The organism is Methylobacterium oryzisoli, assembly GCF_046557895.1.
In the GTDB taxonomy this organism is placed as follows: Bacteria; Pseudomonadota; Alphaproteobacteria; order Rhizobiales; family Beijerinckiaceae; genus Methylobacterium; species Methylobacterium oryzisoli.
This window is the reverse complement of record NZ_JBKIBX010000020.1, coordinates 1-45,158: the sequence shown is the minus strand read 5'-3', so window position 1 is coordinate 45,158 and position 45,158 is coordinate 1. Positions and strand designations below refer to the sequence as shown.

The following is a 45,158-nucleotide window of genomic DNA, read 5'->3' as shown; positions in this document are numbered from 1 at the left end:
GCCCCCCCGCCCCCAAGCCCACCCCCAAGCCCGCGCTCCGGTCCGCTCCCCGGCCCGCGTTCAGGCCCGCCCGGCGGCGCCCGCCCCCGCCGCCCCGGACACGCCGCTCGCCGCGGTGCGCCGCCTCGCCGATGCGGGCGATCTCGATGCGAGCTGGCAGGCCTGCCGCGCCGCGCTCCAGGCCGATCCGACCGATGCGCGGCTGCGCCTCTACGAAGGGCTGCTCGCCCGCGCCCGCGCCCGGCCCGAGGAGGCCGAGCGCGCCTTTCGCGGCGCGGTCTACCTCGATAAAGGCTTCGTCATGGCCCACTACCATCTCGGTCTGACGCTGATCGCCGCCGGCCGCCGCGAGGCCGGCTGCCGCGCGCTGGCGAACGCGCTGCGGCTCGCCGCCGGCCTGCCGGCGCAGGAGAGCCTGCCGGAGGGCGACGGGCTGACGCCGGCCGACCTCGTCGCGGCCGCCCGGCCCTTCCTCGGGGCCGGCGCTTCGTGACGGCCTCCGGCCCGGCGGGGAGCGCCGACGAGAGCCGTGCCGAGGGGGGCGCTGCCAACGGTCTCCCGGCCGGCGGTCTTCCGGCCGACAGGATTCCGGCCGAAGGAATCCCGGCCGACGAGATCCTGAGCCCGGCCCGGATCGCGGCACTGCTCGACGCGCGCAGCCGCCGCCTCGCCGCGCGCGGGCAGGCGGCCCCCGAGACCCGCGCGCGCCTGCGCACCCTCGTCTGCCAGGCCGGGGCGGAGCGGTTCGGCCTGCCCGTCGCGGCGGTGGCCGAGGTGGCGCTGTTTCGGCCCTGCACCCCGGTGCCGGGGGCGCCGCCGGCGCTGATCGGCCTGTCGAGCCGCGGCGGCGCGCTGCTCAGCGTGCTGGACCTCGCGGCGGCCCTGGGGCTGGACGCGGAGGCCCCGGAAGACGGGCGCTGGCACCTCGTGGTGCTGCGCCGCGACAACCCGCGCATCGGCCTGCGCGTCGAGCGGGCGCTGGCGGTGATCGACGCCCTCGTGGACGAGCCCCCCGGCGACCGCCCGGTCTCGGGCCGCGCCCTGGCGGGCGCGGACGACCCCGAGGGCTTCCCCCTGGTGAACCTCCCTGCCCTGCTGCGGCCGTTCCTCGGCACGCGGCAGCCCGCCTGAACCCCCTCCTCCAGCCCTCTCGGAGCGTGAGACCAGCGTGTCGATCTCGATCGGGAACCGCATCCTCCTCGGCTTCACCGCCGTCATCCTGGTGATCGTGGCGCTCGGCTTCTACGCCCTGGCCCAGATCGGCGACGTGCGCCGCTCCACCGACACCATCGTCACCCGCGACCTCGCGGTGATGCGCCAGCTCGACACCATCCGCGAGGCCCAGCGCCGGATGAGCGACCTGCGCGACGAGGCCACCACGCGCTTCTTCCTGCGGGCGCTCAACCGGGAGGTCCCGCCCAAGGAGGAGCCGGCCGTGACGTGGCGCCAGGCGGCCGCCGGCACCGAGACGGCGCTCGCCAGCGCCATCGCCAGCGCGGCCGAGTACCGGACCCAGTCGCTCTCCACCGACCGGGCCGCCGCGTGGCAGCGCATGGGCGAGATCCTGACCGCCGCGAGCGTGGAACTGCGCAGCATCCGCACCATCACCGAGCGCCAGTTCGAGGCCCTGACGCCCGCCGACCTCACGGCGATCCAGTCGAGCGAGACTGCCCTCGACCAGGCGCAGGAAAATTTCGTGCGCATCATGGCCTCGGCCCGCGACGCGCTCGAGACCGTGATCGCGGTGGGCCAGCGGCGGGTCGGGGACATCTACGAGGAGAGCCGCATCTCCACCATCGCGGCGCTCGCCACCTGCGTGGTGATGGCGCTCGCGATCACGTGGCTGATCCGCCGCGCGGTGGCGACCCCGCTCGAAGCCGTGATGGCCTTCGTCGCGCGGGTCGGTGACGGCGACCTCTCGGGCCGGCTGGCCGAGACCAGCCGCGACGAGTTCGGCCGGCTCGGGGTGGTGCTGAACCAGATGGTGGAGGGGCTGCGCCAGCTCGCCAGCCAGAACCGCAGCGCCACCGCGAACCTCAACGCCGCCGCGGCCGAGATCCGCGCCTCCGCCCAGGAGCAGGCCGCGAGCGTCGAGGAGCAGTTCGCCGCCGTGCAGGAGACCGCCGCCACCGTGGACGAGATCACGCATGCGGGCGCCCAGATCGGCAAGCGCGCCCAGGAGGTGATCGCCACCGCCCAGGCCACCGCCCAGACCTCGCAGGCGGGCCTGCGCGCCGTCGACGAGACCGCCCGCGCCATGGACGCGATCCGCGAGCAGAGCGAGGCGGTGGCCGGCAACATCGTGGCGCTCAGCGAGAAGACCCAGGCCATCGGCGAGATCATCGCGACGGTCAACGACGTCTCGGAGCGCACGCATCTCCTCGCGCTCAACGCCGCCATCGAGGCCGCCGCCGCGGGCGAGTCCGGCCGCAGCTTCGCGGTGGTGGCGAGCGAGATGAAGGCGCTCGCCGACCAGGCCAAGGAGGCGACCGTGCAGGTGCGCGCCCTGCTCGGCGACATCCAGCGCGGCATCAATTCCTCGGTGATGCTGACCGAGGAGGCGGTCAAGCGCGTGGCGCTCGGCAAGGAGCGCTCCGACACCACCCATGCGACGATCGAGGAGATCACCGCCCGGGTGCAGGAGAGCGTGCAGACCTTCCAGCAGATCGTCGCCTCGACGAACCAGCAGCAGCTCGGCATCGAGCAGGTGATGGGCGCCCTCCAGAACATCCGGCAGGCGAGCCAGCAGACGGCGGCGGGCACCCGTCAGGTCGAGACCGCCGCCGCCGCCTTGAGCGAACTCGCCACGGCGCTCACCGCGCTCGCCGAGCGCTACCGGCTCTAGGGCAGCGCCCGATCGCGCGGCGATCGGGCGCTGCTTCAAGTTTTTGATTTTCCGCATTTTCTGCGACGAACCGGGATCCACTTCGTCGGAGAATGCTAGCGCCGGGGAGCCCGCCCGATGGACATCCGCGCCATGCTGCTCGCGGCCTTCGAGGCCGAGCACCGGGAGCATCTCGGCGCCATCCGGGCGGCGCTCGCGGCCGCCCGGGCCGGCGCCGTGCCGGACTGGAACGACGTCTTTCGCCGCGCCCACAGCCTGAAGGGCGCCGCGCGCGCCGTCGACCTCCCGGCCGTGGAGGAGATCGCCCACCGCCTGGAGACCCTGTTCGACCGCATCGTGGAGGGGACCCACCCCCTCGACGGCGCGGCCGACGCCGCCGTGACGCTCGCTCTCGACCGGATCGAAGGCATGGCGGCGGCGCTCGCGGCGGTGCCGGACCCGGCCCTGCCGCAGGACGCCGCCCAGGCCCTCGACCGCTGCCTGTCGGGGGAGGTCGCCGGCGCGCTGCCCGCGGCGTCCCTCCCGCCGCCGGCCGAGGCACCCCACCCGCCGCCGGCCGATGCCGCGCCCGCCCCGCCACCCGCCGAGGCGTCCCGTCCCGAGCCCGCCGAGGCCGCGCCCGCAGTGCTGCGCGTGGCCGGCGAGGATGTCGACCGCCTCTCGCGGGCGGTGCACGGCCTCTCCCTCGCGCTCCAGGGCCAGGACGAGATCGGCGGGGCGGTGGCTGCGCTGGAGGGCGGCGGACGCGCGCTGCGGCGCACCGCCGACGCCCTGCGCGAGCGCGCGGGCGAGGTCGCCACCCTGTCGCGCCGCCTGCGCGAGGCGGGCGACCCGGGAGCCGCCGCCCTCGACGCCGCCCTCGACCTGATGCGCCGCCTCGACGGCGAGGTGCGGGCGATGGTGCGCGGCGCCTCCGGCCTCTCGCGCGCCCAGCACCGCGCCGCCGGCACGGTCGAGGTCGCGCTGCGGCGCCTGCGCGAGGATGCCGACCGCCTCCTCCTCGTGCCTGCCGAGGCGGTCTTCGGCGGCTACGGCCGCATGGTGCGCGAGATCGCCCGCGAGGCCGGGCTGCCGGTGGAGGTGCGGCTGGTGGGCCTCGACCGGCCCGTCGACCGGGTCCTCCTCCAGGCCCTCAAGGACCCGGTCCTGCACCTGATGCGCAACGCGGTGAGCCACGGGGCGGAATCCGCGGAGGCGCGCCGCGCGCTCGGCAAGCCGGAGGCGCTCACCATCACCCTGTCGGTCGTCCTGCGCGGCGGCGATCTCGTGGTCTCCGTGCGCGACGACGGGCGCGGCCCCGACATCCCGCGCATCGTCGACACCGCCCGGCGCCAGGGCCTGATCCCGCCCGACGCCCGGCCGAGCACCCGCGAGGCCCTGCGCCTCGTCTTCGCGCCGGGCTTTTCCACCGCCGAGCGGATCGACCGGCTCGCGGGCCGCGGCGTCGGGCTCTCGGTCGTCGCCGAGGCGGCGGCGGCGCTGCGCGGGCGGGCGCGGCTGCGGCGGGCGGAGCCCTGGGGCGCCGAGGTGATCGTCACGGTGCCGGTCTCGGCCGCGCGCCGGCCGCTCCTCCTCGTCGAGGCGGCGGGCCAGGTCTACGCCCTGCCGGGCAGCGCCGCCGCGCGCCTGCTGCGCCTCACCCTGTCCGATCTCGTCCGGATCTCGGGGCAGCCGCATGTCCGTATCCCGCTCGACGGGCGGGAGGCGAGCGTCCCGGTGGTGCCGCTCGCCGCCCTGATGGGCGGCCCCGCGGCGCTCCCGGCGGAGGACGGGCGGGTGCGCGCCGTGCTGGTGCGCAACGGCGGCGATCTCTGCGCGGTCGCGGTCGACCGGCTCCTCGACGTGCGCCCGAGCCTCGTCGGCCCCCCGCCGCCGATCGGCGGCGATCCCGGCCTCGTCGCCGGCACGGTGCTGCTCGCCGACGAGAGCCCGGCCCTCGTCCTCGACCCGGCCGGCCTCGTCGCGCGCGCGGCGGAGGCGGGCGGACGCCTCGCGGCCGTGCCGCTTCCGGCAGCCCGGGGCGCCCGCAAGCGCCAGCCCACCATCCTCGTCGTCGACGATTCCATCACCACCCGGACGCTGGAGAAAAGCATCCTGGAGGCGGAGGGCTACAGGGTCTTCGTCTGCGTGGACGGCCAGGACGGCCTCGACCGGCTGCGCCGCGACGGGACGCAGGTCGACCTCGTGGTGGCCGACGTGGAGATGCCGCGCCTCGACGGCTTCGGGCTGCTGCGGGCGATCAAGGAGGATCCCGACTTGACCCGCCTTCCGGTGATCCTGATGACCTCCCGCGGCGACCCCGCGGACATCCGTCGCGGTCTCGATCTCGGCGCCGACGCCTACATCACCAAGCAGAAGTTCGATCAGCGCGAACTCCTCGACACGATCGGTCAGTTGCTGTGAGCCCCCTCGCCCGCCTCCCCGCCCCGTCCCGCTGCCCCCCCGGCACCGCGGCCCGGCCCGCATCGCGCCGCCGGCGGGAGGTGCTCCGGTGAGCGCGCCCATCCGCGTCATGCTGGTCGAGGATTCCCTCGTGGTGCGCCAGCTCCTCGCCCACATCGTGAGCCGCGACCCGCGCCTCGCGCTCGTGGCCGCGGTCTCCTCCGGCGAGGAAGCGCTGCGGGAGATCCACCGGGTGCAGCCCGACGTGATCTCGATGGACATCCGCCTGCCCGGCATCGACGGGCTGGAGACCACCCGGCGGATCATGGCCGAGCGGCCGACCCCGATCGTGGTGATCGCGGATGCCGTGGAGGACGCCTCCCTCAAGATCTCGATGAACGCCCTGCGGGCGGGCGCGCTCAGCGTGGTCGAAAAGCCGGTCGGCACCGGCCACCGGGCCTACGAGGCGGTGTCCGACGAGATCTGCACGCAGCTGCGGATCATGAGCGCGGTGCCGGTGATCCGCCGCCGGGCGATCGGGGCGGAGCGCGCGCGGCCGGCCCCGCCCGCCGACCTGCCGGCGCGCGACGAGGCGGGCGTGCTGCCGACGCTCGTCGCGGTGGCGGCCTCGACCGGCGGACCGCCCGCCTTCGCGCGGCTGCTCGGCGCCCTGCCGGCCGATTTCCCGGCCCCGATCCTCCTCGTGCAGCACATGGGCGCCGCCTTCATGGACGGCTTCGCCGCGTGGCTGAACGGCGTGGTGCCGCTCGACGTGGAGATCGCCCGGGACGGGGTGCGCCCCCTGCCCGGCCACGTCTACGTCGCGCCCGGCGACCGCCACCTCGTGCTGGGCGGCGGCGGGCTGCTCGCCGTCTCGGACGAGGCGCCGGTGGGCGGCCAGCGCCCCTCCGCCACCGCGCTCTTCCGCTCGGTCGCCCGGGTGGCCGGGCCGCGCGGGCTCGGCATCCTCCTCACCGGGATGGGCGAGGACGGGGCGGCGGGCCTGCTCGACATGCGCCTCGCGGGGGCCTTCACGGTGGCCGAGCACGAGAGTTCGGCGGTCGTCTACGGCATGCCGGCGGCGGCGGTGCGCCTGCGGGCTGCCGGATCGGTGCTGCCCCTCGACCTGATCGCCCCGCGCCTCCTGCGCGCCGTCCAGCCCGGAGGCCCGCGATGAGCGCGGCGGCCCCAGGCGAAGGGGCGCCTCAGGAGGCCGCGGCGGCCCGTGACGGCGCGGACGCCCCGGCCCGGATCCTCCTCGTGGAGGATTCCGAGACCCAGGCCCTGCAGCTGCGCCTGCTCCTGGAGGCGAGCGGGTTCTCGGTCACGCGCTGCGCCACCGCCGAGGCCGCGCTCGACGCCCTGAACCGGGGCGTGCCGGACCTCGTCGTCGCCGACTACCACCTGCCCGGCATCAACGGCGACGAGCTCACCCGCCAGATGCGCCTGTCGCTGCGCACCCGCGCGACGCCGGTGCTGATGCTCACCGAGGCCAAGGGCCGCGACCTCGAACGCCAGGGGCTGGAGAGCGGCGCCGACGCCTACGTGCCGAAATCCGCCGACCACGACCTCCTGGTGCTGCGCATCCGCGCGCTTCTGCGCGAGCGCGGCGCGGCCGGCCCGCGCGAGGCGGCGCACGGCGCCTTCCGGCGCGCCCGCCTCCTCGTGGTCGACGCGAGCGAGGCCGACCGCGCCGCCCTCGCCGGCCTGTTTTCCCAGGAGGGCCACGAGGTCGTGACCGCGGCGGGGCCGCAGGAGGCGCTCGACCTCCTCGGCGCGCCCGGGGCGGTCTTCGACTGCGTCACCGTCGACCTGATGGCCGAGGCCTACGACGCGGTGGCCCTGTGCGCGCGCATCGCGGCCCTGCGCGGCGAGAACGAGCGGCTGGCGGGCGGCTTCTCCCTCGTCGGCATCGGCAGCGCCGGGACGTCGAGCAAGGACCTCCTGGTCCGGGCCTTCTCGGCCGGGGTCGACGACGTGGTGCCCAAGAGCGCCGCCAAGGGCGCCGAGGGCGAGGTGCTGGCGATCCGGGTGCGCACGCTGGTGCGCCGCAAGCTCCTCGACGAGGACAACCGCCGGGTCGCCGACGAACTCAGCCAGCACGAGCGCGCGGCCGAGCGCGCCCGTGCCGAGGCCGCGGCGGCCGAGGCCAAGGCGGCGCTCGCGGGGGCGCTCGCGCAGGCCAACCACGACCTTGAGGATGCCAACCGTCAGCTCAAGGACGCGCAGGCCAAGCTGGTCCAGGCCGCCAAGATGGCCTCGCTCGGCGAACTCGTCGCCGGCATCGCCCACGAGATCAACAACCCGCTCGCCTTCATCCTCGCCCACCAGGGCACGGTGGAGCGCCTGATCGGCGAGGTCGGCGCCGAGGCGGACGCCCTGTCGGAGCCGGCCCGGCGCGCGCTGGTCAAGGCCCGCGACCGGGTGGGCTCGATGCGGCTCGGCCTCGGGCGCATCCAGGACCTCGTGGTCAACCTGCGCAAGTTCTCGCGCCTCGACGAGGGCGAGATGCGCTCGGTCAACGTGCCGGAGGCGATCGACACCGTGCTGGCGCTGCTCCAGCACAAGCTCGGCACCCGCATCGCGGTGGAGCGGCGTCTCCACGGCGCGAGCGAGATCCACTGCACGCCGGCCCTCCTCAACCAAGTGGTGATGAACGTGATCGGCAACGCCGCCGACGCGATCCCCGGCGAGGGCACGATCACGGTCGAGACGCTGAGCGACGGGGAGAACGACCTCATCCGCATCAGCGACACGGGGCCGGGCGTGCCGGAGCACCTGCGCGAGCGCATCTTCGAGCCGTTCTTCACCACCAAGCCGGTCGGGTCCGGCACGGGTCTCGGCCTGGCCATTGCGTACGGCGTGGTTCAGGCGCATAGCGGCGCCATCACCGTCGAAACGGCGCCCGGGGGCGGTGCCGCCTTCGTCATCAGCATTCCGCGGCGGGCCTCGTGACCGTGGGCGGGACGAACGATCGGATGAGCATGGACAGGAGCGCCGCACGGGGCACGATCCTCGCGGTCGACGACGAGCCGGACATTCTGGTCGCGCTCGAAGACCTCCTGGAGGACGAGTACCGGGTCCTCACGGCGAGCCGGCCCGAGGCGGCGCTGGAGATCCTGGAGGCCGAGCCCGACGTGGGGGTGATCGTCTCCGATCAGCGCATGCCGGGCATGACGGGCGACGCGCTGCTCGCCCGCGCCCGCGGCCTCAGCGACGCGCAGGCGATCCTGCTCACCGGCTACGCCGACCTCTCGGCCGTGACCTCGGCGCTCAACCGCGGCGGCATCACCGGCTACGTCACCAAGCCCTGGGACCCGGCGCTGCTGCGCAACGCGGTCCGGGCCGCCTACGAGCGCCACCGCCTCGGGCGCGACCTCGCCACCGAGCGGGCGCTGCTGCGCGGCCTCCTCGACCACGCGGGCGACGCCATCGCGTTCAAGGACGCCGAGGGCCGCTTCGTGCGCCTCAACGCCGCCAAGGCGGCGCGGCTCGGCACCACGGTGGAGGCCTGCCTCGGCCGGCCCGAGGGCGCCTTCCTCGATGCCGCGGCGGCGCAGGCCGTCGCGGAGGCGGACCGGGCCGCCGTCGCGAGTGGGCAGCACACCGAAGCGGTCGTGTCGGCCGGCCCCGCCGCCGCCCCGACCTGGACGCAGGTGGTGCGGGTGCCGATCCCCGATCCCGGCGGCGGGATCGGGCACCTCGCCACCATCGAGCGGGACATCACCGAGCAGAAGAGCCTCGAAGCGCGCCTGCGCCAAGCCGACAAGATGCAGGCGCTCGGCACCCTGGCGGGCGGCGTCGCGCACGACTTCAACAACCTGCTCACCGCCATCATGGGCAGCCTCGAACTGGCGCTGCCGAAGGTCGAGGGCGACCCGCGCCTGTCGCGGCTGATGACGAACGCCTTTCACGCCGCCCAGCGCGGCGCGGCGCTGACCAAGCGCCTCCTCAGCTTCAGCCGCCAGCGCGAGCTTCAGGCCCGGGTCGTCGACCTCAACCGGGTGGTCCGGGGCATGGACGACCTCCTCGGGCGCAGCCTCGGCGGCTTCGTGCAGGTCGAGCACCGCCTGAGCCCCGAGATCTGGGCGGCGCGGGTCGACCCCGAGCAGCTCGAACTCGCGATCCTGAACCTCTGCATCAACGGGCGCGACGCGATGCCGGACGGCGGCGTGGTCACGCTCTCGACCCGCAACGCCACCGTGTCGGGCAGCCTCGAACCCGACCTGCCGGACGGCGACTACGCGGTCGTCGCCGTCGAGGATACCGGCACCGGCATCCCCCCGGAGATCCTCGGGCGCGTGTTCGAGCCCTTCTTCACCACCAAGGCGCAGGGGCAGGGCACGGGCCTCGGCCTCGCGATGGTGTTCGGGCTCCTGCGGCAATCGGGCGGCACGATCCGCATCGACAGCGAGGTCGGGCGCGGCACCCGGGTCGACCTCTTTCTCCCCCGCTCCCACGAGCCGCTCGACGCGGATCAGGCCAATGGGCCGGATGCGGTGCCCCTGCGGCGCCGGGCGCGGATCCTCGTGGTCGACGACGACCCGCAGGTGCGCCACGTCACGGCCTCGTTCCTCAGCCGCTTCGGGCACGACGCCGTAGAGGTGCCGGGCGCCGAGACCGCGCTCGCCCGCCTCGAAGCGGAGCGTTTCGACCTCGTGGTGGCGGATCTCGCGATGCCGGGCATGAGCGGGCTCGACCTCGCCGAAGAGGTGCGGACGCGCTGGCCCGCCCTGCCCTTCCTGATCGTCACCGGCCACGCGGAGGCGGCGCGCATCCCGCCCTCCTACGCGGTCCTCGAAAAACCCTTCCCGTCGACCGAGATCGGCGCCCGGGTCGCCGTCCTGCTCGCGGAGGCGGAATCGGCCTAGGCCGGTTCGCCTAGGCTTCCGCCACGTCCGCCCAGGGATCGTCCGCGCACGGGCCAAGGCCAAGTCGAGTCGACGACCTGATATCAGCCCTTTCGATCGGTGGTTTTTTCAACGGAAAGTTGCGGAAACTGCTTGCACGGAGGATGCGTTATCGCCATCGGTCTTGCCGGCACGTACAGGTTTGTTTGTCTTGCATTTTCCGATGTCTGACTGTTGTCGATAGTTTCTGCGGAAACAACCATGTAGTCGGCCGTTGTTCCGGAGTCACAGTTTCGGCCGAATGCCTCGGTTAATATCGCTGCATGTGCATCACAGCGCGCGCGGTACCCCGATGAACGTGAGGTGGCAGCCTTTCGAGGTGTCGGGCCGGTTGCGCGCCGACCTCAAGCGGCAGCAGGCCTGCATCCTCTGGTTCACCGGCCTGTCGGGCGCGGGCAAGTCGACGGTCGCCGACCTCGTGGAGACCCGGCTCACGCACGAGGGACGGCACGCCTACATCCTCGACGGCGACAACCTGCGGCACGGGCTCAACCGGGACCTCGGCTTCACGGATGCGGACCGGGTCGAGAACATGCGCCGCACCGCCGAGACCGCCCGCCTTCTCGCGGATGCGGGGCTGATCGTGCTGGTCTCGCTGATCTCGCCGTTCCGCCGGGAGCGGGCGCTGGCGCGCACGATCGCCAACGGGATCCCGTTCTTCGAGGTCCACGTCGACGCCCCGCTGGCCGAGTGCGAGCGGCGGGATCCCAAGGGCCTCTACCGCAAGGCCCGGTCGGGGGCGATCCGCCACTTCACCGGGATCGACTCGGCCTACGAGGCGCCCGAGACGCCCGACCTGAGGCTCGACACCGCCGCGACCCGGCCCGGGGAGGCGGCCGAGCAGGTGCTCGCGCTCCTCGCCCGCCGCGCGCCCTGCCCCGGCGGGGCCTGATCGGCTGCCGTGTCAGCCCCCGCGGCGCGGCAGCACCTCCGGGAGCGTCCGGGCGAGATGGTCGGGGTCGAACGGCTTCTCCCAGTGCGGCACGTTCCGGAAGGCGAAGGGCACCGCGCCGCGATCGTAGCCCGTGGCGAACACGAACGGCACGCCGCGGGCCGCCAGGATCTCGGCCACCGGGAGCACGGACTGTCCCCGCACGTTGATGTCGAGGACGGCCGCGTCGAGGCGCTCGGCCTTCACCAGCGCCATGGCGTCCTCGCAGGTCGGCGCCGGGCCGATGACCTCGGCGCCCAGCCGCCCGAGCGCGTGGGCGATGTCGTGGGCGATGAAGTACTCGTCCTCAACCACCAGGATCCGGCGCTGCGCGAGCGCCGCGTGCATGGATCTCATCATCGTCGCGCCCCGCCCGATCCCGTTGTCCTGGGTTAAAGGCCATCGGGACGAAGCGACGATAACATGAGTTGCATGGTCGGGTCTGCCGATCCTGTAGCCATGTGGCGCAGAGAGGACGGATGGCCACCTACCTGATCCGCAAGCTGGAGCAGTTCACCGCGCTCTCGCGGGACGACAAGGCGGCGCTCGAACGGGCGGCCTCCGGGAAGCCGCGCCGGCTCGCCTCGCGGGAGGACATCTTCCGCGAGGGCGACGCGCCCGGCCGCGTCAACCTCATCCTCGACGGCTGGGCCTGCCGCTACAAGGTGCTGGAGGACGGCCGGCGCCAGATCGCGGCCTTCCTGCTGCCGGGCGACCTGTGCGACCTCAGGATGTTCATCCTGCGCCAGATGGATCACTCGGTCGGCACCCTCTCGCCCGTCACGGTGGCGGAGATCCCGAAGGAAGCGATCCTCGATCTGACCGACAACTATCCGCGCATCAGCCGCGCCCTGTGGTGGACCTCCCTCGTCGAGGAGGCGATCCAGCGCGAGTGGACCACGAATCTCGGCCAGCGGGACGCGCTGGAGCGCATGGCCCATCTCCTGTGCGAGGTCTTTCTGCGCCTGCGCGCGGTCGGCCTGACGGAGGGTCCGACCTGCGAACTGCCCGTCACCCAGGCCGAACTCGCCGATGCGACGGGTCTCTCGACCGTCCACGTCAACCGGACCATCCAGGAGCTGCGCGCCCGCGGCCTCGTCATCCTGCGGGGCAAGACCCTGTCGATCCCGGACCTCGACGCGCTCCAGGACGCCGCCCTGTTCTCGGCGAACTATCTCCACCTCGGCCGCATCGGTCACGAATACGACGCGAACGACGTCTGAACCGCTCTCCGGACGATCCGCCGGGCCGCGGCCGCCCGTCCGAGCGCCGGCGCCGCCCGGCCGGGCGGGGCGGATTCAGGCCTGCGGGGCCGGGCCGGGCCGCGCGACCGCCTCGATGCGCGCGATGGTGCGCCGGATCTCCTCGCGGGTATCCTGCCAGCCGATCAGGGTCTGGCGCAGCGTGTGGAGGAGCTGCTCGGCCGCCGCGATGCTGAGGTCGCACCGGCGCAGATGCGCGATCCGCTCGACCTGTTCGGCGATCCGACGTTCGCCCGCCGCGATGGCGCGGTCGGCCCGGGCGAGATGGCGCGTCTCGGTGTCGAGGTCGGGCATGGCGTTCCTCTCGCCGGCGCGCCGCGCCGGCCTTCGCGGACCCTCGGCACCGCCCCGTCGAGTCAACGGCCGGCGCGGTCGCGCGCTCCCGCCGCCCGCCCGGGGCGCGGCCCACCGTTCATCGGCGGCCGGGCCCGCTCCGCGCCGGAACAGAAGGGCGGCGGCGCCTCTTCCCTCCCATGAGCAATCGCGACATCGTCGTCATCGGCGGCTCCGCCGGTGCCACCGCACCCCTGCGTACGCTGCTCGGCGGCTTGCCGGCGGACCTGCCCGCGGCGGTGTTCGTCGTGCTGCACATCCCGGCGCGCAGCATCGGCGTGCTGGCGAGCGTCGCGGCGGCGGCCGGACCCCTCCCGGTCCAGCCGGCCGAGGACGGGCTGGTGATCGCGCCCGGCCACGTCTATCTCGGCGTGCCCGACCACCACCTGCTCCTCGCGGAGGGCCATATCCGCCTCGGGCGCGGCCCGCGCGAGAACATGGCGCGCCCGGCCATCGATCCCCTGTTTCGCTCCGCCGCCGCCGCCTACGGGCCGCGCGTCATCGGGGTCGTCCTCAGCGGCTTCCTCAACGACGGGGCCGCGGGCCTGGACGCGATCAAGCGCTGCGGCGGCCTCGCGCTGGTGCAGGATCCGGCGGAGGCGATCGCCGACGAGATGCCGCGCAGCGCGCTCTCGGCCGTCACCGTCGACCTCGCACTCCCGAGCACGCGCCTCGGCGACGTGCTCTCGGACCTCGTGCGCGAGCCGGCCGGGGCGCGGGTGCCGGTCCCGCCCGAGATCCGCCTGGAGGTGGACATCGCGGCGGGCGAGCGGGTGGACAGCGAGGTGCTGCGCCGCCTCGCCGAACCGGTCGCCCTCACGTGTCCCCAGTGCATGGGCGTCCTCTCCCGGGTGCGGGGCGCCAAGCCGCTGCGCTTCCGCTGCCAGGTCGGGCACGCGGTGACCGCCGACATCGCCGCCAAGGAGCAGGAGGGTGCGGTCGACGAGGCGCTGCGGGTGGCGCTGCGCATCATCGAGGAGCGGGCCGAACTGGTGTCGCGCATGGCCGAGGAGGGCCGCGAGGCCGGCCGCAAGGCGGTGGCCGAGTTGTACCGCGAGCGGGCGATCGAGTATCGCCGGTACGCGGACACGATCCGGCGGGCGGTGCTGCTCGCGATGCGGCCCGTCGGACCCTCGGAGGACCAGGGTGGAGGGAACGAACCGTGACGCGGGATCGGGACGGGCGGCGGAGTGACGGCGTGATCGACGATGTCGGATGACGGATCTCCTGCGGCAGGGGTTGTGGCCGCGCCGGCCGGAATCGTCGTGGCGGTCAGCGCCTCGGCGGCGTCCCTGGACGCGCTCGCCCACCTGCTCGCGCACCTGCCGCCCCTCGACGAGATCGCCGTGGTGCTGGTCCTCCAGCACCGCGAGGGGCTCGACGAGGAGCGCTTGGCGCACGCGCTCGCGCCGGCCGGCCGCTCCCTGAGCCGGGTCGAGGCGGACGCCCTGCTCGAAGCCGGGCGGGTCTACCTGCCCGATCCCGGCACGATCGTGACGCTGGAGCGCCACCGCTTCCGCGTGCGGCCGGCCGATCCGCCGTCGGACGGGGGCGGCACGATCGACAGCCTCCTCGTCTCGCTCGCGCGCGACGAGGACCGGTGCGCCATCGCGGTGACGCTCGCGGGCACCGACGGCGACGGCACCCTCGGCGTCAAGGCGATCAAGGCGGCGGGCGGCCTCGCCTTCGCGGAGGAGACCGACGAGTCCAGGGCAGGCGAACTCGCGGCCAGTTCCAGCCCGGCGGCGCTCGCCGACGCCATCCTGCCCGTCGCCCGTCTGGCCGAGCGCCTCGCCTCGGCGGTCGGGCATCTGGTCCGCCGCCGGGACGGCGCCCTGGCGCCCGGCTCGCCCGGCGCCGCGGACGCGCTCGCCGGCATCGCCACGATCCTGCGCAACAGGACCGGCCACGATTTCCACGGCTACAAGCCCGGCACCTTCCTGCGCCGGATCCAGCGCCGGATGCAGGTGCTGCAGACCGACCAGATCCAGACCTACATCGAGATCCTGCGCGCCAGGCCCGACGAGGCGCAGAACCTGTTCAACGACCTCCTGATCGGCGTCACGCAGTTCTTCCGCGACGCCGCGGAGTTCGAGATCCTCCAGCGCGAGGTGATCCCGGCCCTGTTCTCGGGCAAGACGCGCAACGACCAGCTGCGGGTGTGGGTGATCGGCTGCGCCACGGGCGAGGAGGCGCACTCCATCGCGATGCTGCTGCGCGAATACCTGGCCGACCGGGACGAGGCGCCGCAGATCCAGATCTTCGCCACCGACCTCGACGGACGGGCGCTGGCCTCGGCCCGGGCCGGCCGCTACGCGGACGACATCGTCCGCGCCCTGACCCCCGAGCGCCTCGCCCGCTGGTTCGTCAAGGAGGGCAACACCTACTGCGTCGTCAAGGAATTGCGGGAGATGTGCATCTTCTCCCAGCACAGCATCATCAAGGACGCACCCTTCTCGTGGCTCGACCTCGTCTCCTGCCGCAACCTCCTGATCTACCTCGAGGCCGAGCTGCAGAGCCGGGTCGTGCCGCTGTTCCACTTCGCGCTGCGCCCGGGCGGCGTCCTGTTCCTGGGCAATTCCGAGAACGTGTCGCGCCACACGGCCCTGTTCGCCCCGATCGAGAGCCGCTCGCGCATCTTCCGGCGCCTGGAGGGCAGCGCCCGCTCCCTGCCCGACTTCCCCTTCACGACCCTGGACCGCCGGCCGGTGAGCGCGGTCCCGGCCGATCGGACCCGCGTCGCGGAGGCGACCCTGGCGCGCCGGGCCGAGCGCTTCGTCGAGCGCTACGCGCCGGCCTACGTGATCGTGGACGAGGCCTTCACGGTCCTGCGCTTCTCGGGACGGACCGGGCGCTACATCGACCCGGCCGGTGGCGCGGCCTCGCTCAACCTGCTGCAGCTCGTCCACCCCGACCTGCGCCTCGACCTGCGCGCGGCCCTCGCGCAGGCGGCCGAGCAGGGCGGCACCGTCCAGGTCGAGGGCCTGCGCATCGGCGCGAACGGCCAGCGTCTCGCGGTCGATCTCGTGGTCGAGCCGATCCAGGAGGGCGCATTGGTGGGCGCGTCCTCGCCCCAGAGCTACATCGTGCTGTTCAAGGAGGGGGCGCTGGTCCGGGACGAGCCGGACGCCTCCGCGGCGGCCACCGCCCAGACCGAGCACGCCCGGCGCCTCGAAGACGAGCTGCGCACCACCAAGAACCGGCTCCAGGCCACCATCGAGGAGCTGGAGAGCACCAACGAGGAACTGAAATCCTCCAACGAGGAGTATCAGTCCCTCAACGAGGAGCTTCAGAGCGCCAACGAGGAGCTGGAGACCTCCAAGGAGGAGCTGCAATCCGTCAACGAGGAGCTCACCACGGTCAACGGCGAACTCGCGCATCGGGTGCACGAGCTGACGCGGGCGACCAGCGACCTGAAGAACTTCCTCGAGAGCACGCAGATCGCCACGGTTTTTCTCGACAACGAGCTGCGGGTGACGAACTCGACGCCGGCCGTGGTGGACGTCTTCCACCTCGTCGAATCCGACATCGGCCGGCCGATCGGCCACATCAAGCCCAGGGTCGCCTACGACGACCTGCAGGACGATGCGCGGCGGGTGCTGCGCACGCTCGCCACGATCGAGCGCGAGATCGCCGATCCGGAGACGGGCGCGCGCTACATCGTGCGGGTGCTGCCCTACCGCAGCGTCGACAACTTCATCGCCGGCGTCGTGCTGACCTTCGTCGACATCACGGCGCGCCAGCAGGCCGAGGCGGCGATGCGGGCGAGCGAGGGGCAGGCCAAGCTGCTGCTGGCCGAGCTGCAGCACCGGGTGCGCAACACGCTTGCGGTGATGCGCTCGATCGTGCGCCGGACCGCGGCGACGAGCGACACGGTCGAGGATTACGCGGCGCATCTGGAGGGGCGCATCGACGCTTTCGCGCGCGTGCAGGCGGCCGTCACCCGCGACCCGACGGCGGGCATCGACCTCGAACAGCTCGTCAGCCACGAACTCCTCGCCTACGCGGCGCACGAGGGCGAGCAGGTCCGCAGCATCGCCGGGCCCCCGGTGCGCCTGCGCGCCAAGGCCGCCGAGACCTTCGCGCTCGCCGTCCACGAACTCGCCACCAACGCGGTGAAGCACGGCGCCCTCTCGGCCCCGAACGGGCGCGTCGCGGCGACGTGGCGCTTCGACGAGGCGGCCGAGCCCGAGCCGGCGCTCGTCTTCGACTGGACCGAGAGCAACCTGGATGGGCCGGTCGCGCCGCCGGCCCGCCGGGGCTTCGGCACCGAACTGATCGAGCGCACCCTCTCCTACGAACTCGGCGGCAGCGCCGTGCTGAACTTCCGGTCCGAGGGGCTGCATTGCCGCATCGTGCTGCCGGCGAGCGAGCGGATCATCGCCAGCGGCCGGCCCTGACCGCGCCGGCCTGCGCCGTCACCGCCGAGAAGGGCCGAGCGCGACGACGTCCCGGCCGATCGCGACCCCGGCCTCGGCGATGGAGGGCGGGCGCCCCTCACGCCGGTTTCTCGGTGATCCTCTGGTCGAAGATCACCCGCTTGCCCCCCGGCTTGTAGCGGACCCCCATCACCCGGCGCCCGACATTGCGGGCCCGTCCCTCGCGCAGCAGGCCCTTGAGCGCCTCGGTGGAGGTCGCCGCCGCCATGAGCAGCCACGCCACGTCCTCCCCGTCGGGGGTGTCGGGCGGCGGCGGCCGGCCGGTCTCGGCGAAACGCCGCGCATCCGCGTGGCTGTAGAGCGCCCAGCCGAGATACCCGGCCACCCGCTCGCCCTCGAAGGCGAACAGCGCGTGGCGCCGCCGGATCTGGACGTCCACCGTGTGGACCACGTCGCCGAGCCGGAAGCTCGCGAACGGCTCCCGGCGGGCCAGGAAATGCAGCGCGATGCCGAGGCTGGCGTAGGTCGGATCGAGGGCGCGGATGATCGGGGTCATGATCCTGCCGTGCCGGGCCTGCCGCGTCCGGACGGCGGAGCGGCCCGCCTGCTCCTCCATCCGGTTCCGAGCTTACGCCGCCGCCGCGCCGCGCCGGTGCGGTGCCGCACGGCCGCCTCCTCTCCCGCCTGCTCTAATGCAGCGTCCCCCGAGAGCCGATGAGCCTCGGCAGAGGACGGATCTCGCCGCAGGCGAGAGCTGAAGAGAACAGCGCCGATCACATCGTCGACTGAGAACGCCGCCGCGCCGCGGGGGCGAAATCTGCGCAATGCGACCGGCACGCGGCGCGATGGCGCCTGCCGGCACGGCAACGAGGATTGCAGACATGCCGACGTCTTACCAGAACTTCAACGCGGCCCGCGGGTCGATGTACCTCGCCGCCCAGGGCGACGCGGACAGCCAAGTGACCGCTTGGTACGAGCTGAACGGCACCCAGGAGGCCCGCATGCGCGAAGCCGTGGGGCTGTGGGACGACGTGTCGAATTTCTCGGGCGGCATCTCGGCGGACGATGCCGGCCTTGCCGGGCGCTCGGTGACCTGGGTGACCGAGACCTTCCTGGGCATCCCGACCGGTGGCCACTGGCAGAACAATCTGTCCTTCGACTGGACCCGGGTCGCCGTGGCCGACATCGCCGGGACCAGCACGCTCGGCGTCAACAAGACCCGCGGCGCCAACGGCCGCTACCACGAGGTCTACATCGACAGCACGCTCGAAGGCGTCGGGAACTTCCAGCTCGGCAGCATCGCCTTCAACACGCTCGTGCACGAGATCGGCCACTCGGTGATCGACGGGACGGACGCGGAGAAGTCGCACATCCCGGGCGATCCGATGCATTCGATCATGGACGCGTCGAGCAACGGCAATGTCGGCGGTCTCCAGGGGCCGAATGCCTGGTACGCCGCGACGCCGATGACCCGCGACATCGACCAGGCGATCCGCCAGCACGGCGCCTCGACCACCACGCGCACCGGCGATGACGTCTACGGCTTCAACGCGCGCTTCAGCGGCCCCTACCGGGCGGCGTTCGACTTCAACGTCAACACCCGGCCGCTGGTGACGATCTACGACAACGGGGGCAACGACACCCTCGACGCCTCCGGCTTCCGCGACGGATCGGGCAACGCGCGCGCGGTGCATGTCGACCTGCGCCAGGGCGAGCAGAGCCGCATGCTCGACGGCGACCGGCAGATCTTCGCGATGATCTACACCACGAGCTGGGTCGAGAACGCGGTCGGCGGCGGAGCCAACGACGAACTCGTCGGCAACGGCCTCGCCAACCGGCTGACCGGCAACGGCGGCAACGACACCCTCTGGGGCCAGGGCGGCGCCGATACCCTCGACGGGGGCGAAGGCAACAACCTGCTGTTCGGCGAGGAGGGCGCGGACCTGCTGCTCGCGGGCGGCGGCAACGACACGCTCTGGGGCGGCACCGGCGCCGACCGGCTCGATGCCGGCGCGGGCGCCAACCAGCTCTTCGGCGAGACCGGCTCCGACACGCTGGTCTCGGGGGCGGGCGCCGATCGCCTCGACGGCGGCGAGGGCTTCGACTACGCCGATTACGGCGGCTCGGCGACCGGGGTCGCGGCCGATCTCTCGACCGGCAAGGTGCTGTACGGCAACGCCCAGGGCGACACGCTGGTCGGCGTCGAGGGTCTGCTCGGTTCGAACCACAACGACACGCTCACGGGGGGCACCGGCGCGAGCTACCTCGACGGCCGCGGCGGCAACGACGACCTGCGGGGATTCTCGGGCCGCGACACCCTGCTCGGCGGCAGCGGGCACGACGCCCTCACGGGCGCCGCCGGGGGTGACTGGCTCGATGGCGGCGAGGGCGTCGACACCGCCTATTTCGAGGGCGCGGCGGTCAGCATCAACCTCACCACCGGGGTCCATGGCGGCGACGCGGCCGGCGACACGTTCGTGTCGATCGAGCGCTTCGCCGGCACCGGCAACGGCGACACGCTGGCGGGCAACGCCTCCGGCAACACCTTCCTGGGGCGTGGCGGCGACGACCGGCTCTACGGCTACGAGGGCTCCGACACGCTCGACGGCGGCGCGGGCGCCGACACGCTGGACGGCGGCGGCGGCAGCGACTGGGCGAGCTACGCCTCCTCGGGCGCGGGCGTCTACGCCGACCTCTCGCTCGGCAAGGTGCTGTACGGCGACGCCCAGGGCGACACGTTGGTGAGCATCGAGAACCTCGAAGGCTCCAACTACAACGACACGCTCGCGGGCGGCGAGGACGCCAACACCCTCTGGGGTCAGGGCGGCCAGGACGAGCTGCGCGGCAACGGCGGCAACGACACGCTGGCGGGCCAGGCGGGCGCCGACACCCTCACGGGCGGGCTCGGGGCCGATTACCTCGACGGCGGCGACGGGGCCGACTGGGCCTCCTACACCGATTCCTCGGCCGGCGTGACCATCGACCTCAGCTCCGGCAAGGTCGCGGGCGTCGGGGGCACCGCGCAGGGCGACACCCTGGTCGACATCGAGAACGTCTACGGCTCGAACCTGTCCGACCGGATCACCGGCAGCGCCGCCGCCAACAGCTTCGTGGGCGGGCTGGGCAACGACACGCTGCTGGGGCTCGCTGGCGCGGACACCCTGAACGGCGGCACCGGCGAGGACTCGATCGACGGCGGGCTCGGCGCCGATCTCGTGGACGTGGTGGCGAGCGGCGGCGACCGGATCACCGGCGGCGACGATGTCGACCACCTCGTCGTCCGCCGCGCCAACGGCCAGGGGGCGTGGTCCTTCGACGCCGCCACCGGCCTGGGCTCGGACGGCTTCACCGCCTCGGGCTTCGAGCGCATCGACGTCTACGGCGGCGACGGCGCCGAGATCCTCCTGGGCGGCGCCGCCGCGGACATCATCAGCGGCGGCGCGGGGGCGGACGTGCTGACCGGCCGGGGCGGCCGCGACGTGTTCGCGTTCGACGCCGCCCTGCTCGTCGGCAACGCCGACCACATCATCGACTTCACGGCCTCGGGCGCGGACGCCGACACGATCCAGCTCTCGCGCGGCGTGTTCACGACGCTCGGTGCGGGCGCGCTCTCGGAGGACGCGTTCAAGGACCTCGGCACGGGGGCGGCCGACGCCAGCGACCGCATCCTCTACGACCGCACCACCGGCGGCCTGTTCTACGACGCGGACGGGTCAGGCGCGGGCGCCCAGGTGCAGTTCGCCACCCTGGACAACCTCCCGACCCTCTCGGCGGCGAACTTCGCGATCGTCTAGCCGAGGTTCCGCGGCTGCGCAGCGCGGGCGCCCCCTCCCCGAGGGGGCGCCTCGCGCCGTCCGGCCCGCCTCAGGTCACCGGCGGCTCGGGGTGGCGGACCGCGCGGTCGACCTGGGCCAGCACGTCGAGCGCGCGCCAGGGTTTCGGCATGTAGACGGCGTTCTCCGGCAGCGCCTCGGTCCGGTCGTCCGCGAAGCCCGACGTCACCACGAGCCGTACCCCCGGCCAGAGGCGGCTCACCGCCCGCGCCAGATCGACCCCGTCCATGCCGCCCGGCAGGCGCACATCCGTGAACACCATCGCGACCTCGCCCCCGCGCTCCTTCAGGAGGTCGACCGCGGCGTTGCCGGTCTCGCAGGCGACGACGTCGAGCACCGTCTCCCTCAGCACCGCCACCGCGAGGTCGCGCATCATGGGGTCGTCCTCGACCACCAGCACGAGCCGGGTCGGCTGGCCATCCGGGTGGCCCAGGGCCTCGCGCGCGAGGAGCAACTCCGCGAGTTCCCGGATGCGATCCGGCAGCGCCTCCTCGGGCGGCGGACCGAAGACCTCCTGCAAACCGCGTCCGACCCCATGCGCCACGGAGGCTTCCGAACTGGTATGCGCAGAGGGGAAGACCCTGTCGGCACGACGCATCACTGATTATCCCTTCGCCCGAGGCTTCCTTTCGCGGCCTGCGGTTCGCTATCGCAGGTTAACGCCCTGGAGGAGAATGAGGTGGGGCGAGGTTGGTTTCAGCTTGGCACCTGCGGAATCGGGTCGGCGCTCGGATTTCGGCGCGAGGCGCGCGTGCAGGGCCGGTATCGTCCCGACCTGCGGTGATTTTGTCGCTCCACGATGAACGCGGCCGTGGGAACCGCGCCTGCCAGAACAGGTTGCCCATCTGCAGCGTGTAGCGTCTCGGCTTCTCTGCGGATCTCCTCCCTCTATTGGGCCGCGCTGCGTGCGCGGCCCATTTTTATTGGCTGTGTGAAAGCGAGCCTGCGATCAAGACTAACCTATGTGGGGCCGGATCGGAGCCGCGGCCGGCCGGCCGGGTCTCGGCCCGGCCCTCGCGCCGGGCCGCGCGGCTCATTATACATAAGGCCATGACCCCGCCCGCCGGCCCCGTCCTCGTCAAGATCTGCGGCCTTCGCACGCCCGAGACCCTCGACGCGGCCCTCGCGGCGGGCGCCGACCTGATCGGCCTCGTGCACTTCCCCCGCAGCCCCCGCCACGTCGACCTCGCGGCCGGCGCGGCGCTGTCGCGGCGGGCCGCGGGCCGGGCGGGCCGCGTCGCGCTCCTGGTCGATCCGGACGACGCCCTGCTCGACGCCGTGACGGCCGCCCTCGATCCCGACTGGATCCAGCTGCACGGCCGGGAGGATCCGGCGCGGGTCGCGGCCGTGCGCGCCCGCACCGGGCGCCCGGTGATGAAGGCCCTCGGGATCGCCGATGCGGCCGATCTCGCGCGCGTCCCGGCCTACGCCGCGGTGGCCGAGCGCATCCTCCTCGACGCCAAGCCCCCGCCCGGGGCGGTGCTGCCCGGGGGCAACGGCCACGCCTTCGACTGGACGCTGATCGCCCGCGCCGGGCTCGCCCCCACCTTCATGCTCTCGGGCGGCCTCACCCCCGCCACCGTGGCGGAGGCGATCAGCGTCACGGGCGCGCGGGCGGTCGACGTCTCCTCGGGCGTCGAACACCGCCCCGGCGAGAAGGACCCGGAGCGCATCCGGGCCTTCGTGGCTGCCGCGCGGGCGGGCTCGCGGAAATCTGAAAGCGCGGCCGGATCTGAGGAAATTGCCCTCCGGCGCGATTGGGCCTAGAGCAGGCCCCGACTGGCTGCCCGCGGGGACCGGCCCCTGCGCCGCCCGCCTCCGCGCCCCGAGGAATCCCCCGCCGTGACCGCTCCCCAGACCCCGAATTCGTTCCGCACCGGCCCCGACGAGCGCGGCCGCTTCGGCATCTTCGGCGGCCGCTTCGTGGCCGAGACCCTGATGCCCAACATCCTCGAACTGGAGCGCGCCTACGCCGAGGCCAAGGCCGACCCGGCCTTCCAGGGCGAGATGGAATCCTACCTCACCCACTACGTCGGCCGGCCGAGCCCGCTCTACTTCGCCGAACGGATGAGCCAGCATTTCGGCGGCGCCAAGATCTACTTCAAGCGCGAGGAGCTGAACCACACCGGCTCGCACAAGGTGAACAACGTGCTGGGCCAGATCCTGCTCGCACGGCGGATGGGCAAGCCCCGCATCATCGCCGAGACGGGCGCCGGCCAGCACGGGGTCGCCACCGCGACGCTGTGCGCGCGCTTCGGGCTCAAATGCGTGGTCTACATGGGCGCGGTCGACGTCGAACGGCAGAAGCCGAACGTCTTCCGCATGAAGATGCTGGGCGCCGAGGTGGTGCCGGTGCAGTCCGGCACCCGCACCCTCAAGGACGCGATGAACGAGGCCCTGCGCGACTGGGTCACCAACGTCGCCGACACCTTCTACTGCATCGGCACCGTGGCGGGCCCCCACCCCTACCCGGCGATGGTGCGCGACTTCCAGGCGGTGATCGGCCGCGAGACCCGCGAGCAGATGCTGGCGCTGGAGGGCCGCCTGCCCGATTCCCTCGTCGCCTGCATCGGCGGCGGCTCGAACGCGATGGGCCTCTTCCACCCCTTCCTCGACGACCGCGAGATCGAGATCTACGGCGTCGAGGCGGCCGGCCACGGCGTCTCGACCGGGCTGCACGCCGCCTCGCTCACCGGCGGCAAGCCGGGGGTGCTGCACGGCAACCGCACCTACCTGCTGATGGACGGCGACGGGCAGATCGCCGACGCGCACTCGATCTCGGCGGGCCTCGACTACCCGGGCATCGGCCCGGAGCACGCGTGGCTGCACGAGATGGGCCGCGTCACCTACCTGTCGGCCACCGACCGCGAGACCCTGGAGGCGTTTCGCCTCTGCTCGCTCCTCGAAGGCATCATCCCGGCGCTGGAGCCCGCCCACGCGCTCGCCAAGGTGGCGGAACTCGCGCCCACCAAGGGGAAGGACCACCTGATGGTGGTCAACCTCTCGGGCCGCGGCGACAAGGACATCCCGCAGGTGGCCGAGATCCTCGGCGACGCCCTGTGACCGCGCGCAGCGCGGCGATCCTCGGGATCGCCTGAGCCGTCCGGACGTTTGCCAACGCGCCCGCGCCGGGAGACAAGTGTCGTCCCGCGCGCGGCCGCGATCGGAACCCCTTCGATGCACGGCAGCGTCTTCGTCGAGATCACGCCCGAGATCCTGCTCAAAGCCTACGCGGCCGGGATCTTCCCGATGGCGGAGGATGCGGACGATCCGGCCATCTACTGGGTCGAGCCGCGCGAGCGCGGCATCCTGCCCCTCGACCGCTTCCACGTGGCGAGCCGGCCCCCCCGCACGGTGCGCTCCGACGCCTTCGAGGTCGTCGCCGACCGCGACTTCGACGCGGTGATCGCGGGCTGCGCCGCTCCCCGCCGCGACAGCGCCCGGACCTGGATCAACGGGCGCATCCGCGCCCTCTACGGCGAGCTGTTCGATCTCGGCTACTGCCACACGGTCGAGGTCTATGCGGGGGAGCCGCGCACGCTGGTGGGCGGCCTCTACGGCGTGGCGCTCGGCGGCGCCTTCTTCGGCGAGAGCATGTTCCACCTCGCGCGCGACGCCTCGAAGGTCGCCCTCGTGCATCTCGCGGCCCGCCTGCGGCGCGGCGGCTACCGCCTGCTCGACGCGCAGTTCGTGACCAGCCACCTCGCTCAGTTCGGCGCCGTCGAGGTGCCGCGGCAGGTCTACAAGCGGCACCTGCGCGAGGCGGTGGAGCATCCGGCCCGCTGGGACGGCGCGCCGCTCGCCGGCCCCGAGGCGCTCGCGATCCTCGCCGGCTGACCCAGTCGCGATTCCGGGATAATCCGGCAATGTTGGCTGCCGGATAATCATAAAAAAGCTCCGCCGGCGAAGAGCGCGCGGCGGAGCAGGTCATCGACTGTGCCGAGAGCGGACCCGGCGCCGGCTAATCTACACGCGCAGGCGCGCGCGTCCAGCCGGGCGCCGGCCGATGCGTGGGAAACCTGTCGATCGTCGCTGCGATCAGCGCGGATCGTTGAGCGGCATCGGCGGGACCGGGCCGTCATTCGTCGGGAAGAAGCGCCGCGAGGGCGTCTGGCGCGGCTGCACCGGCGTGCCCCGCAACGGGGCGACGTCCACCTGGCCCTGGCGGTTGACCGGCTGGCTCCGGCGCCCGTCGTCGCGCTGCGCCTGGTCGCGGCGGCGGCGCTCGGGCCGGGCGGCGGCCACCGGCGCGTCGTCCTGCTCCTTGGCCTCCGCGATGATGTCGGTGCCGCCTTTGCAGTCGACCAGCCAGACGTCGTAGATCGGGTGCTCGATGGCGTGCAGGCCGGGGCTCGCGGCGAACATCCAGCCGGTGAAGATCCGCCGGTACTTGTTTTCCAGCGTCACCTCGTCGACTTCGAGGAAGCCGGTGGTGCGGGCGCTCTCGGTCGGGGGGCGCGTGTAGCAGACCCGCGGCGTGAGCTGCAGCGCGCCGAACTGCACGGTCTCGTCCACCGCCACCTCGAACGACACGATGCGCCCGGTGATCTTGTCGAGCCCGGAGAAGACCGCGGTCGGGTTGCGGATCTTGTCGGCCGCCGCCCCCTGCGGGAGGAGCGCCGCGAGGGTCGCGAGGAGGCCGGCGCGCGCGGCGTGTCGAAGGGTCGTGCGGCTCAAGCGGGGCCTCCCAAGGTGATCGCGACCCACGGGATCACGAACGGGATCACGATCGGCGGTCCCGCGGTTAACACCGGAAGGGTGGTGGAAAAAGGGCGCGCGGCTACTCGCCCGGCGTCCAGGGCACGTAGTCGCCCGTGGCGGCGGGGCGCTGGCCGTAGGAGAGCTGCGAGCCGCGCGGCCGGTAGGCCGCCACCGTGCCGGTGAGGTTCTCCTCGTGCGGCTTCTGCCACTCGCGCGGCAGGTAATTTTCCTCGCTCGGCGCCACGTCCACGGTGTGGCTGAGCCAGCCGCGCCATCCGGGCGGCACCTTCGAGGCGTCCGCCTCGCCGTTGTAGATCACCCAGCGCCGCTCCGGCCCGACCGAGGGGTCGATCAGCGGCCCCTGCGCCCGGTAGTAGCGGTTGCCGAACTCGTCCTCGCCCACGAACGAGCCGTGGCGCTTGGTGTAGAGGTCGAGGCTCACGGTCGAGCCGCTCCACCACGTGAAGATGCGGAGCAGGGTGTCTTTCAGCGCCATCGCGGCGGCCTCACGGGGTTCGTCTAGCCTGCGGCGGGGGGCGGCCCGCCCTCTTCGGTCGCGGCGGACTATGGTGAGACGAACCGGGGAAGTCCAGCCGCCGCGCGTCGCGGGGCGCCCGCCCCGCCTCGTGGCGGAATTGCATCAAATGCCACTGAGTTGCGGGGATGCGGTGGTCCGGTTCCGGTGCACAGCGAAAAAATTCGCGCCGAATCCGGAAAGCCCAGCGCGGGGTTAGCCGGGCCGATCGAGATATCCACAGCTTTCGCTTCGCCGACACAACATCTAGCGTGGAACACTGGGGGCGAGCACTAGTTGTTGACGCGAAGGGTCGAATCTCGGTAGCTTGCCGGCACGTTGGACAGCCGGTTCGCCGGCTCACGGTCGACGTGTCCGCGGTGCGAAAGCCGCGGTCGGCAAGCCCTGGCCGCACGCGGTGCGGGCCGGGACGGCATCCTGAACCACTCGGGGAAACGACCGCGCGGTCGCGGTTCGGACAGTCGTGTCTTGACGGGAGAGTATCACCCATGCGGATCGAGCGGCGCATCACCACGGCCGGACAATCCCCCTACGCCGGCATCCCGTTCCGGAAAGCGGTGAGCGAGATCCGCAATCCGGACGGCTCGGTGGTGTTCCGCCTGGACGGCATCGACGTGCCGGAGGCCTGGAGCCAGGTCGCCTGCGACGTGCTGGCCCAGAAGTACTTCCGCAAGGCGGGCGTGCCGGCCGCGCTCCGGCGCGTCGAGGAGACCGGTGTGCCCTCCTTCCTGTGGCGCTCGGTGCCCGACGAGGAGGCGCTCGCCGCCCTGCCCGAGGAGGCGCGCACCGGCTCCGAGACCTCGGCGAGCCAGGTCTTCGACCGGCTCGCGGGCTGCTGGACCTACTGGGGCTGGAAGGGCGGCTACTTCACCGCCGAGGAGGATGCGCAGGCCTTCTACGACGAGCTGCGCGCGATGCTCGCCCGCCAGATGGTGGCGCCGAACTCGCCGCAATGGTTCAACACCGGCCTGCACTGGGCCTACGGCATCGACGGCCCGAGCCAGGGCCACTACTACGTCGACCACGCCACCGGCGCACTGACCAAGTCGGGCAGCGCCTACGAGCATCCGCAGCCGCATGCCTGCTTCATCCAGGGCGTGCAGGACGACCTCGTCAACGAGGGCGGCATCATGGACCTGTGGGTGCGCGAGGCGCGCCTGTTCAAGTACGGCTCGGGCACCGGCTCCAATTTCTCGGCCCTGCGCGGGGAGAACGAGCGGCTGGCCGGCGGCGGCAAGTCGTCGGGCCTGATGAGCTTCCTCAAGATCGGCGACCGGGCGGCGGGCGCGATCAAGTCCGGCGGCACCACGCGGCGCGCCGCCAAGATGGTGATCGTCGACGTCGACCACCCGGACATCGAGCCCTTCATCGACTGGAAGGTGAAGGAGGAGCAGAAGGTCGCGGCCCTCGTCACCGGCTCCAAGGTCGCCGCCCGGCACCTCAAGGCGGTGATGCGCGCCTGCGTGAACTGCGAGGCCGAGGGCGACGCCTGCTTCGACCCCGAGCGCAACCCCGCGCTCAAGCGCGAGGTGAAGGCGGCCCGCCGCGCCATGGTGCCGGACGCCTATATCCGCCGCGTGATCCAGTCCGCCCGCCAGGGCGAGACCGAGGTGGACTTCCCCATCTTCGACACCGACTGGGATTCCGAGGCCTACCTCACGGTCTCGGGGCAGAATTCGAACAACTCGATCTCGCTCACCGACGACTTCCTGCGCGCCGTGGAGGCGGACGGGGACTGGCAGCTCAAGGCCCGCATCGGCGGCAAGGTTACGAAGACCCTCAAGGCGCGGGACCTCTGGGAGCGGATCGGCGCGGCCGCCTGGGCCTCGGCGGATCCGGGCCTGCACTTCAACACCACGATGAACGACTGGCACACCTGCCCGGCGGGCGGGCGGATCCGGGCCTCGAACCCGTGCTCCGAGTACATGTTCCTCGACGACACCGCCTGCAACCTCGCCTCGGCGAACCTGCTCGCGCTCTACGACCGCACCGCCAAGTCCTTCGACGTCGAGGGCTACGAGCATCTCTGCCGGCTCTGGACCATCGTCCTCGAGATCTCGGTGATGATGGCGCAGTTCCCCAGCCGCGAGATCGCCGATCTCTCCTACCGCTACCGCACCCTCGGGCTCGGCTACGCCAATATCGGCGGCCTGCTGATGACCATGGGCCTGCCTTACGATTCCCGCGAGGGCCGGGCGCTCGCGGGCGCGCTCTCCGCCATCATGACGGGCGTCGCCTACGCCACCTCGGCCGAGATGGCGCGCGAGCTCGGGCCCTTCCCGGCCTATGAGGAGAATGCCGACGCGATGCTGCGGGTGATCCGCAACCATCGCCGCGCGGCCCACGGCGAAGAGGGCGGCTACGAGTTCCTGAACACCGATCCGGTGCCCCTCGACCACGCGGCCTGCCCGCAGGGCGACCTCGTGGCCCACGCCACGCGGGCCTGGGACCGGGCGCTCGCGCTCGGCGAGGAGCACGGATACCGCAACGCCCAGGCCACGGTGATCGCCCCCACCGGCACGATCGGCCTGGTGATGGATTGCGACACCACCGGCATCGAGCCCGACTTCGCGCTCGTGAAGTTCAAGAAGCTCGCGGGCGGCGGCTACTTCAAGATCATCAACCGGGCGGTGCCGGACGCGCTGCGCACGCTGGGCTACCGGGAATCCGAGATCGCCGAGATCGAGGCCTACGCGGTGGGCCACGGCTCGCTCGGCCAAGCGCCCGCCGTCAACCCGGGGTCCTTGCGCGCCAAGGGCTTCACGGACGAAAAAATCGCGGCGGTCGAGGCGGGCCTGAAATCGGCCTTCGACATCAAGTTCGTGTTCAACCGCTGGACGCTCGGCGACGACTTCCTGACCCAGACCCTCCGGGTCCCGGCCGACAAGCTCGCCGACCCGGCCTTCGACCTCCTCGCCCATCTCGGCTTCACCCGCCGGGAGATCGACGCCGCCAACGTCCACGTCTGCGGGGCGATGACGCTGGAGGGCGCGCCGCACCTGAAGCGCGAGCACTACGCGGTGTTCGACTGCGCCAACCCGTGCGGGCGCACGGGCACGCGCTACCTCTCGGTGGAGAGCCACATCCGCATGATGGCGGCGGCGCAGCCCTTCATCTCGGGGGCGATCTCCAAGACCATCAACATGCCCAACGACGCCACGGTGGAGGATTGCAAGGAGGCCTACCGCCTCTCCTGGACGCTGGCCCTCAAGGCGAACGCCCTCTACCGCGACGGCTCGAAGCTCTCGCAGCCCCTCAACGCCGCGCTGATCGCGGACGGGGACGACGACGAGGTCGAGGAGATGGTCGAGGCCCTGGTGGCCCAGCCGACCGCCGCCCGGACCGCGGCCGTGGCGGAGAAGATCGTCGAGCGGGTCATCGAGCGCGTCGAGCGCATCCGCTCGCGCGAGAAGCTGCCGGCGCGGCGCAAGGGCTACACCCAGAAGGCCGTGGTCGGCGGCCACAAGGTCTATCTGCGCACCGGCGAGTACGACGACGGGCGGCTCGGCGAGATCTTCATCGACATGCACAAGGAAGGCGCGACCTTCCGCAGCCTGATGAACAACTTCGCCATCGCGATCTCGCTCGGGCTCCAGTACGGCGTGCCGCTGGAGGAGTACGTCGAGGCCTTCACCTTCACCCGCTTCGAGCCGGCGGGTTTCGTGCAGGGCAACGACGCGATCAAGAACGCCACCTCGCTCCTCGACTACGTCTTCCGCGAGCTGGCGGTGTCCTATCTCGGCCGGGCGGACCTCGCCCATGTCAGCCCGTCGGAGATCGGCGGCACGGTGATCGGCGGCGGCGAGAGCGGCGACACCACGCGCGACCCCCCGAAGCCGGCCCCGGCCTCGACCGTCGTGTCCCGCGGCCTGCTGCGCGGCTCGGCCGACCGGCTGACCCTGATCCACGGCGGCCCGGGCGGCACCACCGCCGGGGTGGCGGCCCCCGCGACCGGCCTCTCCGCCCCGGCGGGCGGCACCATCCACGCGGTGCGGGGATCGGTGGCGCTCAAGACAGAGCCGGCGCTCGCCGCCCGGATCGAGACCGCGGCCGACGCCCTGCCCTTCGCCGCCCCCGAGGCGAAGCCCGAGCGCAGCGTCGCGGATCGCCGCGCCGAGGCGAAGATGAAGGGCTATGTCGGCGAAGCCTGCCCCGAATGCGCGAACTTCACGCTGGTGCGCAACGGGACCTGCCTTAAATGCGACACCTGCGGGTCCACAACAGGGTGCTCATAGTTATGCCGTGTTACGTGCTTGTTGTGGCTAGGTTGAAAGTTTGATCTTTTTGCTCGGTTCTGACGCCTCTTGAGCCACGAATGTTTGCTCAAGGGGCGCAGCGGCTCCCGTAAGAGAGGCGAAGTGAGCGTCGCTAGTATGATAGGCCACCGGCTCGAAATGTGAGATCTGCGGATCCACTACCTTGAAGCGGTGGGCGAAGGTTTTCGCGATTGCTCTTCGCCTTCTGCAATCCTCGATGACACGATCCGGGTTGGCGGCGTTGCCGCCAACCCGCCTCGCCCAGACATTTCATCTGCGAGAAGGCCGATGTGCCTCGCGGACGGGCGAGCCACTCACATATCTCGGGCAGAAAGCCCGGCGCAGAGGCCAGAATGGCGAAGAATGCGGGTGACGGTTTCCGTCGCAGTTCCGCGACAGGCCGGATGCAGCTCGTGCGCCCGGACGGGCACTATCAGGAGCGGGACGAGCGCACGGGACATTTCATGGGCGTCAAGCAGACGTCGGGACCCGACAAGGGCGTGACGAAGGAGCCGGACGGTCGCGATACCGACCGCTCGTAGACCGGCCTGCCTCCCATTGCCCTGTGGCAGCCACCCTCATCCTAAAGCGTGAAGCGAAGTCCTTCCGCTTCTGATTTTGGCTCCGCCGCCCTTGGGCCGCCTCACCCCAACGCTCACCCCAACTCGTCACTCTGGTGGCGGGCGAGCGCTGCTTCGCGCTCGCGAGACAGATGGGTGTGCCGAACAAACCGTGAATCAGCTTGGCCTTTGGGGCGAGCTGACATGCTCTTGGATGCTGCAGATGACCGTGACCTTGACGTTTTACCCGCTGGACAACGCAGACTCGACCCGCATCGACCTGAAGGACGGGCGCAAGCTGCTCGTCGACTACGCCGATTTGCGCTGCAGCGGCGACGCGGCGGACCCGCGCATCGATCTTCCGACCACGTTGCGCAACGATCTTCGGGCTGTCGAACGGGATCACTTCGACGTCGTCCTCTTCACCCATCTCGACGACGATCACACCCGCGGCGCCGGCGACTTCTTCCACTTCGAGCAATCGCCGAGCCGTCAGGGCAACGGTCGCATCAAGATGAACTCGCTTTGGGTGCCGGCGGCGGCCCTCACCGAGGAAGGGTGCGAGGGTGATGCCCGGATCATCCGGCAGGAGGCTCGCCACCGCTTCATCAATGGCTCCGGCGTGCGGGTCTTCTCGCGGCCCGGGCGCCTACGGTCCTTTTGCGAGGACAATGGCATTCGTCTGGAGGACCGCCTGCGCCTCATCACCGACGCCGGCCAGCTGGTGCCCGGCTTCGATGACCTGAACGCCGACGGCGGCGTCGAGATCTTCATTCACAACCCGATGGCTTGGCGACTGAACGACCGCGAGATCGAGGAACGCAACGAGGATGCCGTCGTCTTCCAGGCCACGTTCCGGGAAGACTTCAGGGACACCAAGGTGCTCTTCGCGTCCGACGTGAACGCCGACACCATCAGTCACATCGTACAGACCTCCAGGCGCCACGGGAACGAAGATCGGCTCCGTTGGCACGTTTTCAAGATCCCGCACCACTGCAGCTATAAGTCGATCAATCACCATGACAAGGGTGTCGACAAGACGACGCCCATCGAGGACGTACGCTGGCTGTGCGAGGACCAAGCTGAGGACCGCGCCATTCTGGTTGCCACGAGCGAGATCATTCCCGGCAAGGGGTCGTTGCGTGACCTCAGCGTTCAGCCCCCCCATCGTCAGGCAGCCGCCTACTACGAGGACGTGGCCGCCCTGAAGGATGGGCAGTTCGAGGTCACCATGGAGCATTCGCCCCGGCGGAGTCCGAAGCCGTGTCAAGTCTCCATCACCTCCGCCGGTGCATCGTTCGTCGCCGTCGCGTCGCTGCCGAGCGACTACGCCGCCGCGGCCCCCGCGAGGGCCGGCTGATGCGCGGGGTTGCGACCGACGCTGTCTTCGGGGCGCCGTGCGATCCCGGCGAGTTGGTACACCCGCGGGCGCGGGCGGTCTTGCGCCTCGTGATCGACGGAAACACGCAAGGCTACCGCCTCGTCGAGACGCGTCGTGGCACGGAGGGTGACGAGACGCTGATCGTCCTCGTTCATGTCGACCGGCCGCAGGATTTCGTCCATCCGCTGAAGGCCGTCGAGCCATTGGCGTTCCAGTTCAAGGGCGATGGCCTCCCGGGGGTGTTCTCGCTCAGGGAGGAGTTCCCGCCGGTCCCCCATTCGACCGCCGTCTCGCCCAATCTGCCCGTCTACCTGTGCATCGACGACCGCCCTTGGCACGAGGCGCGCCTGAGTTGGACGCCGACGGACTTTCTCATCCGGATCCAGCGGTGGCTCGCAAAGACCGCCCGCGGGGAGCTCCACGGCAACGACCGCGCTCCCTATCCCCTCTTCGCCACACTCGGACCCGTCGTCGTCCTCCCTCGCGATGCGCTCTCCCGGATGTCCAGCGAGCCGGTCGCGATTACGCTCTACAGGGTCGAGGCCGAGGCACGCCGGGAGGTCCTGCTCGCGACCACCGGAGACGTGCCGAAGGGTAGCGCGCAAGTGCCCATGTTGGTGCTGGCGCTTGCGATGCCGCCACAGGATCAGGGTCAGATTCGGTTTCCGCCGCAGACCCTTCGGCAGTTGGCCGACCTGCTTTCGGCTCAGGGCACCGACCTGCTCGCCGCGATCCAGTCCCGCATCAACGCCGCTCTCGAACAGGGCGCCACCCAGGGCGGGAGCGGGCCGCGCGCCGCGACGCTCGAAGCGAGGCTCGGCGTCATTGTGGCCTTCCCGATGCAGGACGAAGCCGGGACGACCACCGCGGGTATAGACCTGCGCGGGTTCTTCTCAATGGCAACCGTCGCGGAGATCGGCCAAAACATCGGTTGCCTCGAACGGACCCCTGACGGCGCTTACGGTCGCGTCCTGTTCGGCCGGCCGGCCGCTTCCAACGACGCGCTGATCGCCGGCGAGATGCACATCGGGCACGACCGTGAATTGGCCGCCCTGGTCTCCGGCGCAGACGGGATCGATGCGCGGAAGGTCGTCATGGTCGGCGCCGGCGCTGTCGGATCCCACGTCTCGGCCTTCCTCGCGCGCGAGGGCTTCTTCTCTTGGACGATCGTCGATGACGACCATTACATGCCACACAATGTGCCGCGCCACGTCCTCCCGCCCGGCGCGGTCGGCATGTCGAAGGCCCGCGCACTTGCGGCGAGCATCAGCGGACTGCTGAAGGACGGCGACGCGAGACCGGTCATCGCCGACGCCCTCGACCCTAGCGAGGCCGCCGAGGGCCTGTGGGCGGCAGTCGCCGCCGGCGACCTCCTGCTCGATGCCTCCGCATCGATCACGGTCGCGCGGCGGCTTGCCGACAAGGAACCATCGCCGCTGCGCCGGATGTCGGTCTTCTTCAACCCCGACGGGACAGATGCCGTGCTGCTCGTCGAACCGGAGGGTCGCCGGAGCACCTTGCGCGACCTCGAAGCGCAACATTACGCGATGATCCTCCGGGATCCGGCACTTCGCGGCCACCTGCGGATGAACGAGGGCCGCATCGCCTATTCGGGGGCATGCCGCCAAGCGACGAACCGCATGCCCGAGACCCGCGTGGCCAGCTGTCGGCCGCTCTCGCCATGGGGATCAAGGACGCTGTCGGTGTGGCGGACGGGGCCGTGTCCGTCTGGCGGATCGAGCGTGGCGGCCTCGTTCGCACCAGCGCGCCGGCTGACGGGTGGGAGCGCGTCCGTCTTGAGAATTGGAGCCTGTCCTTGGCACACTCAGTCATCGCCGAGTTAACGGGGCGTCGCCAGCACGCCCTGCCTTCGGAGACCGGCGGGGTTCTGCTCGGCGTCGTCGACATGGAAGCGCGCAGCATCCACATATGCGCCGCGCTTGATGCCCCTTTGGACAGCAACGCGACGCCGACGAACTTCGAACGAGGCATTGCCGGCCTTCGCGAGGCGATTGCGGGCATCGGCGCCGAAACGGCGGGCCAACTCACCTACGTGGGAGAATGGCACTCGCACCCCGCCGGTGCGCCGACCAGCGCAAGCCGCGTGGACGTCGCGCAGATGACGGAACTGGCGAGGGTCTTCGACGCGAACGGCGTGCCAGGGATCATGGCCATTGCGGGCGACGATGGCATTCGCATCCACGCGGCGAGCCTCCTCGCCGAGGCTCCGGTCACCATCATCACATCCGCGGGAACCCTCCAGTGAACATCATGTCCGATCTGCCTCCCGTGCGGGTTGGTCTGTCCCTCTCGGGAGGCGGCATCCGTGCGGCCGTCTTCCACCTGGGTGTCCTCCGTCGCCTGGCCCGCGATAATCTGCTGGAGCAGGTGTCGAGCCTCTCGACAGTCTCCGGCGGAAGCCTTGTCACTGCCGCGGTCTTCGCGCACTCCGGCATGATCTGGCCGGGATCCGAGCAATATCGCTCCGACGTCTACCCTCGGCTCCGGGAGCTGATCACGGCACGCGACCTTCTCAGTTTCCGTGCCCTCGGATGGCGCGGGATTCTGCGCCATAACGTCCGCATCCTCTCGGATCGCGCGGGTCTGCTCGCCGAGTTCTTGGAGGAAAAATGGAAGATCGTCGGAAATCTCACTGAGCTACCAGACGCGCCGACTTGGTGGATCAACACGACCTGTATCGAGACCGGCAAGAACTGGCGGTTCTGCAAGCGGGAGATGGGAGATTGGCAGTTCGGGCGGCACTACAATCCGCCCTTCGGCATCGCCAAGGCCGCGGCAGCCTCGGCCGCGGTTCCTTACGGCATCGGCGCCCTGACCTTCGTGCTTCCGGAGGATGGCTGGCACAGGACGGATCCCGAGACCCGGCAGCCGCTGGGCAGGACGGCACCGCCGGCCACACGCGTCCGGCTCTGGGACGGGGGCGCGTACGAGAACCTGGGTCTCGAAGCCCTCTACAAACCGGGCGAGCCCCTGAGAGGCTGTGACTTCATCATCTGCAGTGACGCGTCTGGACCGCTCATGCCGCCGGGTCGGGGCCCGGTCCGCGCACTGTTGCGGGGGGAATTGTGGTCTCCCCGCCTCTTCGATGTGACCAGCGACCAGATCCGGGCTTTGAGGTCGCGCATGCTCGCTCGCGACCTCGAAAGCGGCATCATCCGGGGCGTGCTGCTCAAGATGGGGAACTCGGTTCGCGACATCGACGTGAAGCTCAACCGACTCCGCGAGTCACGGGACTATGACCGGTTCCTACCCGATGGCGAGAGCCGCCTCGCCTTGAACCACCCGACCGATCTCAAAGCCCCTTCGACGGCCCTGTTCGACCAGATCGCGCGGCACGGGTTCGAAGTCGCGGACACGGTCCTGACGGGCCGCGCGCAGGCCTCGTTCCCGCAGACGCGTTCCTGGGCTGATTAATGAAGGAGGCCCTCGCCCGTGTGCTCTGCCAAACGGCGCGGGCTGCCCTGGGCGACAACTTCCACCAGCAACACTGCCTGAGGACAAAACAGCCTCGATGAGGAATATCCAAACGCGTTCCCGCGCCTACCTGAGATGCGACGGCTCGCCTCACTGAAGAATGTCCATCGATGTCACTCCACAACACTATTGTGCGTTATCTCTGGAATATTCGGAAGAGCTGATGAGCCGCACCCGATTTTTACTCAGCCATTTCTCGATTATCTGAAGAAATTCCTCGCGGCGTTTGTCGCCAGCCGCTACGAGGAGTCGACTCAGTTCAGCTTCAAGTGGCCGTTCGATCGAATTTTCTTCATTTATTGCTAGAGGACCGAACGGCAGCTCATGGGTATCCATCAGATCGAGAAGGTAGGCAACCTCAGATGGGGGGCCTTTGCTTGCCCAATAGTGGACGGTGCGCAGGCCTACGCCAATCTCGCTGGCAAATTCCACCTGGGTTTTGCCTAGTGCACGAAGGACCGCTTTGAACCCCAGTCCGTCCATTGTCCCTTCTCGACAGGAAAATCGAAGGAATGGGTAGCTGTCTGGCTACAGCGTATCAACCTTCTTACACGAAGCGGTTGCGGTCTTCTAACGCCTGCCTCCGCCGCTCGAACTCGGTACGCCGCCGGACGATCTCAGCCAATCCTTCGATGACAGCCTCGCGCTCTCCATCGAGTGCCTCGCAGAGTGCATCGATTGCGTCGGAAAGCGGCTGGAGATCTCCCAGATCCAGGGCGGCGGGTGGTAGTGCAAACATCACCGTACCTCCTCGATGCTAGTAGCGGCCTTGCGAGCGATCAGCATGCCATTTGAAGTCAGTACGCGGTCGATGCCTTCGTGGGAGACGTAGCCAGTCTCCTCAAGCTCGCACGCGATTGCCTGAAGCGACAGCCTACGGTTCATCAGAATGTCCCGCGCCCGGTCGCTCGCGTGCCGCAAGCGTTCGGCAACGGCCGGCAGCAAACCCGAGATCAAGTGCATGTCCGTAGCGGCTGCCTCCACGTAGACGTTGCCGAGACGACCCAAGCCGTAGGTCAGCTCGATATCACGCGCGATTTCGGTCGCCATGGCGAGATCGGAGGCGGGGCCGAAGCCTGCGCCGATCGACCCGGTGCCAAATTCGATCTCTTCAGCGATCCGACCAGCCAGAAGCGAAGCCATCGCCGCCTCCAGCTCGTGCAGGGTCGCCGCTCCATCGGTGGCGAGCTCCAGGCAGGCCTGCCCGCCGCTGTCGTGGAGGGAGAGCGCCACGAGCTTGCCGAAACCGAGAACGTGGCTGACCACGGCATGCCCAGCCTCATGGATGGCAAAGCGGTGTCTGGTACCAGGCGGCAGCGGGTGACGGCCTTGGCGGATCTCACCTAGCACATCCTCTAGGGTCACGGCTCGGCCGGTGCGGCGTGCCGTTCCTTTGGCGCGCCGCACGAAGGCCTCAACGTCCGCGCCTGTCATGCCGCGCGCGGCCAGCGCCAGAGGCAGCATCGGCGAAGCCGGCAGGACCTCCCGACCGAGGTGGTGGCGGAAAATCCGGGCGAGTGCCTCCGTATCCGGCCTCGCGATCGCGATCTCGCGGTCAAGGCGCCCTGCCCGCTTCACGGCGGGGTCGATCTTCTCCGGATGGTTCGTGGCTGCCACCACCACGACGCCGGGCCGCTCCTCAACCCCGGCGAGCAGCTCGAGAAACAGGTTCACGATCTGGAACCAGTACTGTACGTACTCCCCCCGGATCTGGCCGCGATCGGAGATGCCGTCGAGTTCGTCGATGAACAGGATACAAGGTGCCTGCGCCTTGGCCTGCGCGAAGACCTTGCGGATTGCCTGGAGCGTGCCGGAAAGATAGTCCGCGCTGTTCCACTCGGCGACCGAGGTTGCCACCAGTGGCACTCGCGCGCTCTTCGCCAACGCACGGGCGAAGCTCGTCTTACCGACGCCTGGCGGACCCGAGAGCAGCAGGCCGCGGTGGTCGAACTCGGCCCAGGTCAGCCGACCAGCGCGATAGGCCTGCAGATCGGCACTGGCTGCCAATCCCCAGACCTTAGCCTCGCCATAGCCGTCCAGTTCCTCAAGGGCGGATCCTTCGTCGAGGTAATCGGCCTTGGCCGCAATGACTCGCTCTAGCGCCTCGATGCAGTCGTCGGGCGATGCCGTTCTGCGGAAGGCGACGGGCAGATCGGCGACGTCGATCATGCGCAGGAGATCCGGATCTATCCTCCGCGTCGGCGGAGCACCCACGACGGCTTCGACCACGAGCGCGAGGCCAGCCTCATCCAGGCTTGGCAGCGCGATCCGGTGCTCGGCCGACCGCATCAGGTCGCGTGGCAGCTGGCGCTTCGGATCCGGAGCGATGCCGACGATCGGCACCCGCACATGCAGGGCGGAACCGATCACCTCATTGCCTTTCTCCGGCCGAGCGTCGCGCCCGATCCCGTCGCAGATGAACAGGGCGGCATGCCTGTGGGTCAGTTCGCGTACTCTACCGGCTGAGAGTTCAACGACCTTGGTGTCGGGCCGGAACAGGCACTTCTCGGCGATCATGCGGACCGGCACGACGAGGTCGGCAATATGAGTGGCGAGTGCGATGACGGGCGCCTCGCGGCGAAGCCGACGCAGGAGGCCGGGCTCCGCCTCGATTGCGCGGGCGACCATGACGGCCACTGCGGCGAGATCGGCGGGTACGGGCACGTGCGCGGTCTCGGGACAGTTCGCCTCGTCCTGTACGACAATCTGCTCGACGGCGTCGCTCTCGTCGGTCGGAGCATCGTCGTCGAAGCTGTAAGAGTTGGAACGACGGCTCGCCTTGAGCCGCTTGCGCTCGTCTTGGGTGAGTTGCTGCAGAAAGGCGCGAGCGAGTTGGTCGCCGAGTACGCCGTTGCGCGGATCTGAAGCCTGGAATGCAGGAACAGGTGATGGAGCAAGCATGCGAGATCTCCTGCGGCCGCGTGATGATGGCGGCCGGCAGCATGAGGGCTGGGCTGGATCAGCGACGCGGCTGGCTCGACGGGATCAAAGCGCTCGGCGGGCGTCGGCCTCAGGAGATCGCCTGCTTCGTAGGCGATAGGCTTGATTAGAACATAGCAGGAACAAGCGCTAGCGGCGATAGAGCTTGTCCACAAGCTGCGGACGCAGTGCATCTTGGTCCGCTACGCGCCATTTCCGGACATTCGCTCCACGTCGCCGGAATGGCTGCTAGTCGCGCGACAGCGGACCTCTCAAAATCCGCATGCAGTGACTTCAGCCCTCGCCCATTCGCATATGAGTGTGAGGGCGGATTTTGCCCCAGAGGCGCCTCGCCTCGGATCATCGATTTGTTCGATGGGCTGCTGCACTGCCTTTCGCTCACAGCGTCCGGGCGGTCAGTCCTTTCATCAGTATCGGGCCCGTCGTTCGGCCGGTCGGCGAGCTGCTCTCAGGCTCCAGGGTGATCTCGAAGAGTTGTTCGGGAACAGCCCTCGGCAGATCGTCCACGCGCAGGTTGAGCCGCCTTGCCGTCCCGGTGAGGCCGACCGAGACGGGACCGCGGGTCCGATCCCAAAGGGTCCAGACCTCCAGCGCGCGTCCACTCGGAACCGGCAGGTCAGCGAGCGAGATCAGATCGGCGTCGCCGTCGGCTGAAACGTTGACGATCGCCGCAACCCGATTGCCTTCGGTGAGGAGGGCAGCAACCAAGACCGGCGCAGGCGGCCGCGCCGCAAGCACCGCGAGACCTGCAGCGAGAACCAAGCAGGCGATCCCGACGGCGAGGCCGGTGCCACGCCAGAAGCCGAGGCCTACCGGCCTCCTCCGAGGTGAACGCGGGCTCGTCGTCCGCGGCTGCCGTCCCGTAGGATCGCCGGAATTTCCCGCCCGGACACTACTGCTAGGCACTGACGTACTCGGTGTGCCCGCCCGCGCGCTCCGCGGCCGTGATAATGCCGGCCACCTCCGCCGGGCCAGCTACCGGCGGCGCATGAGGCTCTGGCGCCTGATGCCGGCGGCTCGGTCATCCGATCCGCGAACGCTCCTACGTCGCTGATCGCGAGAGCCCCTCTAGCACCTTATCCAGCGTGATCGGGAAGTCCCGCACCCGCACTCCGGTCGCGTTGTACACGGCGTTGCCGACTGACGCGCCAGCTCCGCAGATGCCGAGTTCGCCGATGCCCTTGATGCCGAGCGGATTGCCTTTGTCGTCCTCCTCCTCGACGAAGAAGGCCTCGACGTTCGGCACGTCGGCATGGACCGGCAGGTGGTATTCGGCGAGGTCGTGATTGACGAACTGCCCGAAGCGTGGGTCGACGATGGCGTCCTCGTGCAGCGCCGACGAGACGCCCCAGATCATGCCGCCGAGCATCTGCGACCGAGCGGTCTTGGGGTTGAGGACGCGGCCGACCGCGAAGACGCCGAGCATCCGCCGCAGGCGGATCTCGCCCGTATCGGCATCGACGCCCACCTCCGCGAAATGAGCCCCGAACCCGTGCTGCGAGAACTGCCTGTAGCTCTCGCCCATGCCGCCGATCTCGCCCCTGGCGGTCACCTCCTCGCCCGCGACCGCCCGGGCGAGATCCAGGAACGGCGCCGACAGCGCTAGCCGGGCACGGTCGGCGAGCGCTGCGCGGAGTTTTGCGCAAGCGTCCTTCACGGCGGAGCCTGAACTCGCCGCTCCCCACGAGCCGCCCGAGCCGGGGGACCGCGGAAAACGCGTGTCGCCAAGTTGCACGCGGATCTCATCCGGCGGAAGGCCGAGCTCGTCCGCGGCGATCTGGGTCAGGATCGTGTAGGTGCCGGTGCCGATGTCGGTCATGTCCGTTCGCACCGTGACGGTTCCTTCACGGTCGAGCGTCGCAGACGCCTCGCAGCGGCCGAGATAGTTCGGACGAATGGCGGCCGACATGCCGTAGCCGATCAGCCAGCGCCCGTCGCGTCGCTCGCCCGGCATCGTCGGCCGCTCGCTCCAGCGGAAGCGCCTGGCACCCTCACGCAGGCAGCGCACGAGATTGCGTGAGGAGAAGGGAACCTGCCGCTCGGGGTCTCTGTCCGGCTCGTTCAAGACCCGCAGCTCGACCGGGTCGAGCCCGAGTGCGCCGGCGAGCTCGTCCATCGCCGTTTCGAGCGCGAGCAGGCCTGGAGCCTCCCCCGGCGCTCGCACCGGTTCGCCGCCCTGCATGTCGAGCGGCACGAGCCGATGACGTGTCGACCGGTTCGGCGCGGCGTAGAGAGAGCGCGTCGCGGTCGCGGTCTGCTCGGCGAACTCCTCCATCACGGACGTCTGCATGTAGACGTCGTGCGAGATGCCGGTGAGCCGGCCGTCGCGCGCCGCTGCGAGTTTTACGTGCTGCACGCTCGCCGGGCGATGCCCGACATTGTGAAAGACCTGCTGGCGCGTCTGTGCGGCCTTCACGGGCCGGCGCAGCTCGCGCGCCGCCATGGCGGCCAGGATCGTCTCGGCCCGGACCCCGAGCTTGCCGCCGAAACCGCCGCCAATGAAGGGGCTCACGATCCGCACGTCCTCGACAGACATTCGCAGCGTCGCAGCGACGGCCGTGCGCGTATTGGCGAGCGTCTGTGTCGCGGTGTGGATAGTCAGCCGCGAGCCGTCCCACTCGGCGAGTGCCGCGTGAGGCTCGAGTGCGTTGTGTGCCTGGTAGCCGACCCAGTACCGGCTATCGACCGTGACAGCAGCGCTCGCGAAGGCCGCCTCGAAATCTCCCGAGGCAGTGTCCGTCGCCATGCCGACGTTGATGGTCGGCGGCGCATAGGCTTTGTCGAGGTTGGCGCGCAGATCGGTTGCTTGCGGCTCCGCCGCGTAGGTCACCCGGATCAGCGAGGCCGCGTGCCGCGCCGCCTCGAAGGAGTGCGCCACGACGAAGGCGACGGGCTCCCCCCAGAACCGCACCCGATCGTCGCCGAGGAACGGGCGGGCGCGGGCGAAGCGGTTCGGCACGCCTTGCGGATCCCGAGCCGACCCGAATTCAGCCTGCCGCGGCGCGTTCCGATGCGTCATCACGAGGAGGACGCCCGGCGCGAGCTCCGCGAGCCGGGTGTCGATCTCGGCCACTCGTCCCTTGGCGATCGCCGCTGGCAGGATGAAGCCATGCGCGGGTGCCCGGTCCGGGCGAAACTCGTGCGCGTAGGTCGCCGCGCCCGTGACCTTGAGCCGTCCGTCGACGCGATCGAGCGGCTGGCCGATGCTGGGTTGAGTTGTCATGGCTGCCTCACGCAATGTCGGTGGCGTCGGCGAGCACGCGCCGGATCGTCCGGCGGGCAAGCTCGATCTTAAAATCATTGCTGCCGTGCCCGCGTGCGCCCGACATGGCAGCCTCCGCCGCGCCCGCGAACGCCGCCGCTCCCGGCGCCTCGCCCGCGAGCACACGTTCCGCCTTCGGGACGCGCCAGGGTTTCGGGGCAACGCCGCCGAGTGCGATCCGGGCCGAACGGACCCGTCCTCCTGGGGCGTCGACGATCGTCGCCACCGACACGAGCGCGAATGCGTAGGAGGCCCGGTCGCGGACCTTGCGATAGAGCTGCCGCCCGGGCGGAGGTGGCGGCAGCACCACCGCGGTGATCATCTCGCCGCGCCGGAGGGTCGTCTCCAGATGCGGCGTATCGCCGGGAAGTCGGTGCAGGTCGGCAACCGGAATGGCGCGTTCCGTCCCGTCGGGCGCCATGGTCTCAACCGACGCATCGAGCGCACGCATGGCCACCGCCATGTCGGACGAGTGCGTTGCGATGCAAGACTCGCTCGCGCCAAGGACTGCGTGGATCCTGTTGAAGCCGCCGAGGGCGGCGCAACCCGAGCCCGGCTGGCGTTTGTTGCAGGGCATGGAAGGGTCGTAGAAGTAGTAGCACCGCGTTCGCTGGAGGAGGTTGCCCCCGGTCGAGGCCTTGTTGCGCAGTTGCGCCGAGGCGCCGGCGAGGAGGGCCTGGGCGAGCACCGGGTAGTGCCGACGCACCCGCATGTCGGCGGCCAGGTCGGCGTTGCGTACCTGCGCGCCGATCCGTAGGCCGCCGGCTGGCGTGTCGTCGATTGAGGCGAGGGGCAGACGCGAGACGTCGACGAGATGCGCCGGGCGCTCGATGCCGAGCTTCATCAGATCGAGGAGATTTGTTCCGCCCGCGATGAAGGTCGCGCCAGGATGCGCCGCGACGGCGGCGGCTGCGGATCGGGCATCCGCGGCCCGTTCATACGTGAAAGGGATCATAGGCTTCCCCCGTCTGCGACGTCGCGGATGGCCGCGACGATGTTCGGGTAGGCGGCGCAGCGGCACAGGTTGCCGCTCATGCGTTCGCGGATCTCGGCATCGGTGAGCGCGACGCGCTCGGCGGAGAGATCGGCCGTGACGTGGCTCGGCATTCCGCGCGCGGCCTCCTCCAACATCGCGACGGACGAGCAGATCTGGCCGGGCGTGCAATACCCGCATTGGAAACCGTCGCGGCTGACGAAAGCCGCCTGCATCGGGTGGAGCATGTCGCCGTCGGCGAGGCCCTCGATGGTCATGATCCGGTCACCCTCGTGCATGACGACGAGCGAGAGGCAGCTGTTGATGCGTCGGCCCTCGACGAGCACCGTGCAGGCGCCGCATTGACCGTGATCGCAACCCTTCTTCGAGCCGGTCAGGCCGATCGTTTCCCGCAAAGCGTCTAGGAGCGTCGTGCGCGTGTCGACCTCGATGGCGTGGTCACGCCCATTCACGGTCAGCCGGACCGGAACGGTCGGCACCGGCGCTGGCTGCGCCTGCGCGGCCGCCTTCGCCGGTACGCCGGCCGCGAGAACGCTGGCGGCAGCCGCCTCGAACAGCGTTCTGCGATCGATGCGGCAGGTGGAAGGTTGGTCGGCCATGGGCCTCTCCGGGTCGGACCTGTTCCCAAGGGGGAGAACGTGATCAGCTTGGGGTTGGTTTGATCGTACTTTCCAAGCCTGTGATCACCGGTGCTTATCAGGAGGTTGCGTGGACCTCAGAAGCCTTGAGATCTTCGTAGCGGTCGCCGAGGAACTGCATTTCCGACGTGCCGCGTCCCGGCTCAACACCACTCAGCCGGCCGTGAGCATGCGCATCCGCGCGCTTGAGGACCTCGTCGGCGTCGCGTTGATCGCGCGAGACCGCCGCAGTGTGGCGCTGACGGAGGCGGGGCGATCCTTCCTGGACCATGCGCGGTCGGCAGTCCGTCACGGTCGGGACGGCATGCTCCAGGCGAGAATGGCGGCTCGCGGGGAGATCGGGCTGCTGCGCCTCGGCTACACCCCGCTCACGTCCTACGCGGGGATGCCGACGCTCGTTCGACGCTTCCGTGAGGCGCATCCCGGTGTGCGGGTCGAGCTCGTCCAAGACGTCTCAGCGGGATTGGAGGCCGCCGTGACCGCTGACGCGGTCGACATCGCCCTGCTACATCCGCCCGTGTATCAGGCCGGGATCTCGTTCGAGGAGTTGCACCAGGAAGAGCTGATCCTGGCGATTCCGGCTGAGCATCGCCTGGCGCGAGTTTCCGCCGTACGCATGCACGACCTCGACGGTGAGCCGTTCCTGATCGGCCCCCGCAGCCTCGGACCGCATCTGTACGACGAGATCATCCTCAGGTTTCGTCAAGCTGCGATCCAGCCGAACATCGTGCAGGAGATCGCAGGCATGGCCAACCTGATCGGGCTCGCGGCGGCAGGTGTGGGGCTAGGCTTTGTGATCAGATCGCTGGACGTGATCCAGCGGCCCGGCGTGATCTACCGTCCCATCGTCGACGTGCAGCCGCTGCACTTGCCCGTAGCTATCGCGTGGCGAGAGAATTCTCAATCGGCGATCCTTACCCATGTCCGCGCCGTGGCCGGGGAGTGCTACCCACTCCGGGAGCACTCACCCAACGCACCGTCCTGATCTGCGCTTGCTGACATGCCGCGAAGGGGAAGGCTCGCCGTGGAGGAACTGCATTGGACGGCTCATTGACTGAAATGGGCGCGGACGCGAACTCGAGACCCACACCGGGCTGTCGAAGGATCCGGCATCCGGCAGCAAGGTCAAACGCTGGGCCGAAGGCCCGTCAGTGCACCCTCGGCTCCGCCGCGCGATCCTTGCGTCGGTCCTTCTTGCGCAGCTTCCTCGGCGGCGGCGCGTCCTCCTCGTCGTTGGCCCGCTCAGCGAGCGCGAAGGCGTGCAGGCGCTCCGCCCTTCCCGCGTCGCTGTCGACACCTTGGGTCAGCGCGTAGAACGCGGCTCGCACGATCTCCTTCTTCTTGGCGTCCGGGTGTTGCTCGCGGACGGCAGCGATCAACTCCTTCGGCTTCATGTCGGGCTTGGAGAGCTTGCACAGTGTCGCGGCGAGCGCCTGAATGTCGGACAAGGCCTGTACCGCCCGCGGTTTGTGAGACACCGATTTAAACCCTATGCGGCGAGAGCCGCCGGTGGAAGCTGCG

At 70.7% G+C, this 45,158-nt stretch carries 35 protein-coding genes and 1 pseudogene; 22 read left to right on the top strand and 14 right to left on the bottom strand.

Annotated elements, in window-relative coordinates; translation table 11 throughout:
• The 8 genes and pseudogenes from ACKUB9_RS19400 to cysC form a co-directional block, all read left to right on the top strand.
• Positions 1 to 493, top strand: a pseudogene (locus ACKUB9_RS19400) (CheR family methyltransferase); the annotation flags it as partial.
• Entirely contained in the window at positions 490 to 1,131 is a 642-nt protein-coding gene (locus ACKUB9_RS19395; RefSeq protein WP_407525690.1) for a chemotaxis protein CheW, read from the top strand. The pseudogene ACKUB9_RS19400 and the gene ACKUB9_RS19395, both read left to right, overlap by 4 nt.
• A 37-nt stretch (positions 1,132 to 1,168) precedes the next feature.
• On the top strand, positions 1,169 to 2,845 hold the full coding sequence (locus tag ACKUB9_RS19390) for a methyl-accepting chemotaxis protein (protein WP_407525693.1): 1,677 nt from the start codon (positions 1,169 to 1,171) through the stop codon (positions 2,843 to 2,845).
• A 117-nt stretch (positions 2,846 to 2,962) separates the two neighbouring features.
• The gene (locus tag ACKUB9_RS19385; RefSeq protein ID WP_407525696.1) at positions 2,963 to 5,248 is read left to right on the top strand and encodes a hybrid sensor histidine kinase/response regulator; all 2,286 of its coding nucleotides are present in this window, start codon (positions 2,963 to 2,965) and stop codon (positions 5,246 to 5,248) included.
• 109 nt (positions 5,249 to 5,357) lie between these two features.
• A complete protein-coding gene (cheB, locus tag ACKUB9_RS19380) occupies positions 5,358 to 6,404 on the top strand; it encodes a chemotaxis-specific protein-glutamate methyltransferase CheB (RefSeq protein ID WP_407525781.1) in 1,047 nt (348 codons plus the stop codon).
• Positions 6,401 to 8,182, top strand: a complete 1,782-nt coding sequence (locus tag ACKUB9_RS19375) for a response regulator (protein ID WP_407525699.1) — start codon at positions 6,401 to 6,403, stop codon at positions 8,180 to 8,182. Before cheB ends, ACKUB9_RS19375 begins: the two co-directional genes overlap by 4 nt.
• A 23-nt stretch (positions 8,183 to 8,205) precedes the next feature.
• Positions 8,206 to 10,098 carry a response regulator gene (locus ACKUB9_RS19370; RefSeq protein WP_407525702.1) on the top strand — a complete coding sequence of 631 codons (1,893 nt, stop codon included), beginning with the start codon at positions 8,206 to 8,208 and terminating at the stop codon, positions 10,096 to 10,098.
• A gap of 331 nt (positions 10,099 to 10,429) precedes the next feature.
• Entirely contained in the window at positions 10,430 to 11,029 is a 600-nt protein-coding gene (gene cysC, locus ACKUB9_RS19365) for an adenylyl-sulfate kinase (protein ID WP_407525704.1), read from the top strand.
• 12 nt (positions 11,030 to 11,041) lie between these two features.
• Here the strand turns inward: cysC and ACKUB9_RS19360 are convergent, their stop codons facing one another.
• On the bottom strand, positions 11,042 to 11,428 hold the full coding sequence (locus ACKUB9_RS19360) for a response regulator (protein WP_407525707.1): 387 nt from the start codon (positions 11,426 to 11,428) through the stop codon (positions 11,042 to 11,044).
• A gap of 119 nt (positions 11,429 to 11,547) precedes the next feature.
• Between ACKUB9_RS19360 and ACKUB9_RS19355 the strand changes: the two genes are divergently transcribed.
• Complete coding sequence (locus ACKUB9_RS19355; RefSeq protein WP_407525709.1) at positions 11,548 to 12,291, top strand: Crp/Fnr family transcriptional regulator; 744 nt, start codon at positions 11,548 to 11,550, stop codon at positions 12,289 to 12,291.
• A gap of 75 nt (positions 12,292 to 12,366) precedes the next feature.
• On the opposite strand, the gene ACKUB9_RS19350 is transcribed toward ACKUB9_RS19355, so the two are convergent.
• Positions 12,367 to 12,624, bottom strand: coding sequence for a hypothetical protein (locus tag ACKUB9_RS19350; protein ID WP_407525711.1), 258 nt, complete (start codon positions 12,622 to 12,624; stop codon positions 12,367 to 12,369).
• A gap of 179 nt (positions 12,625 to 12,803) precedes the next feature.
• On the opposite strand from ACKUB9_RS19350, the gene ACKUB9_RS19345 reads away from it, so the two are divergent.
• Both ACKUB9_RS19345 and ACKUB9_RS19340 read left to right on the top strand, forming a co-directional pair.
• Positions 12,804 to 13,829 (top strand): chemotaxis protein CheB, encoded by a 1,026-nt coding sequence (locus tag ACKUB9_RS19345; RefSeq protein ID WP_407525713.1) that lies wholly within the window; start codon positions 12,804 to 12,806, stop codon positions 13,827 to 13,829.
• A 42-nt stretch (positions 13,830 to 13,871) separates the two neighbouring features.
• Positions 13,872 to 17,063 carry a CheR family methyltransferase gene (locus ACKUB9_RS19340; protein ID WP_407525716.1) on the top strand — a complete coding sequence of 1,064 codons (3,192 nt, stop codon included), beginning with the start codon at positions 13,872 to 13,874 and terminating at the stop codon, positions 17,061 to 17,063.
• 97 nt (positions 17,064 to 17,160) lie between these two features.
• Here the strand turns inward: ACKUB9_RS19340 and ACKUB9_RS19335 are convergent, their stop codons facing one another.
• Positions 17,161 to 17,598: a hypothetical protein gene (locus ACKUB9_RS19335; protein ID WP_407525719.1), complete on the bottom strand. Its 438-nt coding sequence runs from the start codon at positions 17,596 to 17,598 to the stop codon at positions 17,161 to 17,163.
• Between the two features lie 325 nt (positions 17,599 to 17,923).
• On the opposite strand from ACKUB9_RS19335, the gene ACKUB9_RS19330 reads away from it, so the two are divergent.
• Positions 17,924 to 20,836 (top strand): calcium-binding protein, encoded by a 2,913-nt coding sequence (locus tag ACKUB9_RS19330; RefSeq protein WP_407525721.1) that lies wholly within the window; start codon positions 17,924 to 17,926, stop codon positions 20,834 to 20,836.
• Positions 20,837 to 20,906: 70 nt separating this feature from the next.
• On the opposite strand, the gene ACKUB9_RS19325 is transcribed toward ACKUB9_RS19330, so the two are convergent.
• Complete coding sequence (locus ACKUB9_RS19325) at positions 20,907 to 21,395, bottom strand: response regulator (protein WP_407525724.1); 489 nt, start codon at positions 21,393 to 21,395, stop codon at positions 20,907 to 20,909.
• A gap of 530 nt (positions 21,396 to 21,925) precedes the next feature.
• On the opposite strand from ACKUB9_RS19325, the gene ACKUB9_RS19320 reads away from it, so the two are divergent.
• From ACKUB9_RS19320 to aat, 3 genes are all read left to right on the top strand, one after another.
• Entirely contained in the window at positions 21,926 to 22,642 is a 717-nt protein-coding gene (locus ACKUB9_RS19320) for a phosphoribosylanthranilate isomerase (RefSeq protein WP_407525726.1), read from the top strand.
• 75 nt (positions 22,643 to 22,717) lie between these two features.
• On the top strand, positions 22,718 to 23,938 hold the full coding sequence (trpB, locus tag ACKUB9_RS19315; protein WP_407525729.1) for a tryptophan synthase subunit beta: 1,221 nt from the start codon (positions 22,718 to 22,720) through the stop codon (positions 23,936 to 23,938).
• Positions 23,939 to 24,052: 114 nt separating this feature from the next.
• A complete protein-coding gene (gene aat / locus ACKUB9_RS19310) occupies positions 24,053 to 24,712 on the top strand; it encodes a leucyl/phenylalanyl-tRNA--protein transferase (protein WP_410825868.1) in 660 nt (219 codons plus the stop codon).
• 201 nt (positions 24,713 to 24,913) lie between these two features.
• Here aat and ACKUB9_RS19305 read toward each other — a convergent pair whose 3' ends face one another.
• Positions 24,914 to 25,552 carry a DUF2155 domain-containing protein gene (locus tag ACKUB9_RS19305; protein WP_407525734.1) on the bottom strand — a complete coding sequence of 213 codons (639 nt, stop codon included), beginning with the start codon at positions 25,550 to 25,552 and terminating at the stop codon, positions 24,914 to 24,916.
• 103 nt (positions 25,553 to 25,655) lie between these two features.
• Complete coding sequence (locus ACKUB9_RS19300) at positions 25,656 to 26,072, bottom strand: NADH:ubiquinone oxidoreductase subunit NDUFA12 (RefSeq protein ID WP_407525737.1); 417 nt, start codon at positions 26,070 to 26,072, stop codon at positions 25,656 to 25,658.
• 527 nt (positions 26,073 to 26,599) lie between these two features.
• Here ACKUB9_RS19300 and ACKUB9_RS19295 point away from each other — a divergent pair.
• The 6 genes from ACKUB9_RS19295 to ACKUB9_RS19270 all read left to right on the top strand — a co-directional run bounded on the left by ACKUB9_RS19295 (position 26,600) and on the right by ACKUB9_RS19270 (position 35,743).
• On the top strand, positions 26,600 to 30,346 hold the full coding sequence (locus ACKUB9_RS19295; RefSeq protein ID WP_407525740.1) for a vitamin B12-dependent ribonucleotide reductase: 3,747 nt from the start codon (positions 26,600 to 26,602) through the stop codon (positions 30,344 to 30,346).
• A 374-nt stretch (positions 30,347 to 30,720) separates the two neighbouring features.
• Positions 30,721 to 30,909, top strand: coding sequence for a hypothetical protein (locus ACKUB9_RS19290; RefSeq protein WP_407525743.1), 189 nt, complete (start codon positions 30,721 to 30,723; stop codon positions 30,907 to 30,909).
• Positions 30,910 to 31,141: 232 nt separating this feature from the next.
• Positions 31,142 to 32,287 carry an anti-phage 6A-MBL system MBL-fold protein gene (gene mblB, locus ACKUB9_RS19285; protein ID WP_407525745.1) on the top strand — a complete coding sequence of 382 codons (1,146 nt, stop codon included), beginning with the start codon at positions 31,142 to 31,144 and terminating at the stop codon, positions 32,285 to 32,287.
• An 89-nt stretch (positions 32,288 to 32,376) separates the two neighbouring features.
• A complete protein-coding gene (gene cap2-3 / locus ACKUB9_RS19280; protein WP_407525784.1) occupies positions 32,377 to 34,152 on the top strand; it encodes an anti-phage 6A-MBL system cap2_3 protein in 1,776 nt (591 codons plus the stop codon).
• Positions 34,125 to 34,574 carry a Mov34/MPN/PAD-1 family protein gene (locus tag ACKUB9_RS19275; protein WP_407525748.1) on the top strand — a complete coding sequence of 150 codons (450 nt, stop codon included), beginning with the start codon at positions 34,125 to 34,127 and terminating at the stop codon, positions 34,572 to 34,574. The genes cap2-3 and ACKUB9_RS19275 overlap by 28 nt, the downstream gene beginning before the upstream one ends.
• Positions 34,575 to 34,579: 5 nt before the next feature.
• Positions 34,580 to 35,743, top strand: coding sequence for a patatin-like phospholipase family protein (locus tag ACKUB9_RS19270; RefSeq protein ID WP_407525786.1), 1,164 nt, complete (start codon positions 34,580 to 34,582; stop codon positions 35,741 to 35,743).
• A gap of 186 nt (positions 35,744 to 35,929) precedes the next feature.
• Here ACKUB9_RS19270 and ACKUB9_RS19265 read toward each other — a convergent pair whose 3' ends face one another.
• The 7 genes from ACKUB9_RS19265 to ACKUB9_RS19235 all read right to left on the bottom strand — a co-directional run bounded on the left by ACKUB9_RS19265 (position 35,930) and on the right by ACKUB9_RS19235 (position 43,598).
• A complete protein-coding gene (locus ACKUB9_RS19265) occupies positions 35,930 to 36,286 on the bottom strand; it encodes a helix-turn-helix domain-containing protein (protein ID WP_407525750.1) in 357 nt (118 codons plus the stop codon).
• A 64-nt stretch (positions 36,287 to 36,350) separates the two neighbouring features.
• Positions 36,351 to 36,542 carry a hypothetical protein gene (locus ACKUB9_RS19260; RefSeq protein WP_407525753.1) on the bottom strand — a complete coding sequence of 64 codons (192 nt, stop codon included), beginning with the start codon at positions 36,540 to 36,542 and terminating at the stop codon, positions 36,351 to 36,353.
• Entirely contained in the window at positions 36,542 to 38,704 is a 2,163-nt protein-coding gene (locus ACKUB9_RS19255; protein ID WP_407525755.1) for an AAA family ATPase, read from the bottom strand. The genes ACKUB9_RS19260 and ACKUB9_RS19255 overlap by 1 nt, the downstream gene beginning before the upstream one ends.
• A 417-nt stretch (positions 38,705 to 39,121) precedes the next feature.
• On the bottom strand, positions 39,122 to 39,649 hold the full coding sequence (locus tag ACKUB9_RS19250) for an anti-sigma factor domain-containing protein (protein ID WP_407525758.1): 528 nt from the start codon (positions 39,647 to 39,649) through the stop codon (positions 39,122 to 39,124).
• A 136-nt stretch (positions 39,650 to 39,785) separates the two neighbouring features.
• Entirely contained in the window at positions 39,786 to 41,966 is a 2,181-nt protein-coding gene (locus tag ACKUB9_RS19245) for a molybdopterin cofactor-binding domain-containing protein (RefSeq protein WP_407525761.1), read from the bottom strand.
• Positions 41,967 to 41,973: 7 nt separating this feature from the next.
• Positions 41,974 to 42,960, bottom strand: a complete 987-nt coding sequence (locus ACKUB9_RS19240; RefSeq protein WP_407525764.1) for an FAD binding domain-containing protein — start codon at positions 42,958 to 42,960, stop codon at positions 41,974 to 41,976.
• Positions 42,957 to 43,598, bottom strand: a complete 642-nt coding sequence (locus ACKUB9_RS19235) for a 2Fe-2S iron-sulfur cluster-binding protein (protein WP_407525767.1) — start codon at positions 43,596 to 43,598, stop codon at positions 42,957 to 42,959. Before ACKUB9_RS19235 ends, ACKUB9_RS19240 begins: the two co-directional genes overlap by 4 nt.
• A 109-nt stretch (positions 43,599 to 43,707) precedes the next feature.
• On the opposite strand from ACKUB9_RS19235, the gene ACKUB9_RS19230 reads away from it, so the two are divergent.
• On the top strand, positions 43,708 to 44,622 hold the full coding sequence (locus ACKUB9_RS19230) for a LysR substrate-binding domain-containing protein (RefSeq protein WP_407525770.1): 915 nt from the start codon (positions 43,708 to 43,710) through the stop codon (positions 44,620 to 44,622).
• Between the two features lie 163 nt (positions 44,623 to 44,785).
• Here ACKUB9_RS19230 and ACKUB9_RS19225 read toward each other — a convergent pair.
• The coding region (locus tag ACKUB9_RS19225) for a hypothetical protein (protein WP_407525773.1) at positions 44,786 to 45,158 on the bottom strand (373 nt) is incomplete at its 5' end.

What these genes read in the sequence shown, in the direction of transcription:
- ACKUB9_RS19240 (WP_407525764.1), bottom strand. Translation starts at nt 42,960, where the DNA reads ATGATCCCTTTCACGTATGAACGGGCCGCGGATGCCCGATCCGCAGCC.
- ACKUB9_RS19290 (WP_407525743.1), top strand. Translation starts at nt 30,721, where the DNA reads ATGGCGAAGAATGCGGGTGACGGTTTCCGTCGCAGTTCCGCGACAGGC.
- ACKUB9_RS19260 (WP_407525753.1), bottom strand. Translation starts at nt 36,542, where the DNA reads ATGTTTGCACTACCACCCGCCGCCCTGGATCTGGGAGATCTCCAGCCG.
- ACKUB9_RS19355 (WP_407525709.1), top strand. Translation starts at nt 11,548, where the DNA reads ATGGCCACCTACCTGATCCGCAAGCTGGAGCAGTTCACCGCGCTCTCG.
- mblB (WP_407525745.1), top strand. Translation starts at nt 31,142, where the DNA reads ATGCTGCAGATGACCGTGACCTTGACGTTTTACCCGCTGGACAACGCA.
- ACKUB9_RS19300 (WP_407525737.1), bottom strand. Translation starts at nt 26,072, where the DNA reads ATGGCGCTGAAAGACACCCTGCTCCGCATCTTCACGTGGTGGAGCGGC.
- ACKUB9_RS19330 (WP_407525721.1), top strand. Translation starts at nt 17,924, where the DNA reads ATGCCGACGTCTTACCAGAACTTCAACGCGGCCCGCGGGTCGATGTAC.
- ACKUB9_RS19360 (WP_407525707.1), bottom strand. Translation starts at nt 11,428, where the DNA reads ATGATGAGATCCATGCACGCGGCGCTCGCGCAGCGCCGGATCCTGGTG.
- cysC (WP_407525704.1), top strand. Translation starts at nt 10,430, where the DNA reads ATGAACGTGAGGTGGCAGCCTTTCGAGGTGTCGGGCCGGTTGCGCGCC.
- ACKUB9_RS19335 (WP_407525719.1), bottom strand. Translation starts at nt 17,598, where the DNA reads ATGACCCCGATCATCCGCGCCCTCGATCCGACCTACGCCAGCCTCGGC.
- ACKUB9_RS19375 (WP_407525699.1), top strand. Translation starts at nt 6,401, where the DNA reads ATGAGCGCGGCGGCCCCAGGCGAAGGGGCGCCTCAGGAGGCCGCGGCG.
- cheB (WP_407525781.1), top strand. Translation starts at nt 5,358, where the DNA reads ATGCTGGTCGAGGATTCCCTCGTGGTGCGCCAGCTCCTCGCCCACATC.
- ACKUB9_RS19345 (WP_407525713.1), top strand. Translation starts at nt 12,804, where the DNA reads ATGAGCAATCGCGACATCGTCGTCATCGGCGGCTCCGCCGGTGCCACC.
- ACKUB9_RS19370 (WP_407525702.1), top strand. Translation starts at nt 8,206, where the DNA reads ATGAGCATGGACAGGAGCGCCGCACGGGGCACGATCCTCGCGGTCGAC.
- aat (WP_410825868.1), top strand. Translation starts at nt 24,053, where the DNA reads ATGCACGGCAGCGTCTTCGTCGAGATCACGCCCGAGATCCTGCTCAAA.
- ACKUB9_RS19255 (WP_407525755.1), bottom strand. Translation starts at nt 38,704, where the DNA reads ATGCTTGCTCCATCACCTGTTCCTGCATTCCAGGCTTCAGATCCGCGC.
- ACKUB9_RS19350 (WP_407525711.1), bottom strand. Translation starts at nt 12,624, where the DNA reads ATGCCCGACCTCGACACCGAGACGCGCCATCTCGCCCGGGCCGACCGC.
- ACKUB9_RS19265 (WP_407525750.1), bottom strand. Translation starts at nt 36,286, where the DNA reads ATGGACGGACTGGGGTTCAAAGCGGTCCTTCGTGCACTAGGCAAAACC.
- ACKUB9_RS19270 (WP_407525786.1), top strand. Translation starts at nt 34,580, where the DNA reads ATGTCCGATCTGCCTCCCGTGCGGGTTGGTCTGTCCCTCTCGGGAGGC.
- ACKUB9_RS19320 (WP_407525726.1), top strand. Translation starts at nt 21,926, where the DNA reads ATGACCCCGCCCGCCGGCCCCGTCCTCGTCAAGATCTGCGGCCTTCGC.
- ACKUB9_RS19245 (WP_407525761.1), bottom strand. Translation starts at nt 41,966, where the DNA reads ATGACAACTCAACCCAGCATCGGCCAGCCGCTCGATCGCGTCGACGGA.
- ACKUB9_RS19295 (WP_407525740.1), top strand. Translation starts at nt 26,600, where the DNA reads ATGCGGATCGAGCGGCGCATCACCACGGCCGGACAATCCCCCTACGCC.
- ACKUB9_RS19340 (WP_407525716.1), top strand. Translation starts at nt 13,872, where the DNA reads ATGTCGGATGACGGATCTCCTGCGGCAGGGGTTGTGGCCGCGCCGGCC.
- ACKUB9_RS19385 (WP_407525696.1), top strand. Translation starts at nt 2,963, where the DNA reads ATGGACATCCGCGCCATGCTGCTCGCGGCCTTCGAGGCCGAGCACCGG.
- ACKUB9_RS19235 (WP_407525767.1), bottom strand. Translation starts at nt 43,598, where the DNA reads ATGGCCGACCAACCTTCCACCTGCCGCATCGATCGCAGAACGCTGTTC.